This is a genomic window from Caproiciproducens sp. NJN-50, from assembly GCF_004103755.1.
Lineage (GTDB): Bacteria > Bacillota > Clostridia > Oscillospirales > Acutalibacteraceae > Caproicibacter.
On the sequence record NZ_CP035283.1, the window covers coordinates 2,915,100 to 2,968,758 of the forward strand.

The window sequence follows — 53,659 nt, forward strand, 5'->3', positions numbered from 1 at the left end:
CGCTCCGTCAGAGCAAAATAATGCGGGGCGGTCTCACAGGTCACGGGAACGCCCCTGCGCTTTGCATCCCGGATCATCCCGACGGAGGTTTTCGTGCTGACATGGCAGATGTGTACCGGCAAACGGTATGCCTCCGCCAGAGACAGTTCCCGCGCGGTGCCGCAGTCCTCCGCGGCGGCGGGGATTCCGGGGACGCCAAGGGCGCGGGACACCTCCCCCTCGTTCAGCTTGCCTCCCGCGGCGAGCGAAAGGTCCTCGCAGTGAGACGTGACAAAGAGGCCGAGTTCCGCCGCCCCCTGCATCGCACGGGCCATCAGCGCGGAGTCCGCCACCGGCCTGCCGTCGTCGCTGACGGCCCTTGCTCCGGTCTCCCTTAGTTTCCTCAGATCGGTCGGCTCCGCGCCGGAAAGCCCCTTGGTGATTGCTCCGGCGGCATAGACGCGGGCGTCCGCGCCTTCCGTCCTTTGCAGGAGGCTACTTACTGTCTCCGCATTATCGAGCGCGGGCCGCGTGTTCGGCATGCAGAGCAGGCTGGTCACCCCGCCCGCCGCCGCCGCGCGGCAGCCGGAAAGCACGTCCTCTTTTTCGGTGAAGCCGGGGTCGCGCAGATGGACGTGCAGATCGATCAGGCCCGGCGCGGCCACAAGGCCGGAAGCGTCGATCACCCGCGCGTCCTCACAGGCAACGGCCCCGCCGATCCGTTCAATCTGACCGTCGCAAACCAGCAAATCCCCTGTTTCATCCGTCCCATGGGACGGGTCCAGGATTCGGGCACCCCGAAGCAACAGTTTTTCCAAATGATTCCCTCCGTCCGGTGATAAAAAACAGGCTCCGCCTTACGGCAGGAGCAGATAGGCGGACAGCGCCAGCAATTCCCGCGCCCAGCAGGCCGAGAAGATATACCACGGAGTCCGGGCGGGAGCCGCATAGGCCGCCGCGCCGCACCCGCGCGCGATTGATCGGGCGCGGTATTCATGATATTCGTCGGTCACGATCGCCAGTGTGCGGTTCAGGCCGTTTTGATCGATAATTTTCAGGGCATTCCCGATATTCTCCCGTGTGGAAGTCGACCGGTCCTCCAAATAGAGGCGCGAGGGATCGACTCCAAGGCTGACAAGCCCTTCCCGGATCACTTCGGCCTCCGTGCGGTTTTCACCGCGGCCCCGTCCGCCGCAGGCAACGCAGGCGGCCTTCGGATGCGCGTTCAGATAATCCGCCGCCGCTTCGATGCGCACCCGCAGATCGGCGCTCGGAACGTCGCCGCTCACCTTGCTGCCGAGCACCAGCACCGTCGCCGTTTCCGGCGGGGCGGCCGCCGCGCCGGAAATCATCAGGCCGGTCAGCACCGCGGCCCACGCAAGGCCCGCGCAGAACAGAACCAGAACCGCCTTCGCCGTGTTCCGGGCCGCTCTGCTCCGTTTACAGACGGCACGGATCCTGCCGGAAAGCAGGACACAAAACAGAATCAGCAGGCATACTGTGATACCAAAAACATTGCCGATATTCAGCACGTTCCAGTGAATCGGTCCAAGAAACCAGAAAAGGCCCAGAACGGACAGAATTCCAAGGACCCAAAGCGCGGCGCGTCTGAATTTTCCCAATGGGATCACCTCCCGGTTATTATAGCATAAAACTATGCCGCTTCAAACATACGTACCGAAAAAAGCATATACCATTTGTATATTCATAAACTTATATTGCAAAATGTTCCTTCTTTCTTCAAAAAACGGTGAATTCTTCTTTCTTCTGCCTGTAATGGTGTTTCACTTTACATTGGAAAATTAATTAAAAATTAAAAAAATTAGACATCTTTTTTAAAAAATTATCGCTTTAGCAATGCAATTCGATGCTTGCCTTTTCCAGCCTGGCGCATTATAATTAATAATTATGGCAAGGCTGTAAAAATATACAATTGGAGGTTCATCATGAAACGTGTTTACAACTTTTCCGCGGGCCCGTCCATGCTTCCGGAAGCCGTACTCCGCCGCGCGGCGGACGAAATGCTCGATTACAAGGGCTGCGGCCAGTCCGTCATGGAGATGTCCCATCGATCTAGCGAGTACGAGGGGATCATCAATTCCGCGGAGAGCTTGCTTCGCGAAGTAATGGGAATTCCATGCAGCTATAAGGTTCTGTTCCTGCAGGGCGGCGCCGCCACACAGTTCGCGATGGTGCCGCTGAATCTGATGAACAAAAACAAAAAAGCGGATTTCGTCGTAACCGGGCAATGGGCGACAAAGGCGTGGAAAGAGGCTTCCCGTTATGGGGAGACCAAGGTGGTCGCCTCTTCCAAGGACAAAACCTTCACGTACATCCCGGAACTGGACCCCTCCTCGTTTTCCAGGGACGCCGATTATTTTCATATCTGCATGAACAATACGATCTACGGCACAACCTACCAGGACCTGCCCCAGACCGGTGACATTCCTCTGGTGGCGGACGTTTCCTCCTGTATTCTGAGCGCTCCGCTCGACGTTTCCAGATTTGGGCTTCTTTACGCCGGCGCGCAGAAAAACATGGGTATTGCGGGTCTGACCACCGTCATCATCCGTGAGGACCTGATCGGCAGCGCGATGGAGATCACGCCGACCATGCTGGATTATAAGACGCACGCCGACAACGGTTCCATGTACAATACCCCTCCGTGCTATTCCATCTATATCTGCATGCTGGTGCTCGACTGGCTGAAAAACACCGTCGGCGGGCTTTCCGAAATGGAAAAGATCAATCGGAAGAAGGCCGGAATCCTCTACGATTTTCTCGATCATTCCAGACTGTTCCACGGCACGGTCGTCCCGAAGGACCGCTCGCTGATGAATGTTCCTTTCGTCACGGGAAATGCCGAAACGGACGCGAAATTTGTCTCCGAGGCGAAGGCGGAAGGCTTTGTGAACCTGAAGGGACACCGCACGGTCGGCGGGATGCGCGCATCCATCTACAACGCCATGCCGGTCGAGGGCGTGGAAAAGCTGGTTGCCTTCATGGCCGAATTCGAACGGAAAAATGCTTGATGAACGGAGGATTCAACCCATGTACCATATCAAATGCCTAAATAAAATCTCGCCCGTCGGAATCAGCCGTTTCGGCGAAGGCTATGCCTGCTCGGAGGGCATGGAAAACCCGGAGGCGGTCCTGGTCCGCTCCGCTTCCATGCTTGAAACGGAACTGCCGGAAAACCTGCTGGCCATCGCCCGCGCCGGAGCGGGAGTCAACAACATCCCGATCGACCGGTGCAGCGAGCGGGGCATCGTCGTCTTCAACACCCCGGGCGCGAACGCGAACGCGGTCAAGGAGCTGGTGATTGCCGGCCTCCTGATGTCTTCGCGCAAAATCGTATCGGGAATCGAATGGGCCAAAACGCTGAAGGGCCGCGGCGAGGAGGTCGGCAAGCTGGTCGAAAAAGGCAAGGGGCAGTTCTCCGGTCCTGAAATCAGCGGAAAAACGCTCGGCGTCATCGGCCTCGGAGCCATCGGGATCCTGGTCGCGAACGCGGCGCATTCGCTCGGAATGGAGGTCCTCGGCTACGACCCGTATCTCTCGGTCGACGCCGCGTGGGGTCTGTCCCGTGCGGTCCGGCACGCGCGGTCTCTGGACGATATCTTCGCGGAAAGCGACTATATCACGATCCACGTGCCGCTGCTGCCGGACACCAGGGAAATGATCAACGCGGAAGCCATTGCGAAGATGAAGGACGGCGTCCATCTTTTGAATTACGCGCGCGGCGGGCTGTTCAGCCGGCCGGACGTGCTGGCGGCGGTCAAATCCGGAAAAGTTGCCACTTATGCGACCGACTTCCCCGACGACAGCCTGATCGGCGTCCCTAACGTGCTTGTCACCCCGCACCTCGGCGCTTCCACTCCCGAATCGGAGGACAACTGCGCGCGCATGGCGGCAAACGAGCTGATCAACTACCTGGAGGATGGGAATATCTGCAATTCCGTCAACCTGCCGAACGTTTCGATGCCGCGCAACGGCTACACCCGCATCTGCTTGTTCCACAAAAACGTGCCGAATGTCATCAGCAAGCTCTCCGGCATTCTGGCGAACGCCAATATCAATATCGAGAACATGCAAAGCAAGGCGAAGAAGGAATATGCTTATGTGATCCTTGACGTAACCGGCGAAATTTCCGGGGACACGGCGGCGCACCTGGAGCAGCTCCCGGAGATCGTCCGCGCGCGCGTTATCCCGCCAAAGAACAAATCATGATCTGCTTATGATTCGAAAGGCCGCTTCCCGGCTGGGGAAGCGGCCTTCTGTCTCTTTCCGGATCTTTCAGCCGCAATGGCGGACCTTCGTCTGCAGCCGGTGAACCAGGCGGCTCATAAAGTTGAAAAGCAGGCAGGCCAGGAGGTAGGCAACGTGAAAAAATGCGGCAATCGTCATAATAACAAGAAAGAGGACCCCGCCAAGCCTCAGCGCGTCAATGAAAACTCCCATCACAAACCATTCCCCTTTTAATTTACGATATTTTTGTCCTCTTCGTTTTACAACAGCGGAATCAACAAAATTTTCAATCCAAATCGTGCAAGTAAATCGGATGTCAGGGCCTTAGGTTACCGTAACCAGGCATTTGGCCGTCAGGCCGTTATCCGTTCTCGCCTCGATGGTGGTGCATCCCCTCGCCACGCCGAGGACCGTCCCGCTTTGGACCACCGCCACCTGGGAGTTGTAGGAACTCCACGAGGTCCGGTTCTGATAAACATTGGTATTGATCAGCGTCACAATGGAATTCAATTCACAGGTTTTACCGGCCTTCACATTCACGGAAGCCCGGTCCATCTCAACGGCAACCGGCACATACGCATTCATTGCAACGCAGGTCGCAAGGCTCTGCGCGATGGCGTTCGTACTGCTCTCAATCCACTGAACGTCGCTCGGATTGTCGTGGTAGGCTGTTTCAATCAGGCAGTGCGGCATGGACGGCATGGACATCTCCCACAAAGCGTCGTTCGTATCGAGGCTGACCGCGCTTTTGTCAGGATAAATAAAATTTCCCTTGACCAGATTGGCGAAACGCAGGCTCTGCGCATCCCCGGTCGGATAAAAGATTGTTGTCCCGTTCGTCTTGGGCCCTCCGTCTTTTGCATTGGAATGAATGGCCAGATAGAGATCGCATTTTGCCGCGGAGGCTTGCTTTGCGCGGTTCACAATCGTATTCCTCTGGTTGGAGCGGCCGCCGGTCTGTGCCGCCGCCAGAACCGATTCGATCCCATAGGCGTTCAGGCAGGGCACCATTGCCTCCGCGACCTGCCGCATGTGGTATTCCTCGCTGCCGGAACCGTCGCAGTAGGGGTTCCACGTCTGGCAGGAAGGGCTGAGATAGACGCGGTAGGTATGGGCGGTATAGACGGGCCGCGCCGTAAAAATCCCCGTTGTGCTTTTTGCCTCTGCCTTGCCGGTACCGGAACCTAAAATTACCGCGCCGGCGAAAATGAGTGACAAGGCTGTTTTCCATTTCCCGGTCTTCATCCAATCCCCTGTCTTTCCAAAATTTGCTTCCTTTACATCTTACCCTGAATTAAATTGAAATTGTTTCTTGTTTCGCAAAATAAAAGGCATAAAAAAAGTCGCCCCCAGGTTATATCCCGGAAAGCGACTGACAAATTCCCTTCGTTTTACCGCAAAGAGAACTTATAGAAGTTCGATGATTGCCATTTCGGCCGCATCCCCGCGGCGGGGTCCGATTTTGGTAATGCGCGTATATCCGCCGTTGCGGTCCGCGTATTTCGGTGCGATTTCCGTGAACAGCTTGTGCGCGACGTCTTCCTTCGTCACAAAGCCGCCAATCAGGCGTTTATGGGCAAGCGTGTCTTCTTTTGCAACGGTGATCATTTTTTCCGCCAGGGAACGGACTTCCTTGGCGCGGGTCACCGTCGTTTCGATTTTTCCTTTTTCCAAAAGAAAGGTTACCATCGCCCTGAGCATGGCCGTTCTGTGGTCGGTGGTCCTTCCGAGCTTTCTGGTACCGGGCATCGAACTATCACTCCTTTACCTTAGGTTCCGCAAAGGACTATTCGTCGTCCTTGCGCAGATTGAAACCGAGAGAGGCCATCTTCCAGACAACCTCTTCGAGGGATTTGCGTCCAAGGTTGCGTACCTTCATCATGTCGTCCTCCGACTTGCTGATGATGTCGCCAACCGTGTTGATTCCGGCGCGTTTGAGGCAGTTGAAGGAGCGAACCGACAGGTCCAGTTCCTCAATCGTCATCTCCAGCACTTTTTCCTTGCCCTTGTCGTCCTTTTCCACCATGATCTCGGTGCTGCTTCCCTTGTCGGACAGGTCGACAAACAGGTTCAGATGTTCAGTCAGGACTTTCGCGGCAAGAGAGACCGCCTCCTGAGCCCCGATCACTCCGTTGGTGGAAACCTCAAGCGTCAGCTTGTCGAAATCGATGCTCTGACCGACGCGGGTCGGCTCCACATTGTAATTCACCTTGTAAACGGGAGTGTAAATGGAATCCACCGGGAGCACGCCGATGATGCTGGCGTTCATATTCTGCTTGTTCCGCTCTGCGGAGACATAGCCGCGCCCCTTGTCCAAAGTGAGTTCCATGTACAGTTTGGCGCCGTCCCCCAGCGTCGCAATGTGCATGTCCGGGTTGAGAATTTCCACCTCGCTGTCGCACTTGATTGAGTCGGCCGTCACTTCACACGGCCCCTCGGCGGAGATCTCAACTGTTTTGGGCCCGTCGCAGTGCATCTTTGTCGTCAGTCCCTTGATATTCAGGATGATTTCCGTGACATCCTCCTTCACGCCGGGGATCGTGGAAAACTCATGCAGAACGCCATCTATTTTAATGGAAGTGACTGCCACGCCTTGAAGCGAAGACAGGAGCACGCGCCTGAGACTGTTGCCCAGCGTGGTGCCGAACCCGCGTTCGAGGGGTTCGACAATAAACTTGCCGTACGTTCCGTCGCCCGATAACATACTCGTCTCAATTTTTGGCTTCTCAAACTCGATCATTAGCGACCCTCCTTGACCTGTAGCGGATCAAATTATCTGCCGTGATGGCTCCTGCACTGCAGAACACGTTACTTGGAGTACAACTCAACAATGAGAGTCTCGTCAACCGCAAGGTCAATTTCCTCACGCGTAGGCAGCGCAAGAACTTTGCCCTCCAGAGTCTCGCGGTTCACGTCAAGCCATTTTGGAACCGGGCGGGAGGCGTTCGCCTCGAGCACGGACTTAATTTTGTCGCTCTTGCGGCTTTTGTCCTGAATGGAGACCACATCCCCCGGCTTTACCAGGCAGGAGGGAATATCCACGCGGCCCCCGTTTACGGTAAAGTGCCCGTGCACAACAAGCTGGCGGGCTTCCGCTCTGGAGCTGGCCCAGCCCAGGCGGTAAACAATATTGTCAAGCCTGCGTTCCAGAAGGATGAGCAGCTCGTCGCCGGTCTTTCCTTCCTTTTTGGTGGCCATTTCATAATATTTCAAGAACTGGGATTCCAGTACGCCGTAGTACCGCTTCGCCGTCTGCTTTGCGCGAAGCTGAAGGCCGTACTCAGAGGTCTTTTTGCGTCCCTGGCCGTGCTGGCCGGGCGCATACGCCCTGCGCGTCACCGCGCATTTGTCCGTGTAGCATCTCGCCCCTTTCAGAAAGAGCTTCTGGCCCTCCCTGCGGCAGAGTTTGCAGACGGAATCTGTATATCTTGCCATCTTTTGGTTGCACCTCCTAAAAATCGGTTACACGCGTCTTCTTTTCGGCGGACGGCATCCGTTGTGCGGAATCGGCGTTACGTCCTTGATCATGCTGACCTCCAGCCCCGCGCCCTGCAGCGCGCGGATGGCGGCCTCACGCCCGGAGCCGGGGCCCTTTACGTATACTTCAACCGACTTCATGCCGTGTTCCATGGCCGCTTTCGCCGCGGTCTCCGCCGCGGTCTGCGCTGCAAAAGGAGTGGACTTTCTGGAACCCCTGAAACCGAGTTCGCCGGAGCTTGCCCAGGAAACCGCGTTGCCCTGAACATCGGTGATAGTGACAATCGTATTGTTAAAAGTGGACTGAATATGGGCGGAGCCACGATCGATATTCTTGCGTTCACGGCGCTTACGCACGCTGGAGGATTTTTTCGCCCCCGCGTTTTTCTGTGCTGCCATTTATGATATCCCTCCCAGATTATTTCTTCTTGTTGGCCATGGTTTTTCTCGGTCCCTTTCGGGTGCGCGCGTTTGTCTTCGTGCGCTGGCCCCTGACTGGCAGCCCTCTGCGGTGGCGGACACCGCGGTAGCAGCCGATTTCGATCAGCCTCTTGATATCGAACGCGACGTCGCGGCGAAGGTCGCCCTCCACGCGGCAGTGATGGTCGATGTATTCCCTGATTTTCGCCGCGTCATCCTCCGTAAGGTCCCTGACACGGGTGTCCGGATCCACGCCCGTTTCCGCGCAGATCTGAGTCGCGGTCTTGCGGCCGATTCCGAAAATATAAGTTAGAGCAATCTCAATGCGCTTATCTCTCGGCAGATCAATACCTGCTATACGCGCCATACTGGTTGCACCTCCGTTTTAAATAGGTTTGCGCCTTAGCCCTGGCGCTGTTTATGCTTTGGGTTTTCGCAGATCACCATGACCTTGCCCTTGCGCTTGATGACTTTGCATTTTTCGCACATTTTCTTTACAGAAGGTCTGACTTTCATGTTAAGGTCCCTCCTTGCAGAGATCTCCGGTTATTTCGAACGCCACGTGATTCGCCCGCGCGTCAGGTCATACGGCGACAGCTCAATGGTAACTTTGTCGCCGGGCAGAATCCGGATGAAATTCATCCGCAGTTTGCCGGAAATATGCGCGAGTATCGTGTGGTGGTTGGGAAGCTCCACCGTGAACATGGCGTTCGGCAGGGCTTCGGTTACGATACCTTCGGTTTCAATTACGTCCTGTTTCGACATACATTTGCCTCCTCATGGGGAAAGCGGTCCCCCGCTCGATAAGCGGCCAGGGCCCGGCGTATTTCACGGTTGGTCTGCAATGACTGTTCGGGCAGCAGCGTGCTGGTTGGAAAAAGGTGTTTCACATTTTTTCGTTTGGGATGTTCCAAGCTGCGCCGCTTCCCGTCGCAGATCGTGACGGAAAGCGCATCCGCCTTCAGCACTGCAAAAAAACCGCCCTTGTCTCGCCCGGCAGCGGACCGAACCACCAGTCCTCTGATGAACTCCATGTCTGCCCCCTAGTCCGGAATGGTCAGAATCACCGGCCCGTTGGGAGTGATTGCAATGGAATTCTCAAAGTGCGCGGAAAGTTTTCCGTCCGCGGTCACGGTCGTCCAGCCGTCCTCGAGGACTTCGACCTCTTTGACGCCCTGATTGATCATCGGTTCAATGGCGATGGTCATGCCCGGCAACAGGCGCACGCCCCTTCCGGGCGTGCCGTAATTGGGAACACTTGGGTCTTCATGCATCTTCGCGCCTACTCCGTGGCCGACAAAATCGCGTACCACCGAGTAACCGCGAGCTTCGGCATACTGCTGAACCGCGCTGCCCACGTCGCCCAGCCGGTTTCCGGCCACAGCGGCGCGGATCCCCTCGTACAGGCTTTCGCGCGTCGTTTTCATCAAGGCCTGCGCCTCCGGGCTGACCCGGCCGCACGGGAAGGTAAAGGCATTGTCGCCGACAAAACCTTCGAAGGTCGCGCCGACGTCGATGCTGACGATGTCGCCCTCCTTGATGAGGTGTTTCTTGCTCGGTATGCCATGGATGACTACATTGTTGACGGAAACGCAGGCGCTTGCGGGATACCCGCCATACCCGAGGAATGTGGGCGCAGCGCCCTCCCCCTCGATGACCCGGCGGGCCACGCGGCTGATCTCCCACGTTGAAACGCCGGGCTCCACCGCGGCGCCGGCAGCTTTCAGGGCATTGGCCGCGATCCGGCCCGCCTGCCTCATGATTTTAAGCTCTCGTGCTGTTTTTAAAACGATCATAATCAAGCCTCGATTGCTTTGAGTACGGCGCGGGTCGTATCGGAAACGCTGTCGCATCCCTGCACCGTGCAGAGTCTGCCCTGTTTCCCGTAATAACCCTTTAACGGTTCCGTCTGCTCGTGATATATTTTCAGCCGCGCCTCTATGGTCTCCGGCTGGTCATCCCTGCGCTGAACCAGGGTGCCTCCGCAAAGGTCGCAAACGCCTTCCACCTTCGGTTTTTTGTTGACGATGTGGTAGGGAGCGCCGCATTTTTCGCAGACACGGCGTCCGGACAAGCGGGCCATGATCGTTTTTTCCGGGACCTCAAGGTCGATGACCCGGTCGATTACGACGCCCATTTTGTCCAGAGCCTCGGCCTGGGGAATGGTGCGCGGAAAGCCGTCCAGAATAAATCCGTTCCTGCAATCCGGCTCGGCAAGGCGTTCCTTGATGATCCCGATGACGATCTCATCCGGGACCAGCCCGCCGGATTCGGTATAGGCTTTCGCGCGCAGGCCCATTTCCGTGCCGCTTTTCAGCGCGCTTCTGATAATATTGCCCGTCGATATGGCGGGAATGCTCTTTTCGCGGGAAAGGACTTCCGCCATGGTGCCTTTTCCCGCTCCGGGTGCGCCAAGAAATATAATGTTCAATTCCAACACTCCTTCATCAATCGAGGAAGCCTTTGTAATGCCGCATCATCATCTGGGATTCCATCTGCTGCACGGTTTCCAGGGCTACGCCGACCAGAATCAGGATGGACGTGCCGCCGACCGAAAGGTTGCTCATGCCGGTCGTGGCACCGAAAATAATCGGCATCAATGCAATGAATCCCAGGAACAGCGAACCGATAAAGGTCACCTTGGAAAGGACCCTGGCAATGTAATCGCTGGTCGACTTGCCCGGACGGATACCTGGAATGGTGCCGTTGCTCTGACGGAGATTATTGGCCATCTCAATGGGATTATACTGGATTGTCATATAAAAATACGCGAAAAGAATAATAAGAAGAAAATACAGGAATGAGTAAAGCCACCCTGTCGAGGAAAACGCATCGAAGAAGCTTTTCCAGAAACCCGTCGCCACACGATTGCCCATCAACAGCTGAATCGTGCTGGGAATGACGAGGATCGAACTGGCGAAGATGATCGGCATCACGCCGGACATACCGATCTTGATCGGTATATGGCTGCTCTGCCCGCCGTACATCTTCCGTCCGACCACGCGCTTTGCGTACTGTACGGGGATGCGGCGTTCGGCGTCATACATAAAGACGATGACCCACATGATGACCAGAAACAGGACGGCGAACAGCGGAACGAGGAAGTAATATTTCCCGAAGCTGGTCGGGTCCTGACCCGCGGCCTGCCAGAAGGTCCCCAGCGTGTTGATCGTGTGCGGCATTCTTGCGACAATGCCGGCAAACAGCAGGATGGAAATTCCGTTGCCGATGCCGAACTGGTTGACTTGCTCGCCCAGCCACATCATCAGCGCGGCGCCCGCCGTAAAGGTCATGACAATGACAACCGCGGCGAACACGGCCTGCCAGCCGTGGTTGTATTGGGTAATTGCGGTTCCCTGATAGGAACTGTTCCGCAGATAGAAATAGTAGGAAGTGCCCTGAATCAGCGCCAGGATCACAGCCACATAGCGGGTCAGTGCCCCCAGGCGCTTCCGGCCTTCCTCCCCTTCCTTTGCCATGCGTTCCAGCGCCGGAATGGCGACTGTGAGCAGCTGGATGACAATGGAGCTGTTGATATACGGGGTCACGCTCATGGCGAACAGCGTCGCGTTCGCAAAAGCGCCGCCGGACAGCATATCCAGATAGCTCAGCGCCGTTCCGGTCTTTCCGACCTCCGTCATCAGCCCTTTCAGGGCATCCGTGTTCAAAAACGGAACAGGGATGGCCGCCCCGAAGCGGAATACGATGATAATAAACAGCGTGAAGAGCATCTTTTTGCGGAGATCGGGAATCGACCAGGCATTCTTGATGGTTTTGAACACCTCAGATCACCTCGGCCTTCCCGCCAGCGGCCTCTATCTTCTGCTTGGCGGATTCTGAGAAGGCAGAAACCTTTACATTCAATTTTTTTTCGAGCTTGCCGTTGCCCAGGATTTTCACCCCGTCGCAGCAAACCTTGACGATGCCGGTGTCGATCAGGGCCTGTGTGTCCACCGTCGCGCCGTCTTCAAACCTGTTGAGCGTGCCGACGTTCACCGCCTTGATGCTGCTGGCGAACACATTGGTGAAGCCCCTCTTCGGAAGACGGCGCTGCAATGGCATCTGGCCGCCTTCAAAGCCCGGACGGATCGATCCGCCAGAACGCGCCTTCTGTCCTTTATGGCCCTTGCCGGCGGTTTTGCCCTGGCCGGAACCAATTCCCCTGCCGATTCTTTTCGGCTCTTTTTTGGACCCCGGTACCGAAGTTAGATCATGTAACTTCATTAATTCGCACCTCCTTATCTTACGCTTTGCTTACCTCGATGAGGTGGATGATCTTCTGCACCTTGCCCTTGGTCTGAGCGTTATCGGGCTGAACCGACTTGTCGCCGATTTTTGTCAGGCCAAGCGCCCGGGCGGTTGCAATCTGGTCCTTTTTGCTGCCGATCAGGCTCTTGACCAGCGTGATTTTCAGCTGTTCCATCCTGCGCGCCCTCCTTTATGCAAATAATTCCTTGACCGATTTTCCGCGCGTCTTTGCGACCTGCTCCGCGTTGCGGAGCTTCTTCATGCCGTCCAGCGTCGCGCGGACGACGTTGCACGGGTTGTTGGAGCGAAGCGCCTTGGTGCGGATATCGCGGATGCCGGCGGCCTCCACAACCGCACGGACCGGGCCGCCGGCGATGACGCCGGTACCGGGTGCCGCGGGCTTCATCAGGACCCTGCCCGCGCCGTACGTGCCGATGATTTCATGCGGGATGGTCGAGCCGCGCATGGCAACCTGAATCAGGTTTTTCTTCGCGTCCTCGATCCCCTTGCGGATGGCGTCGGGAACTTCGCCCGCCTTGCCGATGCCGAAGCCGACGGTTCCGTTGCCGTCGCCGACGACGACCAGCGCCGCAAACTTGAAGATGCGGCCGCCCTTTACGGTTTTGGAAACGCGGTTGATGGCAACCACATGTTCTTTCATTTCCATGGATGATGCGTCAATTCTAGCCAAAAGTTTTTCCTCCTCCTTCGTCAGAACTTGAGGCCGCCCTCGCGGGCGCCTTCGGCCAGCTCTTTGACGCGGCCGTGGTACAGATAGCCGCCGCGGTCAAATACGACCTGTTCAATGCCCTTTTCGGCGGCGCGTTTTGCAATCAGCCCGCCCACCTTGCGTGCGGCTTCCTTGTTTCCGCCGTTACCAGTAAACTCCTTGTCCAGTGAGGAAGCCGCGGCAAGCGTTACTCCCCTGACATCGTCAATCACCTGGGCGTAGATGTTGTTGGTAGAGCGAAATACATTCAGGCGCGGGCACTCGGCCGTGCCCGAAATCTTGCCGCGCACCCTGCGGTGGCGGTTCAATCTGGCCTTGTTGGTGTCAGCCTTGTTCACCATTTGTGATTCACTCCTTCATTACTTCTTTGCGCCCTTGCCGGCTTTGCCTTCCTTGCGGCGGACGTGTTCACCGGTGTAGCGGATTCCCTTGCCCTTATACGGCTCCGGCGGACGCTTCTCGCGGACTTCCGCCGCAAACTGCCCGACCTGCTGTTTATCCGGGCCAAGGATCACGATCTTGTTCGCCGTGGGGCATTCGATGGTAATGCCGTCCACTTCCGGAACCGTCACCTGATGGGAATAGCCGAGGTTCATGACCAGGTTCTTCCCCTGCTTCTGCACACGGTAGCCGACGCCGTTGACGTCCAGCTCCTTTTTGAAGCCCTCCGTCACGCCCGTAACCATATTGTGGATCAGCGAGCGGGTCAGGCCGTGCAGGGATTTGTTCTCTTTTTCATCGTCGGGACGGGTCACGTGGATCTCGCTGTCCTCGACGCTGACAGTCATGTTGGGATGGACCTTTTGCGTCAGGGCGCCCTTCGGGCCCTTCACCGATACAACGCTGCCGTCAACCGAAACGGTGACGCCGGCGGGAATATTTATGGGTTTTCTTCCAATTCGCGACATTGCTGCACCCCCCTGTTACCAAATAAATGCGAGAACTTCGCCGCCCACGTTCTGCTTGCGGGCCTCGCGGTCCGTCATGACCCCCTTGGAGGTCGAAACGATCGCGATGCCCAGGCCCTTCATCACCTTGGGCAGGTCCTCGGCGTTGGAATAAATGCGAAGGCCCGGCTTGCTCACCCTGCGCAGGCCGTTGATGACGGCGGTCTTTCCTTCGCCGTACTTCAGGTTTACCTTGATGATTCCCTGCTTGCCGTCCTCTATCACCGTATAGTTTTTGACATAACCCTCGTCCACAAGAATCTGCACGATCGCTTTTTTCATATTGGAAGCGGGGATCTCCACGGAATCATGCTTTGCGGAACTCGCATTGCGGATGCGGGTAAGCAAATCGGCAATCGTATCTGTAATCTGCATGCCGTCTCCTCCTTTTTACCAGCTCGCCTTTTTTACGCCGGGAATCTCGCCCTTGTAGGCAAGCTCCCGAAAGCAGATGCGGCAGATTCCGAATTTGCGAAGATAGGCGTGCGGCCTGCCACAGATTTTGCAACGGTTGTATTCGCGGGAAGAAAACTTCTGTTCTCTTCTCTGTTTGACTTTCATGGAAGTTTTGGCCACAAGAATCCCTCCTTATTTCGCAAACGGGGCGCCGAGCAGCGTTAAAAGCTCTCTGGATTCCTCGTCGGTTTTCGCGGTCGTCACAAAGCAGATGTCCATTCCGCGGACCTTGTCGATTTTGTCGTAATCGATTTCCGGGAAAATCAGCTGTTCTTTGACGCCCATGTTGTAATTGCCCCTGCCGTCGAAGGAATTCGGGTTGATGCCGCGAAAGTCCCTGACGCGCGGGAGCGCCACGTTGAAAAGCCGGTCCAGAAACTCATACATCCGGTCGCCGCGCAGCGTCACCTTGACGCCGATCTTCATGCCCGCGCGGACCTTGAAGTTCGCAACCGACTTCTTTGCTGTGGTCACCACGGGCCGCTGCCCGGTGATGGCTGCGATATCGCCCATCGCGGAGTCGATCACCTTGGAGTTCTCCTTGGCTTCGCCGGCCCCGATGTTGATGACGATCTTATCCAGCTTGGGAATCTGCATGACGCTTTTGTAGGAAAACCTCTTCATCAGCGCCGGTGCGATTTCCTTCCGATACTGCTCCTTCATTCTTGCCATGTTCATCCTCCTTACAGCGCTTCGCCGCATTTTCTGCAAATGCGTTCCTTCGTGCCGTCCTCATACAGCTTGTGGGAGACACGGGTGGGTTTGCCGCAGTGGGGGCAGACAAGCTGGACCTTGCAGGCGTACAGGGCGCCCTCGGCTTTCACGATACCGCCCTCTTCGCCCATTTTGCGGGGCTTCACATGTTTACTCACCATGTTGATCCCCTCGACGATGACCTTGCCCTCCTTCGGGCTGACCTGAAGGACTTTGCCCTTCTTGCCGCGGTCCTTGCCGTTTAAAACAATCACGGTGTCACCGGTTTTAACATGAATCTTTTTAATCATCAGCGAACACCTCCCTTAAAGCACTTCAGGGGCAAGACTTAAGATCTTTACGTAGTCCCTGTCGCGCAGTTCCCTGGCCACCGGGCCAAAGATGCGCGTGCCCGTTGGGTTTTTGTCGTCCTTGATCAGAACGGCGGCGTTCTCGTCGAACCGGATGTAGGTCCCGTCCTCGCGGCGAACACCCGAAGCAGTACGCACGACCACCGCCTTGACCACGTCGCCCTTTTTCACGGTGCCGCCCGGCGCCGCCTTCTTGACCGACGCTACGATGACATCGCCGATATTCGCGTACCTCCTGCCGGTACCGCCAAGCACGCGGATGCACATGAGCTGCTTCGCGCCGGTGTTGTCGGCAACGTTGAGGTATGTCTGCTGTTGTATCACGGTGCGTTCCTCCTTTGCTTACTTGGCCTTCTCCAAAATCTTGACCAGACGCCATCTTTTATCCTTGCTCAACGGCCGGGTCTCCATGACGCGCACGCGGTCGCCGACGGAGCATTCGTTGTTTTCGTCATGCGCCTTCAGGCGCACGGTGCGCTTGACAACCTTTTTGTAAAGCGGGTGCTTCACGCTGTCTTCCACCGCGACGACGATGGTCTTATCCATTTTGTCGCTGACGACCTTGCCGACCTCGGTTTTTCTGATATTCCTGTCGCTCACGTTTCATCTCCCCCTTCCGTTACGCATTGGCGCTGTCTCTGAGTTCATTTTCGCGCAAAACGGTCTTGATGCGTGCGATATCCTTTTTAACAGCCTTAATACGCATCGGATTGTCGAGCTGATTAATGGTAAGCTGGAAACGGAGGTTGAAAAGCTCGGCCTTGAGATCCTTCAGCTTGCTTTCAAGCTCTTCCGCGCTTAATTGTCTGACTTCCGCTGGCTTCATGACTGCTCACCATCCGTTTCTTCCTTGGCAACAAATTTGCACCGGATCGGCAGTTTGTTGGACGCGAGGCGAAGGGCTTCCTTCGCGGTTTCCTCGGAAACGCCGCCCATTTCAAACAGCACGCGTCCCGGCTTTACGACGGCCACCCAGTACTCGGGCGCGCCTTTACCGGAGCCCATGCGGACCTCGGCGGGTTTTTTCGTGACCGGCTTATCCGGGAAAATTTTGATCCAGACCTGCCCGAAACGCTTTGTGTAACGGGTCATGGCAACACGGGCCGCCTCGATCTGGTTGGCGGTGATCCATGCCGGTTCCAACGCCTGAAGGCCGAACTGGCCGTAGTCGATCTTGTTGCCGCGGGTGCATTTCCCGGTCATGCGGCCGCGCTGTACTTTGCGGTATTTCACGCGCTTTGGCATCAGCATTACTTGCTGCCCCCTTCCCTGCGGGGCTTACGGCTGTCCTGCAGGACTTCGCCCCTGTAGATCCAGACCTTCACGCCGATGCGCCCGTAGGTCGTGGCGGCCTCGGCAAACCCGTAATCGATGTCGGCACGGATGGTCTGAAGAGGAATCGTGCCGTCGTGGTATTGCTCTCTTCTGGCGATTTCAGCGCCGCCCAGACGGCCGGAAACCTGCGTCTTGATCCCTTTGGCGCCCATCTTCATGGCGCGGCCGATGCTCTGCTTCAGCGCGCGGCGGAAAGAAATTCTTTTTTCGAGCTGCTGCGCGATGTTTTCCGCGACCAGCTGTGCGTTCAGGTCCGGGTTTTTCACCTCTACGATGTTGATCGTAACGGGTTTTCCCAGCTGCTTTTCGCACTGCAGGCGAAGCTTTTCAATTTCAGCGCCGCCTTTGCCGATAACGATGCCCGGCTTTGCGCAATGGATGTGAAGGCGCACCTTGGAGGCGTCGCGCTCGATCTCTATTTTTGGAACGCCGGCGGGTTTCAGCTGCTTAAGCAACATCTTGCGCAGCTTGTAGTCTTCGACGAGCGTGTCGCCGAAGACGTTGTCCTTTGTAAACCAGCGGGAATCCCAGTCTTTGATAATGCCCACACGGAACCCGTGCGGATTGACTTTCTGGCCCATAATTTACCTCCTCCTCAGCTTATTCCTGTTCTTTCAGCACCATGGTCACGTGCGAAGTCCTCTTTAAAATCTGGAACGCACGCCCCTGCGCTCTCGGACGGATGCGTTTGAGGATCGGACCAGGAGAAACAAAGCACTGAGAAACATACAGTTTGGAAACGTCCATGCCGTGATTGTTCTCTGCGTTGGCCATAGCCGATTTCAGCAGTTTTTCAAGGCTCTCGCTCGCGGCTTTCGGCGTGTGCTTCAGGATAGCCATCGCTACGTCGACCGGTTTGTTGCGGATCAGGTCGAGAACGATCTGAACCTTGCGGGGAGAGATGCGGGCATATTTCAGATAAGCCCTTGCTTCCATGCGATACACTCCTTTCAGCCGTTATTTGCCCGGCGCCGTTGTCTTGGAGCCGGAATGTCCCTTGAAGGTGCGGGTGGGGGCGAACTCGCCCAGCCTGTGACCCACCATGTCCTCCGTCACGTAAACCGGGACATGCTTGCGGCCGTCGTGAACCGCTATCGTATGGCCGACAAAATCCGGGAAGATCGTGGAGGATCTGCTCCAGGTCTTGACGATCTTCTTTTCGCCGGCCGCGTTCATCTCCTGAATCCTTTTAAGCAGCACAGGCTGAACATAAGGACCCTTCTTTACGCTTCTGCTCATAACTGACAAGCTCCTTTCTGCACGCCTTATTTGCCGTTTCTGCGCTTGACAATCATCTTGTCGGAGCGGTTGTGGTGAGCGCGGGTCTTGTAACCCAGGGTCGGCTTGCCCCACGGGGTGACCGGTCCGGGACGTCCGATGGGGGCTCTGCCCTCGCCGCCGCCGTGCGGGTGGTCGTTCGGGTTCATGACGGAACCGCGGACTGTCGGCCTCCACCCCATGTGGCGTTTGCGCCCTGCTTTGCCGATCTTCATGTTTTCATGGTCGCCGTTGCTGACCTGGCCGATGGTCGCCATGCAGGAGATCGGCACGTTGCGCAGCTCGCCGGAAGGCAGGCGCAGCAAAGCCATCCCGTTTTCCTTGGCCATCAGCTGGGCCATGATGCCGGCCGCGCGGGCCAGCTGGGCGCCCTTGCCGGGGTACAGCTCCACGTTGTGGACGAAGGTGCCGACGGGGATATTTTCCAGTGGAAGCGCGTTGCCCGGCTTGATGTCCGCAGAAGTGCCGGAAACCACCGTGTCTCCGACCTTGAGGCCCTCGGGGGCGATGATATAGCTTCTGTCGCCGTCCTCATACTGAACCAGCGCGATGAACGCGGAGCGGTTCGGGTCGTACTCGATGCTGGCGACCTTGCCGGGAGCGTCGAATTTCTGGCGTTTGAAGTCGATCAGGCGGTACTTTCTGCGGTTCTTGCCGCCGCGGTGGCGGACGGTGATGCGGCCGTAGCTGTTGCGGCCGGAATTGTTCGGAAGAGACTCTAAAAGGCTCTTTTCCGGCGCCTTTTTGGTCAGGACCTTATAGTCCATGACGGACATATTGCGCCGTGAAGCCGTAGTCGGCTTAAAATTAATGGTTGGCATTCTTTCACACTCCTCATGATGGCTTTGCGGGGAGATGCCGGCTCCCCATCCATGCCTCTGCTCTTTTCCTGCAGGCAGAGATTACATCATGCCTTCAAAAAATTCAATCGTTTTGCTGCCTTCGATCAGGGTGACGACCGCTTTTTTCCAGGAACTGGTGTAGCCCTGGCTTTTGCCCTGGCGGCGCAAATGGCCGCGGACGTGAAGAGTATTGACCCTGTCGACCTTGACGCCGAACAGTTCTTCCACCGCGCGGGCAATATCGATCTTCGTCGCGGATTTGGCGACCTCGAAGGTATACCGTTTTGCGCCGATTCCGGACATGCTTTTCTCCGTCACGACCGGGCGGAGAATAATATCCTGTGCTGCCATTTAAGCATACACCTCCTCGATCTGAGCGACCGCATCCTTGACGACGATGAACTTGTCTGCGTCCAGAATATCGTAAACGTTCAGGGTATTGACCACTGCGGTTTTCACGCCGGGAAGGTTCCGGGAGGAAGCGATGATCTTTTCATCCGCGCTCGGCAGAACGATCAGGGCCTTCCTGTCGGAGCCGACCGCGCTGAGCATGGACGCGATGGTCTTGGTCTTGTATTCCTCCAGCGAAAGGCTGTCGAGCACGATCATGTCGCTGTCGAGGACCTTGCTGGAAAGAGCGGATTTCATGGCGAGACGGCGTTCCTTCTTGTTCAGCGTATAGCTGTAGTCGCGCGGCTTGGGGGCGAAAACGACGCCGCCGTGCCTCCACTGAGGAGCGCGCGTGGAGCCCTGTCTCGCATGGCCCGTGCCTTTCTGTCTCCACGGCTTTCTGCCGCCGCCGGAAACTTCCGCGCGGGTTTTCGCCGCCTGCGTGCCCTGGCGCAGGTTCGCAAGGTGGTTGACCACCAGGTCGTGCATCACCTTTTTGTTCGGTTCGATTCCGAACACGGTCTCGGACAGGTCCATCTTTTCGACTTCCTTGCCGGCCATGTCAAGTACTGCTACTGTAGGCATTCCGATTCCTCCTTCCCTCACGCCCTGGCAGCTTTCACGCTGTCGCGGATAACCACGATGCCGCCGTTGGGGCCGGGAACCGCGCCCCGGATGGCGATCAGGTTGTTTTCAGCATCCACCTTGGCGACGGTCAGGTTCTGCACCGTCACCTGCTCCGCGCCCAGATGGCCGGCCATTTTCATGCCGGGCAGCACCCTGGACGGGGTCGAACACGCGCCGTTGGAGCCGCCGTGGCGGGCAACCGGGCCGGAGCCGTGGCTTTCCTTCAGGCGCTGGAAGTTCCAGCGCTTGATGACGCCGGCATATCCCTTGCCCTTGCTGACGCCGGTCACGTCGATTTTGTCGCCGGTCTCGAACACGTCCGCCTTGACCAGATCGCCTACCTTGTAGGCCTCCGGGTCGTCAAAGCGGAATTCGCGCAGCGTCTTCTTCGGGGCCACGTCCGCTTTTGCGAAATGCCCTTTCACCGGTTTTGTCACCTTCGCCGCTTTCAGGTCGCCGTAGCCCATCTGAACGCTTGCGTAACCGTCGTTCTCCACGGTCTTTTTCTGCGCGATCACGCAGGGGCCGGCTTCCACGACCGTTACGGGGATGACTTTTCCCTGCTCGTCGAAGATCTGCGTCATGCCGATCTTCTTGCCGATAATCCCTTTTTTCATTCCTACATTTACCTCCTGTGCAGGTTATTGGTTGGCTTTAAAACCAACTTGACCCCGGCCGCCGGTTGGTTGAATCAGAGTTTGATCTCCACTTCAACGCCTGCGGGGAGCTCCAGGCCCATCAGGGCCTCAACCGTCTTGTTCGACGGCCGCAGAATGTCGATCAGTCTCTTGTGGGTCCGCATCTCGAACTGCTCGCGGCTGTCCTTGTACTTGTGGACGGCGCGCAGAATCGTGATGATCTGCTTCTCGGTCGGGAGCGGAACCGGTCCGGAAACTCTCGCGCCCGTGCGCTTTGCCGTTGCAACGATCTTTTCGGCGGACTGGTCCACCAGCTGGTGGTCGTACCCTTTGATTCTGATCCTGATTTTCTCCTTGACTGCCACTGGAAAATCGCCTCCTTATCATAGTTGGCGGGCGGCGCTTAAAACCTGAACACCGTGCCGGGTGTTTCTTCAACCCCAAATGAAAAACCGGATTCCTTTTTGGGCGAAATCCGGGTGCAGGTTCAAAACGTCTGAGCGCAAAAGGCCGCAGAGCGGAACCTTCCGCATGCTCAAAATTATTTGTCGCCCGGTTTAAAATCGGACATACTCCACGGAAAAACCGGCGCTATCGCGCCGCAACCTCCCGCTTCAACGCATATCTGTCGCAGTCGTGCCTTATTATAGTACCACATGGCCGGATGTTTTGCAACAATTATTTTTCTCCCGCGAGAGGAAATTTATTCCGGTCCCCTGAAAATTTCAGGCGGAGAAAGCTTTCTCCGCCCAGAACCCGCTTACTTTTTGACAAAATAACTCCAGGCCGCATTGCCGGTCCTGAACCCGGAGGTCTGGTCGTAATCCACGATCAGCTCCTCGTGGTCGTCCAGCGCATGGGAAACAGGGATGCTGACTCCAAGACTGTCGTCCTTAAAATAAACGCTGCAGTTCTGCATTCCGGACTGAAGGACCGCAGAGGTGTAACTGACCGCTTTTTTATCCGACATCTGCTTCTTTACGGCGTTCTGCAAAGCGGTCAGCATCGCGCTGTTCTTCTGAACCATATCGGCAACGGAAACGGCCTTCTTGTTTTTTAAGTCGTAATTGACCGCACGGAAATAGGAGACGCTGTCGTTTCCGTCGGATTTATCCACGGTCTCGCGGAAAGTCACGCTGATAAAATCGTCTCCCTGGTAGGATACATGATCGGATACCTTGACTTTCACTTCTTTCGCGGCTTTTGACGTTCCAAGGGAATTGATTGTCTGGAGCGCCGCATTCTTCAGGAGAGTATTGACGGCGTCATAATTGGTTCCATCTGAGGAAAGCTGGGGATAGGAAGCCTTATAGCTTCTGTTGTTTTGGTCGTATTTGTAGTCCACCGTCTTAACGGTGTAAGGGGATTTCTTGATAACGACCGGAGGCCTGGAGACTGCCCCGGAAACCGTAACCCCGGAATACAGGCTGTCGGAGGATGTCCCGCTTGATGCCGAGGACGAACCGGTTCCTTCGGACGACGCGGCCGCGCCGGAAGAAGTGCCGGAAGACGAGCCGGTCTGTCCATGGCAGGCGGCCATGGACAGCAACATGGAAGCCGATAAAAGGAAGATTAAAAATTTTTTCATAAGTATCGATTCACACTCCTAACGATTAACAACGTTATTCAATACGGTCAGCCAAGCGGCCGGTTCACCGGCAAAGGCGACGGGAAAAGGAAACCTTTTCTTGATTATTGCGCTATTATTTTACACGCAATCATCCGCCGATTCAAGTTACAAAACTTTGCGAAAAGATCACAAAACTGTGAACAAATCGGAAAAACAGGTTGCGAAACGCTGAAAGTACCGTTCGGCGCTGCCTTTTTTCATCGCTTCGGGAACGGCCGTTCCCTTAAATTGGAAATCAGGGCGTTGTGCCGCCCGGCTCCGGCCTTGAAGCCCCTCGGCATCCTTTTAACGCAATATATAGAAAAAGCCGCGTTGAAAATCCGCAGCTTTTTAAGATTTTTATAAGCTGATAAACTGATTCTGTCAAGGGCAGACCGTCAATACGCCTTGCCCCAGACGACCAGCTTTTCCGCCGGCTTTCCGCAGCAGACGCAGGTTCCGGAGCCGTGCTCGTGACCGAACGGGATGCAGCGGGAGGAAACGCCCGCCACCTCCTTGAGTTTTTCCTCGCACGCGGCGTCTCCGCACCACATTGCTTTGATGAAGCCGGGTTTCGAGCCGGCGATCTCCTTCATCTCATCGAGCGTTTTCGCTTCATAGGTCTTGCCTTCGCGGTTTTGCAGCGCCTTCTCGTACATGTCGTTCCGGACTTTCCCAAGCTGTTCCGCAACGGCCTCTTCCAGATTGCCGAGCGGGACGAAGACCTTCTCCCGGTCGGTGCGGCGGACCAGCACGCACTGGTCTTTCCCGATGTCCTTCGGGCCGATCTCCAGGCGGAGCGGAACGCCCTTCATCTCATACTGGGAAAATTTCCATCCGGGGGACTGGTCGGAATCGTCCGTTTTCACGCGGAATTGCTTTTTCAGCCGCGCCTGAATCTCCCCGGCTTTTTCGAGCACGCCGGGCTTGTGCTGCGCGACCGGCACGACGACGACCTGGATCGGCGCGACCGCGGGCGGCAGGACAAGGCCGCTGTCGTCGCCGTGGGTCATGATGATCCCGCCGATGATGCGGGTACTCAGGCCCCAGGAGGTCTGGAACGGATGGCACAGGGAATTGTCCCTGCCCTGAAACGTCACGTTGAACGCTTTTGCAAATCCGTCGCCAAAGTAATGGCTGGTGCCGGACTGAAGGGCCTTTCCGTCATGCATCATGGCTTCGATGGTATAGGTTGCCTCCGCGCCGGCGAACTTTTCGCTTTCGGTCTTTTGTCCGCGCAGAACCGGAATGGCAAGCTGCTTTTCGCAGAAGTCCGCGTAAACCTCCAGCATCCTCAGGGTCTCAGCGCGCGCCTCTTCGGCGGTTTCGTGCATCGTGTGGCCCTCCTGCCAGTGGAATTCCACCGAGCGCAGGAAGGGGCGGGTCGTCTTTTCCCAGCGGACCACCGAACACCACTGGTTGTACAGCTTCGGCAAGTCCCTCCAAGAATGGATCACGCGTGCATAATGGTCACAGAACAGCGTCTCCGAAGTCGGGCGCACACACAGGCGCTCCGGCAGCTTCTCGCTGCCGCCCATCGTCACCCAGGCAACCTCCGGCGCAAACCCCTGCACATGCTCCTTTTCCTTATTCAAAAGGCTTTCCGGAATAAAGAGGGGCATTGAAACATTTTCATGCCCAAGCTCCTTAAAGCGCCCGTCCAGATATTTCTGGATGTTTTCCCAGATGGCCCAGCCGTACGGCTCGATGACCATGCAGCCGCGGACGCTGGAATAGTCCATCAGCTCCGCCTTTTTTACGATATCCGTATACCACTGGGCAAAATCCTCCTCCATGGGAGTGATTGCCTCCACCAGTTTTTTCTGTTCCGCCATTGCTGTTTCCCCTTTATGCTGAAATCCGCGGCCCCATCCGGGGCCGGCGGTTCGTCATTCCCTGTTTTTCGTCGCGCGGTTCAAAATCACGATCACCAGAAAGATCAGAAGCATCACGAGAAAGATCCCCGCCATGCCCTTGCCCATCAGTTCCAGCGAACGGCCGATATCGGCGCCGTTCACCGGGCCGACCGGCCCCCGATACGCACTCAGCAGAAAACCGTAGCTCATTGCGGCGCCCCCCTATCCTAAAAAGTTCTTTGCAAGCGACAGAATAATGCCGCCCGCAACCACCGAACCGATCTGCCCCGCCACATTCGCGCCGATCGCGTGCATCAGCAGGTGGTTCTGGTTATCCTCCTGCAAACCCATTTTCTGAATCACGCGCGCCGACATCGGGAATGCGGAAATTCCTGCCGCGCCGACCATCGGGTTGAATTTCCTTCCCTCCGGAAGAAAGAGATTCAGAAATTTTGCAAACAAAACTCCGCCGGCGGAGTCGAATACAAAGGCAACCAGGCCGAGCGCCATAACCGCCAGCGTGTTCCAGCGCACGAACACGTCCGCTCGCATCTGGAACGCGATCGTGATGCCGAGAAAAATCGTGATCAGGTTCGCCAACGGTCCCTGCGCGGCCTTCGAGAGGCTTTCGAGCCTTCCGCATTCCCGGATCAGATTGCCGAACATCAAAAGGCCGACCAGCGCGACGGAATCGGGGGCGATCAGCCCGGCGATCATCGTAACGATGATCGGAAACAGGATTCTCGTCGTCTTTGAGACGGAATCCGGCCGGTAGGGCATCCGGATCTGCCGCTCCTTCCGGGTCGTGACCAGCCGGATGGCAAACGGCTGGATCAGCGGGACCAGCGCCATGTAGGAATAGGCCGCGACGGCAATGGCCCCTTTGTAATCGCTGTCCAGCACCTGGGAAACCAGGATGGACGTCGGCCCGTCCGCCGCGCCGATCACGCCGACCGACATGGCGTCCCTGAGCGGAAAGCCGAGCAGCACCGCCGCCGTGACGGTAAAAAAGATGCCGAACTGCGCGGCGGCGCCGAACAGGATCATCCGCGGGTTCGACAGCAGGGGCCCGAAATCGATCATGGCGCCGATGCCGACGAAGAGCAGCAGCGGCATGGCCTCCGAAGCGGCGATCCCCTTGTTGAACAGCCACTCGATGATCCCGTTGTCCCCCAGGACGCCCGAATAGGGCAGATTGACCAGAATGGCGCCGAAACCCATCGGCAGAAGCAGCGAAGGTTCAAAATCCTTTTTAACGGCCAGCCAGATCAGCAGCCCGCCGACAGCCCACATGACAACCATCTGCGGGGTAATGCCGAAGACCCCCTTCAGCAAAAAGTCGAATTGACTCAACAGCTTTGACACTCCTTTGTTTTCAGCAGCCCCGGCAAACGGAACAGAGTATTTGGCCACATGCAGTTATTATAGCGGAAACTCCGCGCCTTTTCAAGAAAAAAGCGGCCGCACCCGCCCTCAACGCAAAAAAAATCCGCCATGCTTCCGCACGGCGGATCGAAGGACCAGTCCTGTTCAGACGTGATCTTCAATGTATTTTACCAGTTCTCCGACCGTCTTGATGTTTTCGACTTCTTCGTCGGGAATCTCGATCTCAAACTCATCCTCAATCGACATCAGAAGATCGACGACATCCAGAGAGTCCGCCCCAAGATCATCGGCAATATTCGTATCTGCAGTAATCGTGTCCTCCTCAACGTCAAACTGCTCGCTTAAAATCGCCTTAACCTTCTCAAAAACCATGTTATATCCTCCTTAGATCTTAAAAATCACTCGTGTGCAACCAAAAATCCCAGTGTGGACAAAGGAATCCCGACTGTGCTACAATTGCACGGGTGATGGGACCCGAAATCCCGGGTTCCGAATGCCTATCCACATATTATTAGCAATGCTCCGCTTTGTCAATATTTTTTTTCGCCGGAGGTTGTTTGATTTGAAAATTTTAAAATTCGCTGTCATCGGGCACCCGATCGGACATACGATGTCCCCGTTCATTCAATCCCGGCTTTTCTCTCTCTCAGGAGTAAATGCGCAGTACGGTTCGATGGACGTCGCGCCGGAATCGCTGAAAGAGTTTCTCTCCCGCCGGGACGGCTGGGACGGATTCAACTTCACTATCCCCCACAAACGCGCCATTATACCCTTGCTGGACTCATTGGACCGAAAAGCGCAAATGACCGGCTCGGTCAACACCGTGAAGATCGAAAACGGAAGGCTCGCCGGTTTTACGACGGACGGGGACGGATTCCGTCTGTCCCTGCAGGCGGCCGGAGTCCCGCTGAAAGGCCGGACGGTGATACTCGGCGCGGGCGGAGCCGCGCGCGCCATAGCCTTTGAGGCCGCGCTCGCCGGCTGCGGGGTAACCGTCGCGGCGAGAGAGCACTCTTTCCCCGCGGCGGCGAAGCTTTGCGGCGATCTGAACCGGAAAATCCCGGGCGCCGGCGTCCGGGCGTGCCGGATCGGCGAAGTCGAAGGGACCATGGACCTGCTGGTCAACGCGACGCCGGCGGGCATGTATCCGGACGTGAAGTCCTGCGCGGCGGATGAAAATCTGGTCCGGCGGGCCGGCTGCGTGTTTGACGCGGTTTACAATCCTCAGGAAACCCTGCTGATCCGGCTCGCGAAAAAAAGCGGCATCCCGGCAGTCGGCGGCATGGCCATGCTGGTATGGCAGGCAGCGGCGGCGCAGACCGTCTGGACCGGCGCGGGATTCCCTGTGAGCGAAATCGACCGTCTGTGCAGCGACGCCATCCTTGAAATGAAGAAAAAATTCGGGAACGCATGAATTAAAAAAAGACTTGACACTCTCCAAGAGTTGTATTATGATACAGAAAAGATTCGGAGAAGGGAGTTTCAACATGAAGTTTCCGTTCAGTGTGCGATTTATGTTTTACGGATACCCCCGCTATTATTTCGCGGATGGGTTTACTTTCGCATACCCGGAAACTGACTGTGAGCTTTCTCGTGCCGGCAGGCGAAGGCCGTAATGGAATTTTATTTTCGGTCTTTCCCCTGACATTAAAGATGCATCGGCGGAGCTGGCAGCAGCCCCGCCGTTTTTTTTATGCATCCGGGCTTTTGCCCTCCGGACGGCGTCAGGCGCAGCCCCGTCAGAATCAGGGAGGAACTGTAATGATTATCGTACTGAAACCCGGCTGTACACAGCAGCAGATCAGCGATTTCTGCGCATCCCTTCGCGGGGAATACGGCGTCGGGATCAACACCTGGTCCGGCACCCAGAGTACCATGCTCGGTCTGATCGGGGACGATTCCGCGATCGACATCGACTCTGTCGCGGCACAGGAGCTTGTGGAAAGCGTCAAACGCGTGCAGGAAATCACCCGTTTTTACGAAGAAACTGCTTTCGAGATAAAGAAAAGGCTAGGAAATATCGTTCTGTGCGGATTCATGGGCAGCGGAAAGACTACGATCGGCGGCTTGCTGGCCGGCCGGACCGGCCGGACCTTTATCGATATGGACCAGTGGATCGAACAGAGAGAAGGCTGCACGGTCCCTGAAATTTTCGCCAGATACGGAGAAAGCCGCTTCCGCCGTCTGGAGCGCGAGGCCTCCCGCGAGCTTTCGCTTCGGACCGGGATCATCATCGCCACAGGCGGCGGGACGATCATCAACCCGGACAACGCCTGGGAGCTGAGATCCGGCGGAACCATCATTATGCTCGACGCGTCCCTTCATTCGGTGCGGACGCGGCTGCAGGGCGACCTCACCCGGCCGCTGCTGCGGAAGAAGGACGGCGGGCGGGCAATGGAACAGCTATACCAGGAGCGCCTGCCCGTCTACCGCGGACGGTCTGAGCTGATCGTCCCGGCGGACGGGTCGCCGGAGCAAACGGCGGATCTGGTCCTCAAAGCCCTTCAGCCCAATTCCGAATCCCAGCCTGCGTGATTTGATCGATTTCCCTCGTATAAATACGAAACGAATTTTTACCGCTGTTTTTTGCCGCATACATGGCGGCATCCGCTTTTCGGAACAACTCCTCATAGGAGGATCCGTCATGCGGATAAAAGGAGATCCCAACGCTGCCCGAGAGGCCGCAGCAGCCGGAAGCCCGGCTGGCGCGGAACGCGTCCCCGATGCTTTCCGCTTTCTTTACGGCCAGCTCCACCGACAGGATCCTTCTCAGGAATACCACGAATTCGTCCCCGCCGACGCGGGCGACAACGTCCTTCTCGCGGAACAGCCGTTTGATGCGGGAGGCCGTCTCGACAATCATCTCGTCGCCTTTCAGATGGCCCAGACGGTCGTTGATCTTCTTAAAATTGTCGATGTCGATGACAAAGAGCGCATGGCGCTCGCCCTTCCCGCTTTGCGCGATGATCCGGTTGATTCTTTCCGTTGCGGTCACCCGGTTGAACAGCCCGGTCAGCAGGTCGTGCTCCGCCTGCCGCCTCAAAGCGATCGATTCCCTTTTGCGGCGGTCGATGTTTGAAATAACGACGATCAGGCGCGTTGCCTCCCCCTGGTCGTCGAAAAACGCCGTGGGATGCACATTGCACCAGATATAACCCCCGCCGGCCTCGCGGAATCGGAACTCGCCGTCTTCCATCGGTTTCCCCCGCAGCAGACGGAGGGTCCTGTCCAACAACAGCCTGCGGTCCTGGCCGTAAATGACGGAGCTTTTCTCAAGATATTCCAAAAGGTTCCCGCACTGCGGGAATCCGGTCCCGAACTTCGCCGTAAATGTGGGCGAATAGTAAATCTTCCCGGTTTTCAGGTTGAAATCCAGGATCGGGTCCGCGGCGTGTTCCAAAAGCATGCGGTAACGCTCTTCCGTGACTGCGAGCTCCTCCTGCGTCTTCTGGGCTTCCGTAATGTTCATTAAAACGCTGTACAGCCAGATATTGCCGTTGCAGTCCTCCTGCAGCCTGGTTTTGTCCAGAATCCAGATCAGGCTTCCGCCCTTCCCCGCGATGCGGTAGGTGATCTCCGCCGCGCCGTCCTGCTTTCTGCGTCCAACCGCCCTGCGAAGCAGAAGGCCGCGGTCCTTTTCACAGACCATGCGGATAAACCGATCGTCAAATTGAGAGGCGATCTCCCCCCTGCCAAATCCGGTCATCCGGCAGAAGCCTTCGCTGACAAAATTCAGCGTCAGGAACTCGTCGTTCCGGCAGCAAAGCACTCCGCAGGGGACGTTGGCGGTCAGGGCCTCCAGCTCCCGCGCCTGTTCCAGCCTCAGCCTGCGGGAACGCCTGCTCAGAGTGATGTCTTCCACCACCCCGCAGAAATATTCGTCCCCCCCGGGTCCTTTTTGCAGCCTGACCCGGTAGGAAGCCCAGATGTGGTGCCCGTCCTTTTTGATCAGCCGGAGCTCCGGTTTCGCATATCCTTTTTCCGCAATTTCTTCCTCAAGGCGCTCCCAGTCGACCGGGGGGCTGTTGCGCAGCACCGGCGCCGGACCTCCGTCCAGCAGCGCCGTGACCTCGCCGTTCGCGAAGCCCAGCGTTTTGTAAAAGGAACCGCTCGCATAGAGAATCGAAAGTCTTCTGTCTTTCCGGCAGCACAACAAGCTGCAGCCAAGGCCTTCGATCAGTTCTTCCAGATTCAAGCTCTCCATTGCGCTGCTTCCTTCCGGAGAATTTCCAAATTGTGGTAATAAATACATTCTATCAACACCGGGAAGAGAATGCAAGTACCGCCCGCATATTTCCATAAATATCTTTATCGAACCGGTCCCGCGCCTTTGGGACGCCGGACACGGAGAAAGGAATCCCCTCATGAGGCTTTTTTCGTTCAGTGAGCGATTTATATTCTACGGATACCCCCGCCATCCTTTCGCGGACGGGTATATTTACGCATACCCGAAAACCGACTGTAAGCTTTCCCGTGCCGGCAGGCGCAGGCCGTAGCAACATTTCGGCCTTTGTCCTGACATGAAACGCAACGGCGGAGCTGGCAGCAGCTCCGCCGTTTTTTACGCGTCCGGGCCCTTTTGCCCGCCAGACGGAACCAGGTGCCGCCCCGCCCTTTAACATAGGAGGAACTGTGATGATCATTGTACTGAAACCCGGCTGCACGCGGCAGCAGATCAACGATTTCTGCGCATTCCTGAGAGAGGAATACGGCGTCAGGGTCAACACCTGGGTCGGCACCCAGAGCACCGTGCTCGGCCTGATCGGGGACACCTCCGCGATCGACATCGATTCCATCGCGGCGCAGGAGCTTGTGGAGAGCGTGAAACGCGTGCAGGAACCGTACAAAAAGGCGAATCGGAAATTCCACCCGGACGACACGGTGGTGACCCTGCCGGACGGGCGGAAAATCGGCGGCGGCGGACTCGCGCTGATCGCCGGCCCGTGCTCGGTGGAAAGCCGGGAGCAGATCTGCGGCATCGCGCGGCAGGTCAAAGCGGCGGGAGCCGGTTTTTTGCGGGGAGGCGCGTTCAAGCCCCGGACATCGCCGTATTCGTTCCAGGGCCTGAAGGCCGAGGGGCTTGAGCTTCTGCGGGAGGCGAAAAAAGAAACCGGCCTGCCGATCGTCACCGAGCTGATGAGCGAAAGGCACATCGACCTGTTTCTGGAAAGCGGCGTGAACATCATCCAGGTCGGCGCGCGGAACATGCAGAATTTCGAACTGCTCAAAGCGCTGGGCAAAATCCGCAAGCCGATCCTGCTCAAACGGGGCCTGTCGAACACGGTCGAGGAACTGCTGATGAGCGCCGAGTATATCATGGCCGGCGGGAACAGCCAGGTCATCCTCTGCGAGCGCGGCATCCGCACGTTCGAGCCTTACACGCGCAACACGCTGGACATCTCCGCCATCCCGATCCTGAAGCGCTTCTCCCACCTTCCCGTCGTCGCGGACCCGAGCCACGCCTCCGGCCACTCCTGGCTGGTGGAACCCCTCGCGCTGGCCGCCGTGGCCGCCGGAGCGGACGGCCTGATCATCGAGGTCCACAACAACCCCGCCAAGGCCCTTTCCGACGGGGCGCAGTCCCTGACGCCCGGCCAGTTTGAACGGACTGCCTCCCTCCTGAGGATGGAAGCGCAGGCTTTCGGAAGACGGTTGGACTAACGGATGCGTTTCTGATATACTATGTGAAAATTTATCCGTGCAGAAGGAGGCGTTTCCAAATGAATCAGAACGTCGTCGTGGCCGGTCTGGGACTGATCGGCGGCTCGCTTGCAAAGGCGTTTCGGAAATACAGCGACTGTACCGTGACCGGAATCGACAGCGACCCCGGGGTGGTCGCCGCCGCGCTGAGCTGCGGGGCGATCCGGCGCGAAGCGGGACTGGAGGACCTTGAGAGCGCGGACCTGCTGTTTTTATGCCTGTATCCACAGGCGGATATCGACTTTCTGCTCAAGCATGCCTCTTCCCTTCGCCCCGGCTGCGTCGTCACGGACGTGTGCGGGATCAAATCCTTTTTAAGCCCGCGCCTTTCGAGGATCGCGGCGGAGCACGGCCTCACCTATATCGGCGGGCACCCAATGGCCGGAAGGGAAAAAGGCGGTTTTGCGAACAGCGACGCCGACCTGTTCCTGGGGGCGAGCTATCTCCTGGTGCCGTGCGGCGCGGCGCGCGATGCAGTCGATACGATGACCGCCGTTGCGGTGGAGCTTGGCTTCGGCGGCACGGTCGTCACTACGCCGGAAGAGCACGACAGGGAAATCGCCTTCACCAGCCAACTGCCGCACGCCCTCGCCTGCGCTTATGTCAAAAGCCCGCAGTGTCCCGGCCACGCGGGATTTTCCGCGGGGAGCTACCGGGACGTGTCGCGCGTGGCGGCCATCAACGAGGCCATGTGGGCCGAACTGTTTCTCGACAACCGCGAAGCCCTGACGGAAGAGCTGGACACGCTGATCGGCAACCTGCGGGAGATCCGCGACGCGGTCGACGGACACAGTGAAGAAGCTCTGCGCTCCCTCCTGCGGGAGGGACGGCTGATCAAGGAAAGGCTGGGAGAGGCATGATTTTGACAGTCAATACGTCAAAGCCCTACCGGATCCTCATCGAACGCGGCTGCCTCGGCCGCGCCGGGGAAGAGGCAGCGAGGGTTTTTCCGAAAGGGGCGAAGGCCGCGGTCGTCACCGATTCCAACGTGGGACCGGTTTACGCCCGGCGCATTGCCGCATCTTTCAGCGCCGCCGGTTTTCAAACGTCCGTTTTCACCTTCCCCGCCGGGGAAGAGCACAAACGTTTATCCGTGGTTTCGGAGATGTACGCGGCCTTTTCGGAGCAGGAGCTGACGCGCAGCGATTTTATCGCCGCGCTCGGCGGCGGAGTGACGGGCGACCTGGCCGGATTCGCCGCCGCGACCTATCTGCGTGGAATCCGCTTTCTGCAGATTCCGACCTCCCTGCTCGCGCAGATCGATTCGTCCGTCGGCGGGAAAACGGGAGCGGACCTTCCGGAGGGCAAAAACCTGGTCGGCGCGTTCCACCAGCCTTCGCTGGTGCTGATCGACCCGGATACGCTTTCCACCTTGCCGGAACCGTTTTTCGCGGACGGGATGGGAGAGGCGGTCAAATACGGCTGTATCCGGGACCGCGCGCTGTTCGAAAAAATTGCCGAAGGAAATATAAAAGAGGAGATGGAATCGATGATCTGCCGCTGTGTGGACATTAAAAGGGAACTGGTCGAGCGCGACGAGCTGGACAACGGCGACCGGATGCTCCTGAATTTCGGGCACACGTTCGGCCACGCGCTGGAAAAGCTTCACGGCTACAAGGGCCTGACGCACGGCGAAGCGGTCGGGATCGGCATGGTCATGATGTGCCGCTGCTCAGAGGCCGCCGGCCTGACCGAGCCGGGGACGGCGGGGAAAATCGCCTCCGCGCTCCGGACGTACGGTCTGCCGGTTTCGGATCAAATGGAGCCGAACCGTATCGCGGAAGCCACCCGCCTGGACAAAAAGAGCCGCGGAGGCAGCATCAATCTGGTCCTCCTCCGGAAAATCGGCGAAAGTTTTCTGCACCCGGTTCCCCGCGGGGAACTCGGACGGTTCCTGGAGGCGCTGTCATGAGCCTCATACGGTGCTCCCCCGCCGTCCTGTCCGGCCGGGTGCGGGTCCCGATTTCCAAAAGCGCGGCGCACCGCGCGATGATCGGCGCTTTCCTCGCGGGCGCGCCGGACCCGCTTCCCGCGGGCGAAACCGTCAGCGAGGACCTGACTGCGACCCGCTCGGCGCTCGCGGCCCTGTTTGCCGCGGAGCGGAACGGGGAACCGGCGCTCGCCGACTGTGGGGAATCCGGCTCCACGCTGCGGTTCCTGATCCCGGTCGCCGCGGCGCTCGGGACCCCGGCGGTTTTTTCCGGCCGCGGGCGGCTGCCGCAGCGGCCGCTCGGCGTTTACCTCGACTGCCTGCCCCGCCACGGGACGGCATGCGAAAGCGCCGGCGGGCTTCCCCTGAGCGTCTCCGGCAAACTGCAACCGGGCACCTACTTTCTGCCCGGAAATGTAAGCTCCCAGTTTATCACGGGGCTCATGCTCGCCCTGCCGCTTCTGGACGGGGACAGCGAGATCCGCCTGACCTCCCCGCTGGAATCCGCCGGATACACGGATATGACGATTGAGATCCTGAAGGGCTATGGGATCGAAATATTTCCGGCTGAAGCGGGCTGGAACGTGCCGGGGACGCAGGAATTCCGCCCTTCCGGAGCCGGCATCGAGCGCGACTGGTCGCAGGCCGCGTTCTTCCTCGCGGCGGGGGCACTTGGAGGGCAGGTGGAACTTCCCGGGCTGCGGCCCGATTCCACCCAGGGCGACCGGGCTGCGGAAGAGCTGTTCCGCCGGTTCGGCGCGCGGCTCTCCTGGAACGGCGGCGTGCTGAGCGCCGGGCCGGGCGAGCTGCGCGGAATCGAGATCGACGCTTCCCAGATTCCGGATCTCGTGCCCGTTCTCGCCGTCACCGCAGCGGCGGCCCGGGGCCGCACCGTCATTCGGAACGCCGGGCGGCTGCGGCTCAAAGAGAGCAACCGGCTTGCCGCAATGGCGGACGGACTCCGCGTTCTCGGCGCACAGGTCCGGGAAACGGAGGACGGTCTGGTGATCGACGGCGCCGGCCGTCTGCGCGGCGGGACAGTGGAAGGCCGGGACGACCACCGCATCGTGATGGCGATGGCGGTCGCCGCGCTTGTTTCGGACGGGGACGTCACCGTGACGGACGCCGGAAGCATCCGGAAAAGCTACCCGGATTTTTTCCGGGACTACAATCTGTTGGGAGGAAAAGCGTATGATCTGGGGTGATCGGGTCCGGCTGACGGTCTTCGGAGAAAGCCACGGTCCGGCAATCGGCGCCGTTCTGGAGGGGCTTCCCGCGGGAGAGCCGGTAGACCTGGACGAAATCAGCGCGCAGATGGCCCGGCGCGCGCCGGGGCGGGACGCTTCCGCCACTCCCCGAAAGGAGGCGGACGCGCCCGGAATCCTGAGCGGGCTGCTGGAAAACCGGACGACCGGCGCGCCGCTGTGCGCAGTCATCGAAAATGCCGATACCCGCTCCGGCGATTATGAAGACCTCCGGAATGTCCCTCGCCCGGGTCACGCGGATTTCACGGCGAATATCCGCTACGGCGGGTTTAACGACGTGCGCGGCGGCGGGCATTTTTCGGGCCGCCTGACCGCGCCGCTGGTGTTCGCCGGGGCGGTCTGCCGGCAGATCCTCCGGCGCCGTGGAATCGCGATCGGCGGGCACGTCCTGTCCGTCCACGGCGTTTCCGACACGCCGTTCGACCCGGCGGATATCCCCGTCTCCCTTTTGGACCGCCTCTCTTCCCTTTACTTTCCCACCATCGACCCGAAGGCGGAAACCGCCATGCGCGCGGAAATCGAGGCCGCCCGGCAAAGGCTGGACAGCGTCGGCGGCGTGGTGGAATGCGCCGCGGCGGGAATCCCAGCCGGAGCGGGCGGGCCGCTCTCCGACGGGACGGAATCCCTATTCTCCTCGATCCTGTTCGGCATCCCCGCCTGCAAGGGAGTGGAGTTCGGCGCCGGTTTTGCTTCCGCCGCCCTGTTCGGCAGCGAGAACAACGATCCGTTTGTGTTCGACGATGCCGGGAACGTAAGGACCGAAACCAACCACTCGGGAGGCATTCTCGGCGGCATCACGACCGGAATGCCCGTCGTTTTCCGCGCCGCGTTCAAGCCGACCCCCTCCATCGGCCTGCCCCAGCGGAGCGTGAACCTGAAAACGGGCCTGACGGAAGAATCGGCGGTAAAGGGACGGCACGACCCATGCATCGTGCCCCGCGCGGTTCCCGCAGTGGAAGCCGCCGCCGCGCTCGCCGTGATCAATCTTTTGCCGTAATAATGATAATCCAGAGAAAGGTCGCTGTCATGGAACTGGAAGAATTGAGAAAACAAATCGACGGAATCGACGACGGGATTCTGGAGCTTTTCCTCCGCCGGATGGAATGCGCAAAACAGGTTGCCGAAGTGAAGCGCCAAAAGGACCTGCCGATCTTCAACGAGGCGCGCGAGCAGAAAATCCTGGATGATATCTCCCGCAAGGCCGGGGAATCCGGCGGGCAGGCCCGCATTCTGTACGCCAATCTGATGGCGATGAGCAGAGAAGTCCAACACCGCGCGCTCGGCAGCGGGGATTCTCTGCGCCGTTCGGTGGGAAACGCTTTTCATCCGACGGAGAAACCCCGCATCGTAGCGTGCCTGGGACAGAAGGGCTCCTACTCCCACGAGGCGGCGGCCCGTCTTTTCTACGAGGCGGAACCGGTCTTCTTTTCCGACTTTCCGTCGATCTTCGCATCCGTCGATCGCGGGACCGCCAGCCTCGGCGTGCTGCCCGTGGAAAATTCCACGGCGGGTTCCGTCAATGAAGTCTACGACCTCATTTTGAAATACCGTTTTTCAATCGTCGCCGCCGTAAGCCTTCCGGTGAGGCACTGTCTTGCCTCGCGGGAAACGGAATCGGGCCGCGTCCGCGTCGCGTATTCCCACCCGCAGGCGCTGCGCCAGTGCGCGGGATATCTGCAGGAACACGGGATTCCCGGCCGGGAGTGCTCCAGCACGGCGGAAGCCGCGGCCCGCGCGGTAAGGGAAAGCGGGGCGGCGGCGATTTGCTCGGAGCACGCGGCGGCCGACTTCCGTCTGAATCTTCTGGAGCGGAACATCCAGGACAGCGACGGCAACCGGACGCGCTTTATCGCCATCGGGCGCAGTCTGCTGATTCCGCCGAAGGCGGACAAAATCAGCCTGTGTTTCGCCGTACCGCACCGCATCGGCACGCTCTGCTCGGTGCTGGCCCGCTTTGCCGCCGCCGGCCTCAATCTGACTAAAATCGAATCCCGTCCGATTCCGGGAAGGAATTTCGAATACGATTTTTATCTCGATTTTTCCGGTTCCGCCGCGGATGCGAAAACCCTTGACCTGCTCTGCGCCCTGTCGGAGGAACTGCCGCGCTTTTCCTTCCTCGGGAATTATGTCGAGACAGAATAGCGGCGCCGCAACTTTACTTTTCCCGGCCTGAAGTCAAAAACAACGTGACAATTTGTTTCTTTTTTCCAGATGGTACATCAGCCCAAAATTATCTTAGAGAAAATTATTATTCTATTTCATGATATGATATAAATTATTGAATTTCAATAATTTCAGCATGTAAACCTAGATACGCTTGACAGGAAACGACCTGCCGGCAAACTGGGCCTGAAACCTGCGGAAGGGGGACTGAAATGATAAAAAAGTTCTTTTTGATCTGGATTGGAGTGATCCTGCTGGCCCTGCCGTCCTGCGCGGCGGGCCCTTCCGCCGATAAAGCAGAAAGCCACAGCCAAACTTCGGCTGGCAGTCAGGTATCTGTAAGCAGTCAGGCACCCATGAGCGGCGGGGCATCCTCGGCAGGCCCGGCACTTTCCAGCAGCCGGGCACCCGCGTCAAGCGCAGATTCCAGCAGCACTTTAAGCAAAACAGCCTCCAATATTGTGTTTCGGGAGGGAACCGCAAAGGATGGAAAGGTGATTCTGTCAAGCTCCGATCTCACCGGATTCTATACGGAAGACGATACGTTCAACCACAGTTATAAGATGATCGGATTCAAGCTGAAGAAAAGCGCGGAAGAGTCTTTCTCTGAGGAAACGGAAAGATTAGCCAAATCCGAGGGCACCCTGTCTCTCTGGGCGGGGGAAGAGCGTCTGAACAGTTCAACCCTTTCCGATCCGATCATCGGAGACACGTTTGTGCTTTCGCATCTGGAGGAAGACCAACTAGACGGCATTTGTAAAAAACTGAAAAGCGCGGATTGAAATTTATCCCATTGATATAAAAATATGGCGCCCGCCGGAAATCCGGCGGGCGCCTTTATGCACATCATCTATCCGCCGTTTGTCTGACGGCAAGGGCAACCCAGCCCTTTTCCTCTTTTCTGCCGACGACCGCAAAGGAATTCTTCAATCCGTCCAGCACATCCTGTTCCCGCTCGTCGATGATGCCGCTCAGGATCAGAATCGAATCAGGGACCATGAAATTCCCGATGTCTTTCAGAAGTTCCAGAATTACATCCGCCACAATATTTGCCGCGACGACTTGAAATTTCCCCTCCACCCGGTCGGTCAGGCTGCCGCAGATGCCGGTGAAGCGATTTTCAACATGGTTGCGCTCCGCGTTCTGCACGGCGGTTTTGACCGCAAGCGGGTCGATGTCCACGCCGACGGCGCGCTCTGCGCCGAGCAGCAGTCCGGCGACCGAAAGGATTCCGCTGCCGCAGCCGACATCGAGCATCGAGCAGCCGGGGACAACAGATTCCTCAAGAAATTCCATGCACAGCCGCGTCGTCTCGTGCGTTCCCGTGCCGAACGCAATACCCGGCTCCAGATCGAGCACCACGCGGCCCTCCGGATTTTCAGCCTGTTCCCAGTCAGGGCGGATCAACAGCCTTTTCCCGACCGGGATGGGGTGAAAGTACTGTTTCCAGTTATTGATCCAGTCCTCCTGCGCGCAGGAGGCTGTTTCAATACCGTATTTGATTCCCGACGCCGCGTATCGCTCGCGCAAAAACGCGATTGCCTCCGCGGGACTGTCCTCCGGAGCGATATAAACATGAACGACCGCTTTCGAGCGGTCTTTTTTCAGCAGGTCCTCGTCGATCAGGTCGATATGGGCGATCTGCTCCACCTCTTCCTGAAGATGTGAATAATCTTCAATATAAATCCCATACGGCACCGTCATCTGCGCAATATCGCCCGCCGCATCCGCCTGAGCCGCGTCCACCGTGATTTTTACTTCCGTCCAGTCCATCCAGCTTCCTCCGCTTTTTATGATTTCAATCTCAATTATAACGGAATACCGGAAGAAAATACAGATTTATTTTGGCCGCCGCGCGAATACATTTGAGTAAAAGAAAAAAAGGTGGCCTCAAATGAACCGGAAACGCGTATTTATCCGAAACGCGGTCCTCATGACGCTGGGCTCCGCCGCCCTGCGGTTTTCCGGACTGTGGTTCCGCACCTGCATCTGTTCCTGGATCGGCGCGAGCGGAGTTGGAATTTACCAGTTGATTTTCTCCATTTTTTCACTCGGCATTACGGCATGCACCTCCGGCATCGGGCTGGCAGTCACGCGCATGGTCGCGGAGGGCAAGGGTTCCCGGCGGTATCTCCGGGGCTGCATGGGCTTTGCGCTGACCATGAGTCTGCTGGCGGGCGGCGTTCTCCTTGCCGTTTCAGACTTTGCGGCCAACCGGCTGATCGGCACCCCCGCGGCGGCGGACCCGCTGCGCCTGCTCGCCCCCGGACTGCCGTTCATCGCGGCCTGCGCCTGTCTGAAAGGATATTTCTTCGCAAACCGGAATATCGTCGTTCCCATGATCGGAGAATTTTGGGAACAGCTTGCGACCATCGGAATTTCGTATCTTCTGCTCACCCGTACCCCGCTGCCGGAGCTGAACGCGCTGATGATCGGTTCCACCATCGGCGAAGCGGCGGCGCTGGCCTACGTTGCCGCCGCGTTCTTCTTCTATATCCGCAGGCACGGCCTCCCGGAAGGCGGCGGGACAAACTCGCGCGTGCTGCGCAATATCCTGCACATCGCGGGACCGATGCTGGTCGGCTCCTTCCTGCGCAGCTCGCTGTTCAGCGCCGAAAACCTCCTTATCCCGGCAGGTCTTAGAAAGTTCGGCGCCGGCGGAGTCGCGGCGCTGGCGCAGTACGGCGTAATGCAGGGAATGGTGATGCCCGTCATCTTCTTCCCGATGTCGTTCGTGAGCTCCGTCGCCATGCTGCTGATTCCGGAAATCGCGGAGGCGGTGGCGCGCAACCAGAGAAGCACGGTGAAATCCTCCGCGGAACACGCGTTCCGAACAACCCTGATGTTCGGCTTCGTGACCAGCGCGATCCTGATTGTTTTCGCGGACGAAATCGGCGGGATTTTTTTCGGGAACGCGCAGGCCAGCAATATTCTTCGCATCATGGCCCCGATTGCTCCGCTGATGTACCTCGACAACGTGGTGGACAACATGCTCAAGGGGCTGGATCAGCAGATGTACTCCCTCAAATACAATTTCAGTGATTCCGTGATGCGCGTCGCGCTGATCAGTTTTCTGATCCCCGTTTTCGGCATCCGGGCCTACCTCGCCATTTTGTATTTCAGCGAAATCTACAACGCCTCCCTCAGCATCAGCCGTCTGCTGAAGGTTACCAAACTCGAAGTCGACATCCTTGGCTGGATCGTTTTCCCCGCAGTGACGGGCGCCCTCCTCTATTACGTTCTGGTTCTGCTGAAAAAGACCGTTTTCTATTTCATTTGACAAACCCCGCCCGAATCGTTAAACTGTTACTTAATACTCAAGGTAGGGGAAAAAGACACATGAGCGATATCCGAACTCTGCTCCTTATTTTCGCGCTTTACAGCTTCCTGGGCTGGGCGATCGAAAGCATTTACTGCTCCATTCCCGCCGGAAAGCCGATCAACCGGGGATTTCTGGCCGGACCGTTCTGCCCGATCTACGGCGCCGGCGCCATGCTGGTCGTCGAAGTTCTGACCCCTTTCAAGGAAAATATTCTTCTTCTGTTCGCCGCGGGCGCGCTTCTGACCAGTCTGGTTGAATATCTGACCGGCTGGCTGCTGGAAGTGCTGTTCCACACGAAATACTGGGACTATTCGTCTCATCGCTTTCAGATTCACGGCAGGGTGTGCCTGAAAAACTCCCTGCTGTTCGGCGTGATGAGCGTCGCCGCCGTCCATGGTTTTCAGCCCTTTTTGCTCTCGCTGGCGGAGCGAATCCCAAGCCGCGTTCTTTCCTGGCTTTCGTTTGGACTTGCCCTGTATTTTCTGGCGGACACCGCGCTGTCCGTCATGGAAGTCACCCGCCTGAACGGGATGCTTTCCGAACTGCAGCAGGTGATGGACGAGATCAAAGAAAGGGCGCACACCGCGCGCGTGGAAACACGGGAAGTCCTTCAGGACATGATCGCCGCGCGACTGGATGGAATGGACGAAAATACAAAAGCGCGCCTGCGCGCGCTCTATGAGCAGAAGGAAAAGCTGGAATCCGGCTTTCACCTGCTCCAGCGCCGCATTCTCCGCGCGTTCCCGACCATGCGCAGCGCGAAAAGCAACGAATCCCTGCTGCGCATCCGCGAGCTTCTGCAAAACTACGGGAAATTCATCCGCCGCGGATAAGTTCAAAGCAGACGTTCAAACCTGATTTCATGCCGGATCGGAATGCCGTCCTCCCCGGTCAGCAGAATTTCAGGTTTGATTTTCCGCGCCCGTTCGACCGCGCCGCGGAAAAAAGCCGCCATATCGAAGCCGCGCTTCTGATAAAACCGCATCGCGCGGGCGTTGTCGTTCGTCGTGTACAGATACACCATATGGCAACCCTTCCCCTTTGCCGCACTCACGGCGGCGGAGAGCAGCGCCGATCCGGTGCCCCGGTTTTCGTTCACGCTGTCAAGCGATACGACTTCACATTCTTCGCCTTCCACAAGAAAGGTGACGGCGCCCGTGACGGTTCCGTCCTCCACGGCAGCAAAGCCGTCCAGGCCCGTGAGCCGGATCGAGCGCCCGCCGGAAACCATCACGTCCGATCCCCATTGCCGTGCGAGAAATTCCATAACTTCCCGGCGGCTGCGGTCCGTAATTGCCCAAAGCTCCATGAAAAGGTCTCCCCCAATTCACCGGATTTCTTTCTGTTGCGCCGCATGCGGCAACCAGCGGGCACGGTTCGGAAAGCCGTCCGTTCCGTTACAGCGCCGCGATGGCTTCCACTTCGACGAGGGCGCCCTTCGGCAGCTCGCGCACCGCGACGCAGGAGCGCGCGGGCTTGCCTGTAAAGTACTTTGCATATACGGCGTTGAACGCCGCAAAATCGTTCATATCCTTCAAAAAGCAAGTTGTTTTTACGACGTCTTCAAAGTCGGCGCCGGCGGCTTTTAAAACCTCGCCGACATTTTTGCAGGACTGTTCCGCCTGCACCGAGATGCCGCCCTCGACGACCGCCCCGGTCGCGGGGTCGATCGGAATCTGCCCGCTGGAAAACACAAGATTCCCGGCCACGATCGCCTGGGAGTACGGGCCGACGGCTTCCGGCGCTTTTTTGGTATATACGGTTTGATTCATAGGTAACTCTCCTTTTCAGCTCTCCAAGATATGGTATCCGGCGCGCACGACGGCGTCGCGGATTCGGTTCAGATGGTCGCGGTCGCGGGTTTCCACGCCGATGGACAGCGTGCAGGCGGTGATGTCCGCCTCGTCGCCGGAGTGGTCGTGCCGCACGGAGACGACGTTTCCCCCCAATTCCGCGATGACGGTGGAAACCTCCCGCAGCTCGCCGGGCTTGTCGACCAGTTCGATCACCAGTTTTCCCTGCCGCCCCGCCCGGGTCAGGCCCCGGCTGATGACGCGGGAAAGGATAGTCACGTCGATATTTCCTCCGGAGACCAGGCAGACGGCTTTTTTGCCCCGGACGTCCACCCGGTTGAACATCGCGGCGGCGACCGCGACCGCGCCGGCGCCCTCCGCGATCAGCCGGTGCTGCTCCATCAGGGCCAGGATCGCCGCCGCCGTCTCGTCGTCCGTCACGGTGACGACCTCGTCCACATACCGTTCGCACAGGTCATAGGTCAGCTTTCCGGGGCATTTGACCGCGATTCCGTCCGCAAAGGTCGAAACGCGCGGGAGCGGCGCTACTTTTTTGTCCTTCAGCGCCCTCGCCATGGAGGGCGCGCCGGTCACCTGCACGCCGTAGACCCTGCACTGCGGCCGCAGCGATTTGACCGCGCACGCGACGCCGGAAACGAGTCCGCCCCCGCCGACCGGAACGATGACCGCGTCCGCGTCCGGCAGTTGCTCCAGGATCTCAAGCCCGACGGTCCCCTGGCCGGCGATGACGTCCGGGTCGTCAAACGGATGGATAAAAGTCGCCCCGCTCTCCTTCTGCAGCCGGCGGGCCTCCTGATACGCGTCGTCGTAGACGCCCTTCACCAGCCGCACCTGCGCGCCGTAGGATTTGGTGGCCTCCACCTTGGAGATCGGCGCGCCCTCCGGGATGCAGATCAGCGCGGGGATGCCGCTTTTCGCCGCCGCCAGTGCCACGCCCTGCGCGTGGTTTCCGGCGGAGCAGGCAATCACGCCCTTTTCCTTTTCCTCTTCGGACAGGCGGCTGATCTTATTGTACGCCCCCCGCACCTTGAAGGAACCTGTCACCTGAAGATTTTCGGGCTTCAAATAGAGCTTTCCCTCCGGATGGAGGCGCGGGGCTTCCATCAAATCTGTCCTTCGGACAACGCCCTCGAGAGTGCGGGCCGCCTCCTGAATCCGTTCCAGCGTCATAAAATGCACACCCTGTCCCTATCATAGCAGATTTTTTCTTCCATTTCCAGAATCGGTTCCTCCACCGAGCCGCTCGCGGGCACCATCGGCAGCACGTTCAGGTCCTTGCGGACGGGGCAGTTGACCAGCACCGGCCCGCCGCACGACAGCGCGCGCTCCAGCACCGTCTCGATCTCCGATCTGCCGGAGACCGTCATCGCCCGCACGCCGAACGCCTCCGCCAGCTTTTCGCAGTCCACCGCGTCCTCGACGTCCGACTGGGAAAAGCGCCCGCCGTAAAACAGCTTCTGCCACTGGCGCACCATGCCGAGGGTGGAATTGGACAGAACCAGTTCGATCACCGGAATTCTCTCCCGTGCCAGAGTGGAAAGCTCCGCGCAGTTCATGCGAAAGCTTCCGTCCCCCGCAATATTGACGACCGTGCGGTCCGGCTTCGCCATTTTCGCGCCGATCGCCGCGCCGAGGCCGAACCCCATGGTTCCCAGGCCTCCGGAAGTCAGGAACGTCCTCGGTTTTCGGAATGTGCCGAACTGTGCCGCCCACATCTGGTGCTGGCCGACCTCCGTCGTCAGAATCGCGTCCGGCCCGGCCAGCCGGCAAAGCGTTTCAAGAACCTCCTGAGGCAGGATCTCCTCTTCTTCCCTTCCCTCCTGGTGCAGCGGATAGTCCCGTTTCCACTCTTCGGCCTGTTCCAACCATTCGCCGTGGCTCCGCGGCCTGAAAAGCGGCAGCAATTCTCTCAGCACCGCGCCGACGTCCCCCTGCAGCCGGAGGTCGACGCCGATGTTTTTGCCGAACTCCGCGGGATCGATATCGATCTGAAGGATCCGGCAGTTCCGGGCGAAATGTTCCCCATCGCACAGCACGCGGTCGGAAAAGCGGGTGCCGACAGCGACCAGCAGGTCGCACCGCTTCAACGCCTCTGCGGAGGCCTTCGTGCCATGCATGCCCAGCATCCCGAGGTATCGGCTGTCCTCCTGGTCAAACCCGCCCTGGCACATCAGCGTGCAGGAAACCGGGGCGTCCAGCGTTTTTGCCAGAAGAGCGAATTCGTGTGAGGCGTCCGAGGCGACAACGCCGCCCCCGCCGTACAGGAGCGGCCGCTCGCTCTCCTCCAGCATCGCCGCCGCCCTGCGGAAGCTCTCCGGCGAAGGGAGCGCCGGTTTTTCTGCCTTTTTGGGGGCGGCCGGAACAAATTCCGTCCTTTGGGCGGAAACGTCCTTCGGAATGTCGATCAGCACGGGACCCTTCCGCCCGGAGCCGGCCAGATCGAACGCCTCGCGCACCACATTCGCCAGCTCCGAAACGTCGCGCACCAGAATGCTCTTTTTCGTCACCGGGCGGGTGATGGAGGTGATGTCCACCTCCTGGAAGCTGTTCTTTCCCAGGAGGGCCCGCTCCACATTCCCGGTGACCGCGACCAGCGGGGTCGAATCCGCATAGGCCGTCGCGATGCCGGTCACCAGATTCGTCGCGCCGGGGCCGGAGGTCGCGATGCAGACGCCCGTTTTCCCGCTCGCCCGGGCATAGCCGTCTGCCGCGTGGGCGGCCGCCTGCTCGTGCGCCGTGCGGACGTGCCTGATTTTCGTCCGGTATTCATACAGGGCGTCGTACAGGTTCAGCACCGCCCCTCCCGGATAGCCGAAGACGGTGTCCACCCCCTGTTCCAGCAGGCATTCCATCAGAATCTGGGATCCGGTCAGCATCATGAAAACTCCTCCTTCATTCTTCGCGCGGACAACAAAAAAAGCTTTCGCCTCAAAAAGAGGCGAAAGCTGATCGCTTCGCGGTACCACTCTTATCCGCCGCCGAAAAGGCGGCATCTCTGCGCGCATCCAACAATGCGCTCTCCTGTAACGGGGAGTTCCGGGACGGCCTACTCGCGGACTTTCAGCCTCCTGCTCAAGGGCGATTTCGTGCGGGCTCCGCGCCGCCTCGCACCACCCGGCGGCTCTCTGAACGCGGAGGGACCCTCAGTCCTTCCCTATCAACGCAATTGAAATATTTTTATTATCATACTTTGATTTCCGGTGTTTTGTCAATCATTTTCATTGATTCACATAACATTTCATCTATTCCAACAAATTATTTTGACTGAATTTGGCTATTTATTATCATATCTTCTAAATCATAAAAAAATAATTGACAAGTTAATGCCTCCGTGCTAAGATGGTCCACAACAGAATATCAAAAATGCAGTGAGCGGGCAAAAGTTCGGTTACGACCCCTTTCAGAGAGCCGCCGGGGGTGCGAGGCGGCAGGAAGTTCCGATACGACATCACCCGTAAGCAGCCGGTTTGAAAGGCTTTGGGCCGATTAGATCCGGACGGTTCCGTTCCGTTAAAGGCGGACGTATTTGGTGGGCCCGCCTGATACGGTTGAGGTGGCCGCAGTGCTGCGGCAAACAGAGTGGTAACGCGGAGAAATGAAACCCCCGTCTCTGATTTAAAAAATCAGAGACGGGCTTTTTTTATCCTTTAACGGCCCGATATTCTGGAGAACCCGTGACGATTGAGGAAGGAAGCAAGCATTATGAACGGATTGGCTATCATTATCGTTTCCATTGCCGTTTTGGGCGGCGGCTACGTCTTTTACGGCAGATGGCTCGTAAAAAAGTGGGGGATCGATCCAAACGCGGAGACTCCCGCCTACACGCATGAGGACGGGCAGGACTACGTTCCGGCCCCGAAGGGGATCGTCTTTGCGCACCAGTTTTCCACCATCGCGGGGGCGGGCCCCGTCACCGGCCCGATTCTCGCCGCCATGTTCGGGTGGCTCCCGGCGCTTTTATGGATCCTGGTCGGGGGCGTGTTTTTCGGCGCGGTGCAGGATTTCGGCGCGCTGTACGCCTCCGTCAAAAACGAGGGCAAATCCATCGGCCTGATCATCGAGCAGTATATCGGCAAGACCGGCAAGCGCCTGTTCCTGATCTTCTGCTGGCTGTTCTCGCTTCTGGTCATCGCGGCGTTCGGAGACATGGTGGCCTCCACGTTCAACGCCTACGCCGTTGCGGGCCAGGTCAGCAAGCCGAGCGCGGCGGCCGGCTCCATTTCGCTGTTCTATATTCTCGGCGCCGTCCTGTTCGGCCTTTTCATGAAATACGCCAAGCCCAACCAGGGCGTGACCTTTGCGGCCGGCCTGATCCTGTTCGTCGCCATGATGGCGGCCGGGATGGCGTTCCCCGTTTATCTTGATAAAATGCAGTGGCTGCTGGTCGTGTTCGCCTATATTTTCTTCGCGGCGGTCGTCCCGATGTGGATCCTGATGCAGCCGCGCGACTACCTGAGCACCTTCCTGCTGATCAGCATGATCCTCGGCGCGGTCGTCGGCATTTTCATGACCAATCCGGACATGAACCTGCCCGCGTTCACCTCTTTCAACGTCGACGGCAAAATGCTGTTCCCCACGCTGTTCGTCACCATCGCCTGCGGCGCGATCTCCGGATTTCACAGCCTGGTTTCCTCCGGAACCTCCTCCAAACAGGTGAAAAACGAAAAGGATATGCTCGGCATCGGCTACGGCGCCATGATCGTCGAATCGCTGCTCGCGGTCGCCGCGATCGTCGTCGCGGGCGCCGCCGCGAAGAGCGGCAAGCTGCCGGCCGGCACCCCGTTTCAGATCTTCTCCGCCGGCGTGGCCGGATTCTTCCAGAAATTCGGCATGTCGGAATATGTCGCGAAATGCAGCATGACGATGTGCGTTTCCGCGCTCTGCCTGACGACCCTTGATTCCGTCGCCCGCATCGGCCGCATGTCGATGCAGGAACTGCTCTACGACGAGGATGGAAAGGCCCACACTCCGGTCACGATTTTTCTGACAAACAAGTATGTGTCCACGATTGTTACTCTGTTTTTCGGCTTTGTACTCTCGCTCGGCGGGTACAACAACATCTGGTCGCTGTTCGGCGCAACCAATCAGCTGCTCGGCGCGCTCGTGCTGATCGCGCTGGCCGTATTCCTCAAAACGACGGGACGGGAGGGTTGGATGCTCTACGTGCCGATGACGGTGATGCTGGTCGTCACCATGACCGCGCTGGTTCAGGCCGTGATCAACATCTTCGTGAAGATCGGCGCGGGCAAATTCGTGTTCCTGACCGACGGGCTCCAGCTCATCGTCGCCGTGCTGCTGATGGCGCTGGCGGTGATGGTCGCCTTTCACTGCCTGCAAAAATTGTTCGGCAAGGAGAAAGACAAGAACACGCCCTCCGTTGCCAAAGAAGCGACCTGAGCGGACCCTTTCCTCTCATGTGAAAACCGCCGGGCGGGTGAAATCCCCGTCCGGCGGTTTTTGTACGCTTTGCGGCCACTCTTCATCGGATCGCGACCGGCGCGGTCTTCGCTCCGGTCAGGCGCATCAGGTCCGTCGGGGCCAGCTCCACCTGCGTCCCGATCTTTCCGCCGCTGACGATCATGCTCTCCAGCGCTTCGCAGCTTGAATCCAGCACGGTGGCGTACTGCTTTTTCATGCCGACCGGCGAACAGCCGCCGCGGATATATCCCGTGACCCTGTTGATTTCCGACACATGGATCATCTCGACGGATTTTTCCCCGACGCTCCTCGCCGCCGTTTTCAAATCGAGTTCCTCCGCGACAGGCAGGACAAATACAAAAAAGCCGCCGGACGCCCCCCGGGTCACAAGGGTCTTAAACACCCGGTTCACGTCCTGCCCCAGTTTGGCCGCGACGGAAACGCCGTCGATCTTTCCGTCCTTATTTTCATAATAATACGAACGATATTTTACGTTTTCCGCTTCCAGAATCCGCATGACATTTGTTTTATTTTCCTTTGCCATCAAAAATCTCCTTTGCCCGTTCCTCTTTTATTATAGCGCCATATGGAAAAATGTAAAGGCGCAGACCGCCGCCAGGACCGCGACGCAGAGCCATGCGCGAAGCCTCTGCCCCGCCGAGTTCGCCTCTTCCCCCATCACCTCGCGGCTGGAAGTCAAAAGCGTCAGGAAAATGAGCACCGGCGTCATCAGAACGCCCCCCGCAACCTGGACAAACACGGCGGCGGAGTTCAGAGGCAGGCCGGGAATCAGCACCGCGGCGGCCGACAGCAATACGCTGACGCCGTAAACCGCATAAAAGCCGGGGGCATCGCGGACGCTGTCGTTCAAACTGCCCGGCCACCCGAACGCTTCCGCGATGCTGAAAGAGGAGGACAGCGACACGGTGATGGCGGCGAGAAACCCGGAGTTAAACAGACCCAGCGCAAACAAAATTCCGGCGGCGGGACCGATGCGCGCGGAAAGCGCCGCAACCAGGCCGGCGGGATCCGACGTCTCCAGATCCGGCACTATTCCAAAGACGGAAGAACCGGCGACGATCAGCGCCGCCGCGACGGCAACCTGGCAGACGCACCCGGCGAAAACATCCTTCCTGCCGTCTCGGATCCGGCGCGACCGGGCGCCCTGGTCCGCATAGGCGGAATTCTGATAAAAGATCATCCAGGGGGCGACTGCGTTTCCGATCAGCGCCGCCGCATACCACCGGAAATCGCCGCCGGTGGAAAGGCGCAGGCTTTCCGCAGCGCCGACGCCGGACCTCGACGCAAAAGCCAGGAAAAGGAATACAAGATTGTACATTCCGATGAAGAGGCCCAGGCGTTCTTTTTTTTGGTATCCTCCGAACAGGGCAACGGAAAGGATCAGCGCGGCGCTGAGCAGCACCGCCGGAACACGGTCCAGCCCAACCAGCCGAAGGCCGGCGGACATGCCGACAAACTCGGTCAGAAGCGTCAGGAGATTTTCGATCATCAGGGCAGTTACCTGGCAGATCATCCAGCCGCACCCGTAGCGTTCCCGCAGCAGGCGCGTATACCCGACCCGCGACACGATGCCGAGCCGCATCGCCATCTCCTGCACCGTATAGGTCACCGGCATCAGGCAGAGCGCCAGCGGGACAAATACGGCGGGGCCGAATTTCGCCCCCGTGAGCGCATAGGAAAGAATGCCGCCCGCGTCGTTGTCGGCCATTGCGGCGAGCATTCCCGGCCCGAGAAAAAGGAACAGAAAAAAGGGACCGCGCTTTCTTCCGGACATGAAAACACCCCCAAGGGCAGTCTATGCCCTGGGGATGTTTTCTGCTCATGTGAAATTATCCTTCCGGTTTCCACTTGACGCCCTGCGGCGTATCCTCCAGCACCACATGGCGTGCCTTCAGCTCATCGCGGATGCGGTCCGCGGTGGCCCAGTCCTTTTCGGCGCGCGCTTTGGTCCGCTCGGCGATCAACCGCTCAATTTCTTCGTCCGCGCCGGTCTCCGCCTTCGTGTACAGCAGGCCCAGGACCTCCGCGAGGCCGTTGAACAGGTCGAGAGCAAACAGGCAGATCTCTTTGGAGGGATCTTTTTCCGCCGTCAGATTCGTATTGATGTCCTTCGCCAGATCGAACAGGGCGGAAACCGCGTCCGCCGTGTTCAGGTCGTCCTCCATCGCCTCGATGAAGCGGTCCTGCCGGGATTCGAACAAACGGCGCAGTTCGCGCTCCCCCTCCTTTTCCCCGTCCGGAGCATGCTGGATCAGGAATTCCAGGTTGCCGCGGCAATTGTACAGGCGCTCCAGCGCGGATTTGCACTGTTCGATGACCTCTATGCTGTAGTTGATCGGCGAACGGTAATGGGAAGAGATCATCAGGTAGCGGATCGGCTCATATCCGTACTGCTCGGCCACATCGCGGACGGTAAAGAAATTGCCGAGCGATTTCGACATCTTTTTATTGTCCACATTGATGTAGCCGTTGTGCATCCAATAGTGCGCGAACGGCACGCCGTTGCAGCACTCGCTCTGCGCGATCTCATTCTCATGGTGAGGAAAAATCAGGTCCTGCCCTCCGCAGTGGATGTCGATCGTCTTCCCGAGGTAGCGGCGCGCCATGGCGGAGCATTCGATGTGCCAGCCCGGCCTTCCATTTCCCCAGGGAGAGGTCCAGCTCGGCTCCCCGGGCTTCGAGCCCTTCCAGAGAGCGAAATCGAGCGGGTCCTCCTTGTGCTCGCCGACCGCGATGCGCGCGCCGGATTTCAGGTCGTCCAGCGGCTGATGCGAAAGTTTTCCATAGCCTTTGTCTTTCAGCGTGCGGAAATAGACGTCCCCGTTCTCCGCCGGATAAGCATAGCCTTTTTCAACCAGCCCGGAGATAATGGAGATGATCTCGTCGATATTCTCCGTCGCGAGGGGATGAACGGTGGCGGGACGCACGTTCAGCCCTGCGGCGTCGGTTTTGTATTCCTCGATATATCTCTGGGACACTGTGAGATAATCGGTTTTTTCCTCATTCGCCCGCCGGATGATTTTGTCGTCGATGTCGGTGAAGTTCTGAACGAAGGTCACTTCCATTCCACGGTACTCCAGATACCGGCGAAGCACGTCGAACACGCAGATCGGCCTCGCGTTCCCGATATGGATGAAATTGTAAACGGTCGGGCCGCAGGCGTAAATCTTTGCCTCACCGGGGGTGATGGGGACAAATTCCTCTTTCCGCCTTGTCAGCGTGTTGTAAATTTTCATTTTCATGTCCTCCTTCAGGAGCTTTTCGCCGTTCTTTGTCTTCCCTGATCGGAAACAGTATTTTCCACTGCGTCAAGCTGTGCGCGAATTTTCCGCAGCTCCACCCCCATGTAGCAAAGCTGCTGGGAGACCGGGTCGCCGATGTGAATCTGGTCCAGATTCGCCGGGCGCACGCCGTCCAGCCGGACGATCCGGGCGGGCACCCCAACCGCCGTCGCGTTCGCAGGCACTTCCTCCAGCACGACCGCGCCCGCCGCGACCCGGGCGTTGTCCCCGACGTGGAACGGGCCCAGGATCTTCGCGCCGGCCCCGACCAGCACGTTGTTGCCCAGCGTCGGGTGGCGCTTGCCGTGGTCCTTGCCCGTCCCGCCCAGCGTCACGCCCTGATAAAGAGTGCAGTAGTCTCCGACTTCGGCGGTTTCGCCGATGACGACGCCCATGCCGTGGTCGATGAACAGCCCCTTGCCGATGGTAGCACCGGGGTGAATCTCGATTCCGGTCTTATGCCGCGCCCTCTGGGACAGCCAGCGCGCGATGAATTTCTGGTTGTGCTGAAAGAACCAGTGCGCAAGACGATAGGATCGGACCGCCTTGAAACCGGAATAGAGAAAAAATACTTCCAGCCGGGAACGGGCCGCCGGGTCACGGTCGATGATGGAATCAAGGTCTGCTTTCAAACTGGAAAACATAGAAGAACCTCCTGTGGAAAACGGTGGAAGCCGCCTCCGTCCCCAATGGGGACGGAGGCGGCTTCCACCGCGGTTCCACTCCGCTTTATCGCTTAATGTGCCTGTAACGGGGCCGGCCGTGCGGAGATACTGTAAAAGTTCCCCCCGCCTGCTCACGGACGCACTTCATTTCCCTGCTCTGCCGAAAGCGCTTTCAGCCGACGGCGCTATCTCTCTATTGCCTTTCAGGAAACTACTTCTTCCGATCGCTGCATTTCAAATCTGTTTCATAATAGCCGGAACACAGTCCCGGCGTTACACAGTATAATACAAAATTTTGATTCTGTAAACCCCGCTTTATTTTGTGGTGTCAATCAGCTGAATATTCTGCATCAGGTAAACCACGCCGGAAATGACCGCGAACACGGCGGAAATCAGCACCAGAAAACTGCCGATCCAGGTCAGCGCAAACGCCCCGTCCGCCCCGCCCAGCGTGAAGGCCGGGATACTGCCCCTGTCGACCAGCTCCAGAATAAACTGGAACGCGAGCACCGCCGAAATCGCAATGATCTGGCTGACGGTCTTCGCCTTTCCCCAACGATTCGCGGCGATGACCTGTCCGCTTTCCGCCGCGACAAGCCGGATGCCGGTCACAATAAATTCCCGCGCGAGGATGAGGATCACCACCCAGGTATCCGCAAGCCCGAGTTGGACAAAGCAGATCAGCGCGGTCATCACAAGGATTTTGTCCGCCAGCGGATCCATGAATTTTCCGAAATTGGTCACCTGATTGTTTTTTCTCGCGATTTTGCCGTCCAGGTGATCGGTATAGGAGGCAATGACAAACAGAATCAGCGCCCAAAGATAATGAAGTCCGATTTCGTCCGGTGCAAGCATGACGACGAGGAAAACCGGAACAATGCAGATCCGTGCGATGGTCAGCCGATTCGGCAGATTCATAGCGATTCCTCCTGATTCCCGACGGCGTGCCCGGCCGGATCGCCGTCGATGCAGTCCGTGATTTTCACATTGACAAACCGGCCCGGTCCCGGTTTTCCGCGAGAAGAGAACCAGACCCTTCCGTCGATGTCCGGCGCGTCCGCCGCGCTCCTTCCGTAGCAGAGTCCCTCTTCCCGGTCGCAGCCTTCCGTCAGCACCCGAAGGGTTTTCCCCATGAGCGCTTCTCCCTGCTCCTGCATGATTCCCATCTGAAGCTCCATGATGAATTCCGCGCGGCGGCGTTTCTCCTCCTCGTCCAGCTGATCCGGCAGGGAGGCCGCCGCGGTCCCCTCCTCCCGCGAATAGGCAAAGCATCCGAGGCGCTCAAACCGGACGTCCCGGACAAACCCGCAAAGCTCGTCGAACTCCGCTTCCGTTTCGCCGGGGAACCCGGCGATCAGCGTCGTGCGCAGCGTCACCCCGGGCACGGCATCCCGGATTTTACCCATCAGGGCGGTCAGGGATCCGCGGTCCCCGGCCCTCCGCATCGCTTTGAGGACCCTGGCGCTGCAGTGCTGGAGCGGAAGGTCCAGATATTTGACGATTTTCTCCTCCTCCGCCATGGTCTGAAGAAGCTCGTCCGTGATGGAATCGGGGTAAGCATAGAGGAAACGGATCCATTCCAGCCCTTCGACGCGGCAAAGCCGGCGCAGAAGCTCTGACAGCATCAGTTTATGGTACCGGTCATATCCGTAACGGGACGTGTCCTGTGCGATGAGGATGATTTCTTTTGCCCCGCTCTCAGCAAGCCCGCGCGCTTCCCGTTCGATCTCCTCCATCGGGCGGGAGCGGTACGGGCCGCGAATCGCCGGGATCGCGCAGTAGGAGCACCGGTTGTCGCACCCCTCCGCAATTTTCAGGTAAGCCGTGTAGTCCGGGGTCAGCAGGCTGCGCTCTCCGCAAAGAGGGAGCGCCGTCTTTTCCGGAAACAGCTCCGTTTTGCCGCCGCCCAGCGCCTGCCGGACCACCTGGGCGATATTGCTGTTCGCCCCGATGCCCGCGACCGCGTCCACCTCCGGCAGCTCGCAGAGAATCTGCTCCCGGTAGCGCTCCGCCAGGCAGCCGGTCACGACGATCGCTTTGACGCGCCCCTCGGCCTTTTTCCGCGCAAGCTCCAGGATTTCGCCGATGGATTCCTGCTTTGCCGCGTCGATAAACCCGCAGGTGTTGACAATCGCGACGTCCGCTTCCCCCGCGTCCTGTTTCAGTTCATAGCCCGCTTTCCGCAGAATCGCGAGCATCAGCTCCGCGTCGACCTGATTTTTGGGGCAGCCGAGATTGACGAGTCCCACTGAATACGCCATATTTTCTCCTGATTCCGTTCATACGGTAAAATTCTCAGAGCGGAAGTTGCTGTAATATCTGCCCGACAGCGCCGTGAATTTCAGCACGCAGTAGTCGGGGGCCGCAACGCCCTCCGGATAGTATCTGTCGTCGCCTTCACGCCAAATCGCCGCTTTGTTTTCCGCGTCCTCCAAAACCTCCATGGTACCCCTGAGCATCACGCCGCGGAAAAACCGCTTGTCGCAGAAATAAACACACGCCTTGGGGGATTGACGGTATTGTGCCACGCGGAGCGACGATGTGTTGGTC

General features: G+C 58.3%; 68 protein-coding genes and 3 other annotated features (2 of these 71 only partly in view). Of the genes, 14 read left to right on the forward strand and 54 right to left on the reverse strand.

What is annotated here, in order from left to right; all coding sequences use genetic code 11:
• Together EQM14_RS14165 and EQM14_RS14170 are read right to left on the reverse strand one after the other, a co-directional pair.
• Window positions 1-797, reverse strand: partial view of a dihydroorotase gene (locus tag EQM14_RS14165; protein WP_128743827.1) — the 5' portion only. Its footprint begins 481 nt before the window's first position; the window shows 797 of its 1,278 coding nt (coding positions 1-797); the start codon lies at window positions 795-797; its stop codon lies off the left edge, out of view.
• Between the two features lie 39 nt (window positions 798-836).
• Entirely contained in the window at window positions 837-1,601 is a 765-nt protein-coding gene (locus EQM14_RS14170; protein WP_128743828.1) for a YdcF family protein, read from the reverse strand.
• A gap of 324 nt (window positions 1,602-1,925) precedes the next feature.
• Between EQM14_RS14170 and serC the strand changes: the two genes are divergently transcribed.
• Window positions 1,926-3,011 (forward strand): 3-phosphoserine/phosphohydroxythreonine transaminase, encoded by a 1,086-nt coding sequence (serC, locus tag EQM14_RS14175; protein WP_128743829.1) that lies wholly within the window; start codon window positions 1,926-1,928, stop codon window positions 3,009-3,011.
• A 19-nt stretch (window positions 3,012-3,030) separates the two neighbouring features.
• Complete coding sequence (locus EQM14_RS14180; protein WP_128743830.1) at window positions 3,031-4,209, forward strand: phosphoglycerate dehydrogenase; 1,179 nt, start codon at window positions 3,031-3,033, stop codon at window positions 4,207-4,209.
• Between the two features lie 66 nt (window positions 4,210-4,275).
• Here EQM14_RS14180 and EQM14_RS16445 read toward each other — a convergent pair whose 3' ends face one another.
• From EQM14_RS16445 to acpP, 39 genes are all read right to left on the reverse strand, one after another.
• Window positions 4,276-4,440, reverse strand: a complete 165-nt coding sequence (locus tag EQM14_RS16445) for a hypothetical protein (RefSeq protein ID WP_164919099.1) — start codon at window positions 4,438-4,440, stop codon at window positions 4,276-4,278.
• A 111-nt stretch (window positions 4,441-4,551) separates the two neighbouring features.
• Window positions 4,552-5,472 carry an N-acetylmuramoyl-L-alanine amidase gene (locus EQM14_RS14185; RefSeq protein ID WP_128743831.1) on the reverse strand — a complete coding sequence of 307 codons (921 nt, stop codon included), beginning with the start codon at window positions 5,470-5,472 and terminating at the stop codon, window positions 4,552-4,554.
• A gap of 162 nt (window positions 5,473-5,634) precedes the next feature.
• Window positions 5,635-5,976 carry a 50S ribosomal protein L17 gene (rplQ, locus tag EQM14_RS14190; protein ID WP_128743832.1) on the reverse strand — a complete coding sequence of 114 codons (342 nt, stop codon included), beginning with the start codon at window positions 5,974-5,976 and terminating at the stop codon, window positions 5,635-5,637.
• Window positions 5,977-6,013: 37 nt separating this feature from the next.
• A complete protein-coding gene (locus tag EQM14_RS14195) occupies window positions 6,014-6,967 on the reverse strand; it encodes a DNA-directed RNA polymerase subunit alpha (protein ID WP_128743833.1) in 954 nt (317 codons plus the stop codon).
• Window positions 6,968-7,035: 68 nt separating this feature from the next.
• Window positions 7,036-7,662 (reverse strand): 30S ribosomal protein S4, encoded by a 627-nt coding sequence (rpsD, locus tag EQM14_RS14200; RefSeq protein WP_128743834.1) that lies wholly within the window; start codon window positions 7,660-7,662, stop codon window positions 7,036-7,038.
• 27 nt (window positions 7,663-7,689) lie between these two features.
• Entirely contained in the window at window positions 7,690-8,103 is a 414-nt protein-coding gene (gene rpsK, locus EQM14_RS14205; protein ID WP_128743835.1) for a 30S ribosomal protein S11, read from the reverse strand.
• Window positions 8,104-8,122: 19 nt separating this feature from the next.
• Window positions 8,123-8,491, reverse strand: a complete 369-nt coding sequence (gene rpsM, locus EQM14_RS14210) for a 30S ribosomal protein S13 (protein WP_128743836.1) — start codon at window positions 8,489-8,491, stop codon at window positions 8,123-8,125.
• Between the two features lie 35 nt (window positions 8,492-8,526).
• Complete coding sequence (rpmJ, locus tag EQM14_RS14215; RefSeq protein ID WP_066650268.1) at window positions 8,527-8,640, reverse strand: 50S ribosomal protein L36; 114 nt, start codon at window positions 8,638-8,640, stop codon at window positions 8,527-8,529.
• 30 nt (window positions 8,641-8,670) lie between these two features.
• Window positions 8,671-8,889 (reverse strand): translation initiation factor IF-1, encoded by a 219-nt coding sequence (infA, locus tag EQM14_RS14220; RefSeq protein ID WP_066650266.1) that lies wholly within the window; start codon window positions 8,887-8,889, stop codon window positions 8,671-8,673.
• The gene (locus tag EQM14_RS14225; protein WP_128743837.1) at window positions 8,871-9,158 is read right to left on the reverse strand and encodes a KOW domain-containing RNA-binding protein; all 288 of its coding nucleotides are present in this window, start codon (window positions 9,156-9,158) and stop codon (window positions 8,871-8,873) included. Before EQM14_RS14225 ends, infA begins: the two co-directional genes overlap by 19 nt.
• A gap of 9 nt (window positions 9,159-9,167) precedes the next feature.
• Window positions 9,168-9,920: a type I methionyl aminopeptidase gene (gene map, locus EQM14_RS14230; RefSeq protein WP_128743838.1), complete on the reverse strand. Its 753-nt coding sequence runs from the start codon at window positions 9,918-9,920 to the stop codon at window positions 9,168-9,170.
• 2 nt (window positions 9,921-9,922) lie between these two features.
• Window positions 9,923-10,555 carry an adenylate kinase gene (locus EQM14_RS14235; protein ID WP_128743839.1) on the reverse strand — a complete coding sequence of 211 codons (633 nt, stop codon included), beginning with the start codon at window positions 10,553-10,555 and terminating at the stop codon, window positions 9,923-9,925.
• A gap of 16 nt (window positions 10,556-10,571) precedes the next feature.
• Entirely contained in the window at window positions 10,572-11,906 is a 1,335-nt protein-coding gene (gene secY / locus EQM14_RS14240) for a preprotein translocase subunit SecY (protein WP_128743840.1), read from the reverse strand.
• Between the two features lies 1 nt (window position 11,907).
• On the reverse strand, window positions 11,908-12,348 hold the full coding sequence (gene rplO, locus EQM14_RS14245) for a 50S ribosomal protein L15 (RefSeq protein ID WP_128743841.1): 441 nt from the start codon (window positions 12,346-12,348) through the stop codon (window positions 11,908-11,910).
• Window positions 12,349-12,367: 19 nt separating this feature from the next.
• The gene (gene rpmD, locus EQM14_RS14250) at window positions 12,368-12,547 is read right to left on the reverse strand and encodes a 50S ribosomal protein L30 (RefSeq protein ID WP_128743842.1); all 180 of its coding nucleotides are present in this window, start codon (window positions 12,545-12,547) and stop codon (window positions 12,368-12,370) included.
• 15 nt (window positions 12,548-12,562) lie between these two features.
• Window positions 12,563-13,063: a 30S ribosomal protein S5 gene (rpsE, locus tag EQM14_RS14255; RefSeq protein ID WP_128743843.1), complete on the reverse strand. Its 501-nt coding sequence runs from the start codon at window positions 13,061-13,063 to the stop codon at window positions 12,563-12,565.
• 20 nt (window positions 13,064-13,083) lie between these two features.
• On the reverse strand, window positions 13,084-13,443 hold the full coding sequence (gene rplR, locus EQM14_RS14260) for a 50S ribosomal protein L18 (protein ID WP_128743844.1): 360 nt from the start codon (window positions 13,441-13,443) through the stop codon (window positions 13,084-13,086).
• Between the two features lie 18 nt (window positions 13,444-13,461).
• Window positions 13,462-14,010 (reverse strand): 50S ribosomal protein L6, encoded by a 549-nt coding sequence (gene rplF, locus EQM14_RS14265; RefSeq protein WP_128743845.1) that lies wholly within the window; start codon window positions 14,008-14,010, stop codon window positions 13,462-13,464.
• Window positions 14,011-14,025: 15 nt separating this feature from the next.
• Window positions 14,026-14,424, reverse strand: coding sequence for a 30S ribosomal protein S8 (rpsH, locus tag EQM14_RS14270; protein WP_128743846.1), 399 nt, complete (start codon window positions 14,422-14,424; stop codon window positions 14,026-14,028).
• Window positions 14,425-14,439: 15 nt separating this feature from the next.
• Window positions 14,440-14,625, reverse strand: coding sequence for a type Z 30S ribosomal protein S14 (locus tag EQM14_RS14275; RefSeq protein ID WP_066650243.1), 186 nt, complete (start codon window positions 14,623-14,625; stop codon window positions 14,440-14,442).
• Window positions 14,626-14,637: 12 nt separating this feature from the next.
• Window positions 14,638-15,177 (reverse strand): 50S ribosomal protein L5, encoded by a 540-nt coding sequence (gene rplE, locus EQM14_RS14280; protein ID WP_128743847.1) that lies wholly within the window; start codon window positions 15,175-15,177, stop codon window positions 14,638-14,640.
• An 11-nt stretch (window positions 15,178-15,188) separates the two neighbouring features.
• A complete protein-coding gene (gene rplX / locus EQM14_RS14285) occupies window positions 15,189-15,506 on the reverse strand; it encodes a 50S ribosomal protein L24 (protein ID WP_205703259.1) in 318 nt (105 codons plus the stop codon).
• An 18-nt stretch (window positions 15,507-15,524) separates the two neighbouring features.
• Entirely contained in the window at window positions 15,525-15,893 is a 369-nt protein-coding gene (gene rplN, locus EQM14_RS14290; RefSeq protein WP_128743849.1) for a 50S ribosomal protein L14, read from the reverse strand.
• An 18-nt stretch (window positions 15,894-15,911) separates the two neighbouring features.
• The gene (rpsQ, locus tag EQM14_RS14295) at window positions 15,912-16,169 is read right to left on the reverse strand and encodes a 30S ribosomal protein S17 (protein WP_128743850.1); all 258 of its coding nucleotides are present in this window, start codon (window positions 16,167-16,169) and stop codon (window positions 15,912-15,914) included.
• Window positions 16,170-16,188: 19 nt separating this feature from the next.
• The gene (gene rpmC, locus EQM14_RS14300) at window positions 16,189-16,395 is read right to left on the reverse strand and encodes a 50S ribosomal protein L29 (protein WP_128743851.1); all 207 of its coding nucleotides are present in this window, start codon (window positions 16,393-16,395) and stop codon (window positions 16,189-16,191) included.
• Window positions 16,392-16,820, reverse strand: coding sequence for a 50S ribosomal protein L16 (gene rplP / locus EQM14_RS14305; RefSeq protein ID WP_128743852.1), 429 nt, complete (start codon window positions 16,818-16,820; stop codon window positions 16,392-16,394). Before rplP ends, rpmC begins: the two co-directional genes overlap by 4 nt.
• Window positions 16,820-17,485 (reverse strand): 30S ribosomal protein S3, encoded by a 666-nt coding sequence (rpsC, locus tag EQM14_RS14310; protein ID WP_128743853.1) that lies wholly within the window; start codon window positions 17,483-17,485, stop codon window positions 16,820-16,822. The genes rplP and rpsC overlap by 1 nt, the downstream gene beginning before the upstream one ends.
• A gap of 19 nt (window positions 17,486-17,504) precedes the next feature.
• On the reverse strand, window positions 17,505-17,840 hold the full coding sequence (gene rplV / locus EQM14_RS14315) for a 50S ribosomal protein L22 (RefSeq protein WP_128743854.1): 336 nt from the start codon (window positions 17,838-17,840) through the stop codon (window positions 17,505-17,507).
• Between the two features lie 21 nt (window positions 17,841-17,861).
• The gene (gene rpsS / locus EQM14_RS14320) at window positions 17,862-18,143 is read right to left on the reverse strand and encodes a 30S ribosomal protein S19 (RefSeq protein ID WP_128743855.1); all 282 of its coding nucleotides are present in this window, start codon (window positions 18,141-18,143) and stop codon (window positions 17,862-17,864) included.
• Between the two features lie 26 nt (window positions 18,144-18,169).
• A complete protein-coding gene (rplB, locus tag EQM14_RS14325) occupies window positions 18,170-19,003 on the reverse strand; it encodes a 50S ribosomal protein L2 (protein WP_128743856.1) in 834 nt (277 codons plus the stop codon).
• An 81-nt stretch (window positions 19,004-19,084) separates the two neighbouring features.
• Window positions 19,085-19,375 (reverse strand): 50S ribosomal protein L23, encoded by a 291-nt coding sequence (gene rplW / locus EQM14_RS14330; protein ID WP_128743857.1) that lies wholly within the window; start codon window positions 19,373-19,375, stop codon window positions 19,085-19,087.
• On the reverse strand, window positions 19,376-19,999 hold the full coding sequence (gene rplD / locus EQM14_RS14335; protein ID WP_128743858.1) for a 50S ribosomal protein L4: 624 nt from the start codon (window positions 19,997-19,999) through the stop codon (window positions 19,376-19,378). It lies immediately after the preceding gene.
• 17 nt (window positions 20,000-20,016) lie between these two features.
• Window positions 20,017-20,658 (reverse strand): 50S ribosomal protein L3, encoded by a 642-nt coding sequence (rplC, locus tag EQM14_RS14340; protein WP_128743859.1) that lies wholly within the window; start codon window positions 20,656-20,658, stop codon window positions 20,017-20,019.
• A gap of 74 nt (window positions 20,659-20,732) precedes the next feature.
• A complete protein-coding gene (rpsJ, locus tag EQM14_RS14345; RefSeq protein WP_066650219.1) occupies window positions 20,733-21,044 on the reverse strand; it encodes a 30S ribosomal protein S10 in 312 nt (103 codons plus the stop codon).
• 395 nt (window positions 21,045-21,439) lie between these two features.
• Window positions 21,440-22,267, reverse strand: coding sequence for a hypothetical protein (locus tag EQM14_RS14350; RefSeq protein ID WP_128743860.1), 828 nt, complete (start codon window positions 22,265-22,267; stop codon window positions 21,440-21,442).
• A gap of 419 nt (window positions 22,268-22,686) precedes the next feature.
• A complete protein-coding gene (proS, locus tag EQM14_RS14355) occupies window positions 22,687-24,123 on the reverse strand; it encodes a proline--tRNA ligase (protein WP_128743861.1) in 1,437 nt (478 codons plus the stop codon).
• A gap of 54 nt (window positions 24,124-24,177) precedes the next feature.
• Window positions 24,178-24,354, reverse strand: coding sequence for an OadG-related small transporter subunit (locus EQM14_RS16450; protein ID WP_164918889.1), 177 nt, complete (start codon window positions 24,352-24,354; stop codon window positions 24,178-24,180).
• Window positions 24,355-24,366: 12 nt separating this feature from the next.
• Window positions 24,367-25,446 carry a sodium ion-translocating decarboxylase subunit beta gene (locus EQM14_RS14360; RefSeq protein ID WP_128744356.1) on the reverse strand — a complete coding sequence of 360 codons (1,080 nt, stop codon included), beginning with the start codon at window positions 25,444-25,446 and terminating at the stop codon, window positions 24,367-24,369.
• Between the two features lie 228 nt (window positions 25,447-25,674).
• The gene (acpP, locus tag EQM14_RS14365) at window positions 25,675-25,902 is read right to left on the reverse strand and encodes an acyl carrier protein (protein WP_066650204.1); all 228 of its coding nucleotides are present in this window, start codon (window positions 25,900-25,902) and stop codon (window positions 25,675-25,677) included.
• A 190-nt stretch (window positions 25,903-26,092) separates the two neighbouring features.
• Between acpP and aroE the strand changes: the two genes are divergently transcribed.
• Together aroE and EQM14_RS16455 are read left to right on the forward strand one after the other, a co-directional pair.
• Entirely contained in the window at window positions 26,093-26,944 is an 852-nt protein-coding gene (aroE, locus tag EQM14_RS14370) for a shikimate dehydrogenase (RefSeq protein WP_164919100.1), read from the forward strand.
• 347 nt (window positions 26,945-27,291) lie between these two features.
• Window positions 27,292-28,065 carry a shikimate kinase gene (locus EQM14_RS16455; protein ID WP_164919101.1) on the forward strand — a complete coding sequence of 258 codons (774 nt, stop codon included), beginning with the start codon at window positions 27,292-27,294 and terminating at the stop codon, window positions 28,063-28,065.
• Here EQM14_RS16455 and EQM14_RS14380 read toward each other — a convergent pair.
• Window positions 28,025-29,734 carry a sensor domain-containing protein gene (locus tag EQM14_RS14380; RefSeq protein ID WP_164919102.1) on the reverse strand — a complete coding sequence of 570 codons (1,710 nt, stop codon included), beginning with the start codon at window positions 29,732-29,734 and terminating at the stop codon, window positions 28,025-28,027. The two genes, EQM14_RS16455 and EQM14_RS14380, sit on opposite strands and share 41 nt — an antisense overlap.
• Before the next feature lie 431 nt (window positions 29,735-30,165).
• Between EQM14_RS14380 and aroF the strand changes: the two genes are divergently transcribed.
• From aroF to EQM14_RS14415, 7 genes are all read left to right on the forward strand, one after another.
• The gene (aroF, locus tag EQM14_RS14385) at window positions 30,166-31,191 is read left to right on the forward strand and encodes a 3-deoxy-7-phosphoheptulonate synthase (protein WP_128743864.1); all 1,026 of its coding nucleotides are present in this window, start codon (window positions 30,166-30,168) and stop codon (window positions 31,189-31,191) included.
• A gap of 59 nt (window positions 31,192-31,250) precedes the next feature.
• Window positions 31,251-32,090, forward strand: a complete 840-nt coding sequence (locus EQM14_RS14390; RefSeq protein WP_128743865.1) for a prephenate dehydrogenase — start codon at window positions 31,251-31,253, stop codon at window positions 32,088-32,090.
• Complete coding sequence (gene aroB / locus EQM14_RS14395; RefSeq protein ID WP_128743866.1) at window positions 32,087-33,142, forward strand: 3-dehydroquinate synthase; 1,056 nt, start codon at window positions 32,087-32,089, stop codon at window positions 33,140-33,142. The genes EQM14_RS14390 and aroB overlap by 4 nt, the downstream gene beginning before the upstream one ends.
• Complete coding sequence (gene aroA, locus EQM14_RS14400) at window positions 33,139-34,365, forward strand: 3-phosphoshikimate 1-carboxyvinyltransferase (protein ID WP_128743867.1); 1,227 nt, start codon at window positions 33,139-33,141, stop codon at window positions 34,363-34,365. The genes aroB and aroA overlap by 4 nt, the downstream gene beginning before the upstream one ends.
• A complete protein-coding gene (aroC, locus tag EQM14_RS14405; protein WP_128743868.1) occupies window positions 34,352-35,422 on the forward strand; it encodes a chorismate synthase in 1,071 nt (356 codons plus the stop codon). The genes aroA and aroC overlap by 14 nt, the downstream gene beginning before the upstream one ends.
• 29 nt (window positions 35,423-35,451) lie before the next feature.
• Complete coding sequence (locus tag EQM14_RS14410; protein WP_128743869.1) at window positions 35,452-36,567, forward strand: bifunctional chorismate mutase/prephenate dehydratase; 1,116 nt, start codon at window positions 35,452-35,454, stop codon at window positions 36,565-36,567.
• A 233-nt stretch (window positions 36,568-36,800) separates the two neighbouring features.
• Window positions 36,801-37,370 carry a hypothetical protein gene (locus EQM14_RS14415; RefSeq protein WP_128743870.1) on the forward strand — a complete coding sequence of 190 codons (570 nt, stop codon included), beginning with the start codon at window positions 36,801-36,803 and terminating at the stop codon, window positions 37,368-37,370.
• 64 nt (window positions 37,371-37,434) lie between these two features.
• Here the strand turns inward: EQM14_RS14415 and prmA are convergent, their stop codons facing one another.
• The gene (prmA, locus tag EQM14_RS14420) at window positions 37,435-38,361 is read right to left on the reverse strand and encodes a 50S ribosomal protein L11 methyltransferase (protein ID WP_128743871.1); all 927 of its coding nucleotides are present in this window, start codon (window positions 38,359-38,361) and stop codon (window positions 37,435-37,437) included.
• Between the two features lie 121 nt (window positions 38,362-38,482).
• Here prmA and EQM14_RS14425 point away from each other — a divergent pair, with 121 nt between their 5' ends.
• Together EQM14_RS14425 and EQM14_RS14430 are read left to right on the forward strand one after the other, a co-directional pair.
• Window positions 38,483-39,868, forward strand: a complete 1,386-nt coding sequence (locus EQM14_RS14425) for an MATE family efflux transporter (RefSeq protein ID WP_128743872.1) — start codon at window positions 38,483-38,485, stop codon at window positions 39,866-39,868.
• A gap of 59 nt (window positions 39,869-39,927) precedes the next feature.
• Window positions 39,928-40,743, forward strand: coding sequence for a putative ABC transporter permease (locus EQM14_RS14430; protein ID WP_128743873.1), 816 nt, complete (start codon window positions 39,928-39,930; stop codon window positions 40,741-40,743).
• 2 nt (window positions 40,744-40,745) lie between these two features.
• Here EQM14_RS14430 and EQM14_RS14435 read toward each other — a convergent pair whose 3' ends face one another.
• The 4 genes from EQM14_RS14435 to ilvB form a co-directional block, all read right to left on the reverse strand.
• Window positions 40,746-41,219, reverse strand: coding sequence for a GNAT family N-acetyltransferase (locus EQM14_RS14435; RefSeq protein WP_128743874.1), 474 nt, complete (start codon window positions 41,217-41,219; stop codon window positions 40,746-40,748).
• Window positions 41,220-41,307: 88 nt separating this feature from the next.
• Window positions 41,308-41,682, reverse strand: coding sequence for a RidA family protein (locus tag EQM14_RS16540; RefSeq protein WP_205703174.1), 375 nt, complete (start codon window positions 41,680-41,682; stop codon window positions 41,308-41,310).
• Window positions 41,683-41,697: 15 nt separating this feature from the next.
• On the reverse strand, window positions 41,698-42,894 hold the full coding sequence (ilvA, locus tag EQM14_RS14440; protein ID WP_205703175.1) for a threonine ammonia-lyase: 1,197 nt from the start codon (window positions 42,892-42,894) through the stop codon (window positions 41,698-41,700).
• Window positions 42,891-44,603: a biosynthetic-type acetolactate synthase large subunit gene (ilvB, locus tag EQM14_RS14445; RefSeq protein ID WP_128743875.1), complete on the reverse strand. Its 1,713-nt coding sequence runs from the start codon at window positions 44,601-44,603 to the stop codon at window positions 42,891-42,893. The genes ilvA and ilvB overlap by 4 nt, the downstream gene beginning before the upstream one ends.
• 52 nt (window positions 44,604-44,655) lie before the next feature.
• Window positions 44,656-44,894, reverse strand: a binding site (T-box leader).
• Between the two features lie 189 nt (window positions 44,895-45,083).
• Window positions 45,084-45,339 (forward strand) — a binding site (T-box leader).
• 87 nt (window positions 45,340-45,426) lie between these two features.
• Between ilvB and EQM14_RS14450 the strand changes: the two genes are divergently transcribed.
• Window positions 45,427-47,121, forward strand: coding sequence for a carbon starvation CstA family protein (locus EQM14_RS14450; protein WP_128743876.1), 1,695 nt, complete (start codon window positions 45,427-45,429; stop codon window positions 47,119-47,121).
• Between the two features lie 82 nt (window positions 47,122-47,203).
• Here the strand turns inward: EQM14_RS14450 and ybaK are convergent, their stop codons facing one another.
• The 7 genes from ybaK to EQM14_RS14485 form a co-directional block, all read right to left on the reverse strand.
• Window positions 47,204-47,686 (reverse strand): Cys-tRNA(Pro) deacylase, encoded by a 483-nt coding sequence (ybaK, locus tag EQM14_RS14455; protein WP_128743877.1) that lies wholly within the window; start codon window positions 47,684-47,686, stop codon window positions 47,204-47,206.
• A gap of 30 nt (window positions 47,687-47,716) precedes the next feature.
• Window positions 47,717-48,937: an NRAMP family divalent metal transporter gene (locus tag EQM14_RS14460; RefSeq protein ID WP_128743878.1), complete on the reverse strand. Its 1,221-nt coding sequence runs from the start codon at window positions 48,935-48,937 to the stop codon at window positions 47,717-47,719.
• Between the two features lie 55 nt (window positions 48,938-48,992).
• Window positions 48,993-50,399, reverse strand: a complete 1,407-nt coding sequence (gene cysS / locus EQM14_RS14465; protein WP_128743879.1) for a cysteine--tRNA ligase — start codon at window positions 50,397-50,399, stop codon at window positions 48,993-48,995.
• 14 nt (window positions 50,400-50,413) lie between these two features.
• Window positions 50,414-51,088 (reverse strand): serine O-acetyltransferase, encoded by a 675-nt coding sequence (gene cysE, locus EQM14_RS14470; protein ID WP_128743880.1) that lies wholly within the window; start codon window positions 51,086-51,088, stop codon window positions 50,414-50,416.
• 50 nt (window positions 51,089-51,138) lie between these two features.
• Window positions 51,139-51,346, reverse strand: a binding site (T-box leader).
• A gap of 78 nt (window positions 51,347-51,424) precedes the next feature.
• Window positions 51,425-52,027: a CDP-diacylglycerol--glycerol-3-phosphate 3-phosphatidyltransferase gene (gene pgsA, locus EQM14_RS14475; RefSeq protein ID WP_128743881.1), complete on the reverse strand. Its 603-nt coding sequence runs from the start codon at window positions 52,025-52,027 to the stop codon at window positions 51,425-51,427.
• Window positions 52,024-53,370, reverse strand: coding sequence for a 30S ribosomal protein S12 methylthiotransferase RimO (rimO, locus tag EQM14_RS14480; RefSeq protein ID WP_128743882.1), 1,347 nt, complete (start codon window positions 53,368-53,370; stop codon window positions 52,024-52,026). Before rimO ends, pgsA begins: the two co-directional genes overlap by 4 nt.
• Window positions 53,371-53,388: 18 nt before the next feature.
• Window positions 53,389-53,659: the 3' portion of a pyridoxamine 5'-phosphate oxidase family protein gene (locus EQM14_RS14485; protein WP_205703176.1), read on the reverse strand. It continues 155 nt past the right edge of the window; 271 of the gene's 426 nt are visible here — the last part of the coding sequence; the start codon falls outside the window, past its right edge — the gene reads right to left on this strand; the stop codon is at window positions 53,389-53,391.

Excerpts from the sequence above, each read along its gene's own strand:
- serC (WP_128743829.1), top strand. The coding sequence starts at position 1,926 with ATGAAACGTGTTTACAACTTTTCCGCGGGCCCGTCCATGCTTCCGGAA.
- EQM14_RS14180 (WP_128743830.1), top strand. The coding sequence starts at position 3,031 with ATGTACCATATCAAATGCCTAAATAAAATCTCGCCCGTCGGAATCAGC.
- EQM14_RS16445 (WP_164919099.1), bottom strand. The coding sequence starts at position 4,440 with ATGGGAGTTTTCATTGACGCGCTGAGGCTTGGCGGGGTCCTCTTTCTT.
- EQM14_RS14185 (WP_128743831.1), bottom strand. The coding sequence starts at position 5,472 with ATGAAGACCGGGAAATGGAAAACAGCCTTGTCACTCATTTTCGCCGGC.
- rplQ (WP_128743832.1), bottom strand. The coding sequence starts at position 5,976 with ATGCCCGGTACCAGAAAGCTCGGAAGGACCACCGACCACAGAACGGCC.
- EQM14_RS14195 (WP_128743833.1), bottom strand. The coding sequence starts at position 6,967 with ATGATCGAGTTTGAGAAGCCAAAAATTGAGACGAGTATGTTATCGGGC.
- rpsD (WP_128743834.1), bottom strand. The coding sequence starts at position 7,662 with ATGGCAAGATATACAGATTCCGTCTGCAAACTCTGCCGCAGGGAGGGC.
- rpsK (WP_128743835.1), bottom strand. The coding sequence starts at position 8,103 with ATGGCAGCACAGAAAAACGCGGGGGCGAAAAAATCCTCCAGCGTGCGT.
- rpsM (WP_128743836.1), bottom strand. The coding sequence starts at position 8,491 with ATGGCGCGTATAGCAGGTATTGATCTGCCGAGAGATAAGCGCATTGAG.
- rpmJ (WP_066650268.1), bottom strand. The coding sequence starts at position 8,640 with ATGAAAGTCAGACCTTCTGTAAAGAAAATGTGCGAAAAATGCAAAGTC.
- infA (WP_066650266.1), bottom strand. The coding sequence starts at position 8,889 with ATGTCGAAACAGGACGTAATTGAAACCGAAGGTATCGTAACCGAAGCC.
- EQM14_RS14225 (WP_128743837.1), bottom strand. The coding sequence starts at position 9,158 with ATGGAGTTCATCAGAGGACTGGTGGTTCGGTCCGCTGCCGGGCGAGAC.
- map (WP_128743838.1), bottom strand. The coding sequence starts at position 9,920 with ATGATCGTTTTAAAAACAGCACGAGAGCTTAAAATCATGAGGCAGGCG.
- rplO (WP_128743841.1), bottom strand. The coding sequence starts at position 12,348 with ATGAAGTTACATGATCTAACTTCGGTACCGGGGTCCAAAAAAGAGCCG.
- rpmD (WP_128743842.1), bottom strand. The coding sequence starts at position 12,547 with ATGGAACAGCTGAAAATCACGCTGGTCAAGAGCCTGATCGGCAGCAAA.
- rplR (WP_128743844.1), bottom strand. The coding sequence starts at position 13,443 with ATGGTGAACAAGGCTGACACCAACAAGGCCAGATTGAACCGCCACCGC.
- rplF (WP_128743845.1), bottom strand. The coding sequence starts at position 14,010 with ATGTCGCGAATTGGAAGAAAACCCATAAATATTCCCGCCGGCGTCACC.
- rpsH (WP_128743846.1), bottom strand. The coding sequence starts at position 14,424 with ATGCAGATTACAGATACGATTGCCGATTTGCTTACCCGCATCCGCAAT.
- rplE (WP_128743847.1), bottom strand. The coding sequence starts at position 15,177 with ATGGCAAGAATGAAGGAGCAGTATCGGAAGGAAATCGCACCGGCGCTG.
- rpmC (WP_128743851.1), bottom strand. The coding sequence starts at position 16,395 with ATGAAGCCAGCGGAAGTCAGACAATTAAGCGCGGAAGAGCTTGAAAGC.
- rplP (WP_128743852.1), bottom strand. The coding sequence starts at position 16,820 with ATGCTGATGCCAAAGCGCGTGAAATACCGCAAAGTACAGCGCGGCCGC.
- rpsC (WP_128743853.1), bottom strand. The coding sequence starts at position 17,485 with ATGGGCCAGAAAGTCAATCCGCACGGGTTCCGTGTGGGCATTATCAAA.
- rplV (WP_128743854.1), bottom strand. The coding sequence starts at position 17,840 with ATGGAAGCAAGGGCTTATCTGAAATATGCCCGCATCTCTCCCCGCAAG.
- rpsS (WP_128743855.1), bottom strand. The coding sequence starts at position 18,143 with ATGAGCAGAAGCGTAAAGAAGGGTCCTTATGTTCAGCCTGTGCTGCTT.
- rplB (WP_128743856.1), bottom strand. The coding sequence starts at position 19,003 with ATGCCAACCATTAATTTTAAGCCGACTACGGCTTCACGGCGCAATATG.
- rplW (WP_128743857.1), bottom strand. The coding sequence starts at position 19,375 with ATGGCAGCACAGGATATTATTCTCCGCCCGGTCGTGACGGAGAAAAGC.
- rplD (WP_128743858.1), bottom strand. The coding sequence starts at position 19,999 with ATGCCTACAGTAGCAGTACTTGACATGGCCGGCAAGGAAGTCGAAAAG.
- rplC (WP_128743859.1), bottom strand. The coding sequence starts at position 20,658 with ATGAAAAAAGGGATTATCGGCAAGAAGATCGGCATGACGCAGATCTTC.
- EQM14_RS14350 (WP_128743860.1), bottom strand. The coding sequence starts at position 22,267 with ATGAAAAAATTTTTAATCTTCCTTTTATCGGCTTCCATGTTGCTGTCC.
- proS (WP_128743861.1), bottom strand. The coding sequence starts at position 24,123 with ATGGCGGAACAGAAAAAACTGGTGGAGGCAATCACTCCCATGGAGGAG.
- EQM14_RS16450 (WP_164918889.1), bottom strand. The coding sequence starts at position 24,354 with ATGAGCTACGGTTTTCTGCTGAGTGCGTATCGGGGGCCGGTCGGCCCG.
- EQM14_RS14360 (WP_128744356.1), bottom strand. The coding sequence starts at position 25,446 with ATGGTTGTCATGTGGGCTGTCGGCGGGCTGCTGATCTGGCTGGCCGTT.
- acpP (WP_066650204.1), bottom strand. The coding sequence starts at position 25,902 with ATGGTTTTTGAGAAGGTTAAGGCGATTTTAAGCGAGCAGTTTGACGTT.
- EQM14_RS16455 (WP_164919101.1), top strand. The coding sequence starts at position 27,292 with ATGATTATCGTACTGAAACCCGGCTGTACACAGCAGCAGATCAGCGAT.
- EQM14_RS14380 (WP_164919102.1), bottom strand. The coding sequence starts at position 29,734 with ATGGAGAGCTTGAATCTGGAAGAACTGATCGAAGGCCTTGGCTGCAGC.
- aroF (WP_128743864.1), top strand. The coding sequence starts at position 30,166 with ATGATCATTGTACTGAAACCCGGCTGCACGCGGCAGCAGATCAACGAT.
- EQM14_RS14390 (WP_128743865.1), top strand. The coding sequence starts at position 31,251 with ATGAATCAGAACGTCGTCGTGGCCGGTCTGGGACTGATCGGCGGCTCG.
- aroB (WP_128743866.1), top strand. The coding sequence starts at position 32,087 with ATGATTTTGACAGTCAATACGTCAAAGCCCTACCGGATCCTCATCGAA.
- aroA (WP_128743867.1), top strand. The coding sequence starts at position 33,139 with ATGAGCCTCATACGGTGCTCCCCCGCCGTCCTGTCCGGCCGGGTGCGG.
- aroC (WP_128743868.1), top strand. The coding sequence starts at position 34,352 with ATGATCTGGGGTGATCGGGTCCGGCTGACGGTCTTCGGAGAAAGCCAC.
- EQM14_RS14410 (WP_128743869.1), top strand. The coding sequence starts at position 35,452 with ATGGAACTGGAAGAATTGAGAAAACAAATCGACGGAATCGACGACGGG.
- EQM14_RS14415 (WP_128743870.1), top strand. The coding sequence starts at position 36,801 with ATGATAAAAAAGTTCTTTTTGATCTGGATTGGAGTGATCCTGCTGGCC.
- prmA (WP_128743871.1), bottom strand. The coding sequence starts at position 38,361 with ATGGACTGGACGGAAGTAAAAATCACGGTGGACGCGGCTCAGGCGGAT.
- EQM14_RS14425 (WP_128743872.1), top strand. The coding sequence starts at position 38,483 with ATGAACCGGAAACGCGTATTTATCCGAAACGCGGTCCTCATGACGCTG.
- EQM14_RS14430 (WP_128743873.1), top strand. The coding sequence starts at position 39,928 with ATGAGCGATATCCGAACTCTGCTCCTTATTTTCGCGCTTTACAGCTTC.
- EQM14_RS14435 (WP_128743874.1), bottom strand. The coding sequence starts at position 41,219 with ATGGAGCTTTGGGCAATTACGGACCGCAGCCGCCGGGAAGTTATGGAA.
- EQM14_RS16540 (WP_205703174.1), bottom strand. The coding sequence starts at position 41,682 with ATGAATCAAACCGTATATACCAAAAAAGCGCCGGAAGCCGTCGGCCCG.
- ilvA (WP_205703175.1), bottom strand. The coding sequence starts at position 42,894 with ATGACGCTGGAACGGATTCAGGAGGCGGCCCGCACTCTCGAGGGCGTT.
- ilvB (WP_128743875.1), bottom strand. The coding sequence starts at position 44,603 with ATGATGCTGACCGGATCCCAGATTCTGATGGAATGCCTGCTGGAACAG.
- EQM14_RS14450 (WP_128743876.1), top strand. The coding sequence starts at position 45,427 with ATGAACGGATTGGCTATCATTATCGTTTCCATTGCCGTTTTGGGCGGC.
- ybaK (WP_128743877.1), bottom strand. The coding sequence starts at position 47,686 with ATGGCAAAGGAAAATAAAACAAATGTCATGCGGATTCTGGAAGCGGAA.
- EQM14_RS14460 (WP_128743878.1), bottom strand. The coding sequence starts at position 48,937 with ATGTCCGGAAGAAAGCGCGGTCCCTTTTTTCTGTTCCTTTTTCTCGGG.
- cysS (WP_128743879.1), bottom strand. The coding sequence starts at position 50,399 with ATGAAAATTTACAACACGCTGACAAGGCGGAAAGAGGAATTTGTCCCC.
- cysE (WP_128743880.1), bottom strand. The coding sequence starts at position 51,088 with ATGTTTTCCAGTTTGAAAGCAGACCTTGATTCCATCATCGACCGTGAC.
- pgsA (WP_128743881.1), bottom strand. The coding sequence starts at position 52,027 with ATGAATCTGCCGAATCGGCTGACCATCGCACGGATCTGCATTGTTCCG.
- rimO (WP_128743882.1), bottom strand. The coding sequence starts at position 53,370 with ATGGCGTATTCAGTGGGACTCGTCAATCTCGGCTGCCCCAAAAATCAG.